The 44202-nt window shown below is 59.4% G+C and carries 35 protein-coding genes, 2 pseudogenes and 1 riboswitch; of the genes and pseudogenes, 17 read left to right on the forward strand and 20 right to left on the reverse strand.

The genetic code is table 11. From position 1 onward, the window contains the following. Window positions 1–208: 208 nt before the first annotated feature. Both YUA_RS0138430 and YUA_RS0138435 read right to left on the reverse strand, forming a co-directional pair. Window positions 209–1123, reverse strand: coding sequence for a nucleotidyl transferase AbiEii/AbiGii toxin family protein (locus YUA_RS0138430; RefSeq protein WP_027532375.1), 915 nt, complete (start codon window positions 1121–1123; stop codon window positions 209–211). Next, complete coding sequence (locus tag YUA_RS0138435; RefSeq protein WP_027535410.1) at window positions 1110–1961, reverse strand: type IV toxin-antitoxin system AbiEi family antitoxin domain-containing protein; 852 nt, start codon at window positions 1959–1961, stop codon at window positions 1110–1112. The genes YUA_RS0138430 and YUA_RS0138435 overlap by 14 nt, the downstream gene beginning before the upstream one ends. A 445-nt stretch (window positions 1962–2406) precedes the next feature. Here YUA_RS0138435 and YUA_RS52185 point away from each other — a divergent pair, with 445 nt between their 5' ends. Both YUA_RS52185 and YUA_RS52880 read left to right on the forward strand, forming a co-directional pair. Then, window positions 2407–3003 carry a hypothetical protein gene (locus YUA_RS52185; RefSeq protein WP_245285368.1) on the forward strand — a complete coding sequence of 199 codons (597 nt, stop codon included), beginning with the start codon at window positions 2407–2409 and terminating at the stop codon, window positions 3001–3003. Between the two features lie 468 nt (window positions 3004–3471). Beyond that, window positions 3472–4266 carry a serine protease gene (locus tag YUA_RS52880; protein WP_084293138.1) on the forward strand — a complete coding sequence of 265 codons (795 nt, stop codon included), beginning with the start codon at window positions 3472–3474 and terminating at the stop codon, window positions 4264–4266. Here the strand turns inward: YUA_RS52880 and YUA_RS0138460 are convergent. Beyond that, on the reverse strand, window positions 4187–6169 hold the full coding sequence (locus tag YUA_RS0138460; RefSeq protein WP_027535413.1) for a tetratricopeptide repeat protein: 1983 nt from the start codon (window positions 6167–6169) through the stop codon (window positions 4187–4189). The genes YUA_RS52880 and YUA_RS0138460 overlap by 80 nt on opposite strands. A gap of 841 nt (window positions 6170–7010) precedes the next feature. Here YUA_RS0138460 and YUA_RS0138465 point away from each other — a divergent pair. Further along, complete coding sequence (locus YUA_RS0138465) at window positions 7011–8930, forward strand: hypothetical protein (RefSeq protein ID WP_027535414.1); 1920 nt, start codon at window positions 7011–7013, stop codon at window positions 8928–8930. Window positions 8931–8945: 15 nt separating this feature from the next. Then, on the forward strand, window positions 8946–9635 hold the full coding sequence (locus YUA_RS0138470; RefSeq protein ID WP_156947578.1) for a hypothetical protein: 690 nt from the start codon (window positions 8946–8948) through the stop codon (window positions 9633–9635). Between the two features lie 169 nt (window positions 9636–9804). Here the strand turns inward: YUA_RS0138470 and YUA_RS46375 are convergent. From YUA_RS46375 to YUA_RS51375, 3 genes and pseudogenes are all read right to left on the reverse strand, one after another. Next, window positions 9805–10095, reverse strand: a pseudogene (locus tag YUA_RS46375) (DNA polymerase IV); the annotation flags it as partial. A 40-nt stretch (window positions 10096–10135) separates the two neighbouring features. Further along, window positions 10136–10918: a hypothetical protein gene (locus tag YUA_RS0138480; protein WP_198029579.1), complete on the reverse strand. Its 783-nt coding sequence runs from the start codon at window positions 10916–10918 to the stop codon at window positions 10136–10138. After that, the gene (locus YUA_RS51375) at window positions 10836–11318 is read right to left on the reverse strand and encodes a hypothetical protein (RefSeq protein ID WP_198029580.1); all 483 of its coding nucleotides are present in this window, start codon (window positions 11316–11318) and stop codon (window positions 10836–10838) included. Before YUA_RS51375 ends, YUA_RS0138480 begins: the two co-directional genes overlap by 83 nt. A 148-nt stretch (window positions 11319–11466) precedes the next feature. Between YUA_RS51375 and YUA_RS0138490 the strand changes: the two genes are divergently transcribed. Together YUA_RS0138490 and YUA_RS0138495 are read left to right on the forward strand one after the other, a co-directional pair. After that, window positions 11467–11910, forward strand: coding sequence for a YbgC/FadM family acyl-CoA thioesterase (locus YUA_RS0138490; RefSeq protein WP_027535418.1), 444 nt, complete (start codon window positions 11467–11469; stop codon window positions 11908–11910). A gap of 53 nt (window positions 11911–11963) precedes the next feature. Then, complete coding sequence (locus tag YUA_RS0138495; RefSeq protein WP_027535419.1) at window positions 11964–12176, forward strand: hypothetical protein; 213 nt, start codon at window positions 11964–11966, stop codon at window positions 12174–12176. Window positions 12177–12184: 8 nt separating this feature from the next. Here YUA_RS0138495 and YUA_RS0138500 read toward each other — a convergent pair whose 3' ends face one another. Both YUA_RS0138500 and YUA_RS46380 read right to left on the reverse strand, forming a co-directional pair. Next, window positions 12185–13027: a hypothetical protein gene (locus YUA_RS0138500; RefSeq protein ID WP_027535420.1), complete on the reverse strand. Its 843-nt coding sequence runs from the start codon at window positions 13025–13027 to the stop codon at window positions 12185–12187. A gap of 64 nt (window positions 13028–13091) precedes the next feature. Then, a complete protein-coding gene (locus YUA_RS46380; RefSeq protein ID WP_156947582.1) occupies window positions 13092–14156 on the reverse strand; it encodes a hypothetical protein in 1065 nt (354 codons plus the stop codon). A gap of 368 nt (window positions 14157–14524) precedes the next feature. On the opposite strand from YUA_RS46380, the gene YUA_RS0138510 reads away from it, so the two are divergent. Together YUA_RS0138510 and YUA_RS0138515 are read left to right on the forward strand one after the other, a co-directional pair. Beyond that, on the forward strand, window positions 14525–15559 hold the full coding sequence (locus YUA_RS0138510) for a hypothetical protein (protein WP_027535421.1): 1035 nt from the start codon (window positions 14525–14527) through the stop codon (window positions 15557–15559). Between the two features lie 12 nt (window positions 15560–15571). Continuing rightward, on the forward strand, window positions 15572–16684 hold the full coding sequence (locus YUA_RS0138515) for a hypothetical protein (RefSeq protein ID WP_027535422.1): 1113 nt from the start codon (window positions 15572–15574) through the stop codon (window positions 16682–16684). Window positions 16685–16930: 246 nt separating this feature from the next. On the opposite strand, the gene YUA_RS0138520 is transcribed toward YUA_RS0138515, so the two are convergent. The 3 genes from YUA_RS0138520 to YUA_RS46385 are packed head-to-tail and all read right to left on the reverse strand — an operon-like array spanning window position 16931 to window position 18836. Continuing rightward, entirely contained in the window at window positions 16931–17539 is a 609-nt protein-coding gene (locus YUA_RS0138520; RefSeq protein WP_084293139.1) for a phage exclusion protein Lit family protein, read from the reverse strand. Continuing rightward, complete coding sequence (locus YUA_RS0138525; protein WP_027535424.1) at window positions 17481–17858, reverse strand: hypothetical protein; 378 nt, start codon at window positions 17856–17858, stop codon at window positions 17481–17483. The genes YUA_RS0138520 and YUA_RS0138525 overlap by 59 nt, the downstream gene beginning before the upstream one ends. Window positions 17859–17906: 48 nt before the next feature. Continuing rightward, window positions 17907–18836, reverse strand: a complete 930-nt coding sequence (locus YUA_RS46385; protein ID WP_198029581.1) for a restriction endonuclease — start codon at window positions 18834–18836, stop codon at window positions 17907–17909. A 437-nt stretch (window positions 18837–19273) separates the two neighbouring features. After that, window positions 19274–19494, forward strand: a riboswitch (cobalamin riboswitch). Between the two features lie 116 nt (window positions 19495–19610). On the opposite strand from YUA_RS46385, the gene YUA_RS0138540 reads away from it, so the two are divergent. The 3 genes from YUA_RS0138540 to YUA_RS50660 all read left to right on the forward strand — a co-directional run bounded on the left by YUA_RS0138540 (window position 19611) and on the right by YUA_RS50660 (window position 24688). Continuing rightward, window positions 19611–22520, forward strand: coding sequence for a ribonucleoside-diphosphate reductase subunit alpha (locus YUA_RS0138540; protein ID WP_027535425.1), 2910 nt, complete (start codon window positions 19611–19613; stop codon window positions 22518–22520). A gap of 11 nt (window positions 22521–22531) precedes the next feature. Continuing rightward, window positions 22532–23692: a ribonucleotide-diphosphate reductase subunit beta gene (locus tag YUA_RS46390; RefSeq protein ID WP_084293142.1), complete on the forward strand. Its 1161-nt coding sequence runs from the start codon at window positions 22532–22534 to the stop codon at window positions 23690–23692. Window positions 23693–24478: 786 nt separating this feature from the next. Then, the gene (locus tag YUA_RS50660; protein ID WP_156947584.1) at window positions 24479–24688 is read left to right on the forward strand and encodes a hypothetical protein; all 210 of its coding nucleotides are present in this window, start codon (window positions 24479–24481) and stop codon (window positions 24686–24688) included. A gap of 579 nt (window positions 24689–25267) precedes the next feature. On the opposite strand, the gene YUA_RS0138550 is transcribed toward YUA_RS50660, so the two are convergent. The 3 genes from YUA_RS0138550 to YUA_RS0138560 all read right to left on the reverse strand — a co-directional run bounded on the left by YUA_RS0138550 (window position 25268) and on the right by YUA_RS0138560 (window position 29763). Further along, a complete protein-coding gene (locus YUA_RS0138550; protein WP_027535426.1) occupies window positions 25268–27634 on the reverse strand; it encodes a TonB-dependent receptor in 2367 nt (788 codons plus the stop codon). 168 nt (window positions 27635–27802) lie between these two features. Further along, window positions 27803–28210 (reverse strand): DUF2946 domain-containing protein, encoded by a 408-nt coding sequence (locus YUA_RS0138555; RefSeq protein WP_027535427.1) that lies wholly within the window; start codon window positions 28208–28210, stop codon window positions 27803–27805. A 326-nt stretch (window positions 28211–28536) separates the two neighbouring features. Continuing rightward, on the reverse strand, window positions 28537–29763 hold the full coding sequence (locus YUA_RS0138560; RefSeq protein WP_035972844.1) for a GTP-binding protein: 1227 nt from the start codon (window positions 29761–29763) through the stop codon (window positions 28537–28539). 266 nt (window positions 29764–30029) lie between these two features. On the opposite strand from YUA_RS0138560, the gene YUA_RS0138565 reads away from it, so the two are divergent. After that, window positions 30030–30971, forward strand: a complete 942-nt coding sequence (locus YUA_RS0138565) for a hypothetical protein (protein WP_371259941.1) — start codon at window positions 30030–30032, stop codon at window positions 30969–30971. Between the two features lie 125 nt (window positions 30972–31096). Further along, the gene (locus YUA_RS0138570) at window positions 31097–31981 is read left to right on the forward strand and encodes an NAD(P)/FAD-dependent oxidoreductase (protein ID WP_027535430.1); all 885 of its coding nucleotides are present in this window, start codon (window positions 31097–31099) and stop codon (window positions 31979–31981) included. 75 nt (window positions 31982–32056) lie between these two features. On the opposite strand, the gene YUA_RS49345 is transcribed toward YUA_RS0138570, so the two are convergent. The 3 genes from YUA_RS49345 to YUA_RS47590 form a co-directional block, all read right to left on the reverse strand. Beyond that, complete coding sequence (locus YUA_RS49345; RefSeq protein WP_084293140.1) at window positions 32057–32593, reverse strand: GcrA family cell cycle regulator; 537 nt, start codon at window positions 32591–32593, stop codon at window positions 32057–32059. A gap of 472 nt (window positions 32594–33065) precedes the next feature. Beyond that, entirely contained in the window at window positions 33066–34232 is a 1167-nt protein-coding gene (locus tag YUA_RS46395) for a GTP-binding protein (protein ID WP_245285369.1), read from the reverse strand. 12 nt (window positions 34233–34244) lie between these two features. After that, the gene (locus YUA_RS47590; protein ID WP_063627850.1) at window positions 34245–34760 is read right to left on the reverse strand and encodes a Fur family transcriptional regulator; all 516 of its coding nucleotides are present in this window, start codon (window positions 34758–34760) and stop codon (window positions 34245–34247) included. Window positions 34761–34854: 94 nt separating this feature from the next. Between YUA_RS47590 and YUA_RS52885 the strand changes: the two genes are divergently transcribed. After that, entirely contained in the window at window positions 34855–35025 is a 171-nt protein-coding gene (locus tag YUA_RS52885) for a hypothetical protein (RefSeq protein ID WP_198029582.1), read from the forward strand. A gap of 89 nt (window positions 35026–35114) precedes the next feature. Here YUA_RS52885 and YUA_RS0138585 read toward each other — a convergent pair whose 3' ends face one another. The 3 genes from YUA_RS0138585 to YUA_RS0138595 are packed head-to-tail and all read right to left on the reverse strand — an operon-like array spanning window position 35115 to window position 38708. After that, window positions 35115–36596, reverse strand: a complete 1482-nt coding sequence (locus tag YUA_RS0138585) for a DUF3526 domain-containing protein (protein ID WP_084293141.1) — start codon at window positions 36594–36596, stop codon at window positions 35115–35117. Between the two features lie 8 nt (window positions 36597–36604). Further along, complete coding sequence (locus YUA_RS0138590; protein WP_027535432.1) at window positions 36605–38002, reverse strand: ABC transporter permease subunit; 1398 nt, start codon at window positions 38000–38002, stop codon at window positions 36605–36607. A gap of 1 nt (window position 38003) precedes the next feature. After that, a complete protein-coding gene (locus YUA_RS0138595; protein ID WP_027535433.1) occupies window positions 38004–38708 on the reverse strand; it encodes an ABC transporter ATP-binding protein in 705 nt (234 codons plus the stop codon). A 129-nt stretch (window positions 38709–38837) separates the two neighbouring features. On the opposite strand from YUA_RS0138595, the gene YUA_RS0138600 reads away from it, so the two are divergent. The 3 genes and pseudogenes from YUA_RS0138600 to YUA_RS52190 all read left to right on the forward strand — a co-directional run. Next, a complete protein-coding gene (locus YUA_RS0138600; protein ID WP_035972848.1) occupies window positions 38838–41240 on the forward strand; it encodes a TonB-dependent siderophore receptor in 2403 nt (800 codons plus the stop codon). Continuing rightward, a complete protein-coding gene (locus tag YUA_RS0138605) occupies window positions 41240–42694 on the forward strand; it encodes a PepSY domain-containing protein (protein WP_035972851.1) in 1455 nt (484 codons plus the stop codon). The genes YUA_RS0138600 and YUA_RS0138605 overlap by 1 nt, the downstream gene beginning before the upstream one ends. 1208 nt (window positions 42695–43902) lie before the next feature. Next, window positions 43903–44202: pseudogene (locus tag YUA_RS52190) on the forward strand (hypothetical protein); the annotation flags it as partial.

A 44202-nucleotide genomic window follows, 5' to 3' on the forward strand; every position in this document is an offset into this window, starting at 1 on the left:
GTTTGTCGCAGGCGGAAGAGCGCAGCGCATTCCCAAGACGCTGCGGCTTGCTATGGAAGCGCATAGATAAAATCTGCTCCTCGTTCACGCCCTGATCGTCCATCGACCCATACGATGAAGGCTCCCGCTTTATCCTTTAGCGACCGAGCCTACTCCACAGCCCTACTGCATGCCCGTCTGCTTACGNCCCNAATGCACCACGATGCAGTCACTTAAGCACTGCGATCAACTGAGACACGAGCTTTTCGCGATCTGCGGCACGCAGCTTATCAAGATTGATCTGCTTCCATCGGACTGCGGGAAGCTCTGCCGCTCCATCGACGCCCAACAGAGCCCAATCTGGCTTCCCGAGCTTGAATCCGATCAGAAATTCCCGATGCTTCTTCGGCATCTTTCCAGATACCTCGGCGATCAAGTCCTCCCGGGCCTTCAATAGCTCGTTTAGCGAGACTGGATCTGAGGTCATACCCTCGAAGCCGTGCTCGAATTCCTGGCGGATATCCTTTCGCCGCGGCACCACAACTTCGGAAATGGGCCGGTCATGGCTGATGAGATAGACGATAAAAGCGCGCCTCAGGTCGTCGCTGATGCCCTCATTCGCCAGAAGATCGCGGATGTCAAAAAGATCGCGAGGATGTTGGCGGTCAAGGGCGGCGACGATTTTTCCTGCGTAAAGGTCGGAAAACGAGACGACTTGTGTCTCCGCAAAACCAAAGGTCTCCTCGACGTTCGGACGTACGGATCGCATTTCGGGATCGAAGACGCAGCCGCGAAGAACGGGAATGACTTCGATCTTGATCTGAGCGTCAGCCCTTTGAAGTGTCAGCTTGGTAACGATGCCTTCCGCGCGGTTCAGGACCTCATTCACCTTGACGCCCGGAATTCCCTTGCCAATGGCGACAGCCATTCTTTTCATGCCCGCATCGATCGCGGCCAGTGATTCCGTCCGGCCGGCGACAGGCAGATAGGTCAGGTCGATATCGACTGACAAACGCGGCATATCACGCACGAACAGATTAATCGCGGTGCCGCCTTTGAGGGCAAAATCCCGTTCCGCCGCAACGAATGGCAAGGTCTCGATCAGCAGCGCGACCTGATGCCGATAGCGTTCAGACAGGGGCACTGAGATCCTCCGGCACGGTGATCAAATATTTCGAATCGAGCCTTCCGCCTTTCACCAGCATGCGCTTTCCCTTCCCCAGATCGACCTGGTCGCGGTCTATCTGCTTCAGCCATGAATGGTTGTGGCGGTCAGCGAACCAGAAGAACAACCTTTTGACTTTCACGCTTCGGCAATCGTCTAGCAGTTTTTGCAGCTTGCGGGGACTGAGGTTGCGCAAGCCCTCAACAAGCATGTCAGCCTGGTGGAAGCTCTCGCTATTCGGCAGCTCGTCGAGCAGTTCAAGCAACGCACGCTCGGGCGATGAGACGATCAGCGGCCATTCGCCCTCGCCCGATATCTGCTTGAATGGGCCTGCCTGGAATTCATCGGCGGCGGCGCCGGTATTGTTCTGGACATTCCAGGCGAAGTTCTTGAGCCCCTTCGTCACCGGATCGGCTTTGAAGAGCGTTGTGCTTTTGCGGAATGTGAAGCGCTCTTTGAGCGGAAGCTTGAAGAGCCATCCGGGCGGAGCATCGGGACCGTACAGATAAACGACGGTCGGCCCTTCAGCCCGGAGGTAGTGCGAAAAACCTTGCAGTTCGAGCGCGGTTCGCCCTCCGACGATCAGGGGGCGCGCAAGCAGGGTCTGAAGCGATATTATAGCCTTCTGCCATGTCAGGGTGCCAAGCGGACGCTTGAAAGTTCCTCGCGTCGGCTGAACCAGCCAACCAGCCGAAACATATTGGCTGCGCAGACCTGTCGAATAGCCATGCTTCGTCATCCACTCGGCATCGACCAAGAGGCCATCCGGGAGGGTATGTTCAAGGAAGTTTAGCTTTCCGCCAGAAGGCTCAGTCATGCTGAGCATTATAGCAATATTTCAAACCAAAGCCAAGTTTATAGATTTGCAAATTTGCTAAGCCTGACTATGCAGAAAACCGATAATCAAACCCTGGCTTTGCCGGAGCGCGCCAATCCCACTTCGATCTCTAATCTGCAGCCATGGGTGAAGGCGAAGCGAAAAAGGGAAGCCGTCTTAACCGGGCCGTGTCCGTGCGGCTCGAGGAAAACCGCACGCCTTTGTTGCTTCAACGGGCAGGGCTGGCACAAGCCGCCCGCTGTCCTGGGACTCAAAGCGCTGCCTGCAACGGGACGTGTCGAAAAATGCTACATGAAGGAGCTGGGATCATGCGTTCCCCCGATCTCGGCCGAGCATATCATTTCGGATTCCGTCTGCCGCGTATTGATGGGCGAGAGTGAGTTTTCGATCTCAGGCGTTCCGTGGCTGGAGGCGGGCGAAACGAATGGCCCCGCCTCAGGCAAAATGCCTTTGTACCAAGCACAACAGCGCGCTTAGCCGGCTCGATGCCTCCGCACATTACTTCTTCGCGTCGCTTAAATCGTATCTCGAACATGATGCCGGGTCGCGACACGCCATTCTATCCGGGCATGACCTCGAACGCTGGATTTTGAAAACCGCCAAAGCCGCGGCCGTCTCGCGGAACCTGGCACGCGGAAGACAACGACTGTCGGGTGCGTTCTCGCGGGATGAGGCAATTCTCGACATGCTTGACGACCCCCGGCATTGGCCTGACGGGGCAGGGCTGTACTGCACCATGAACACGGGCGACGTGACGGAAAATAAGCCGCGCTTTCAGTTCCAGCCGCTAACAGACGAGCGTAACGAAATCAAAGCTTTGGCGATTAACATTATGGGCTTTCGCTTCGAGTTGCTCCTCGAAGCGCCTGATCTGAGCAAGCATCCCTCCTTGATCGGTGCAAGATATCGACCGAGCCGAATCCTGATCTCGTATCCAACATCAACGAATTGGGTGACCCTGAGCTGGGAGGACGGCAAACAACATGAGGAATTGATCGTCCAATGGCTTCAGCCTCGTTGACCCTTCGCGACGGACAAATCGTTCTGCTTCGGGCGCCGCACAGGCCGGAATGGTTCGAGCCGCCCATCAAGACTGGCTATGCTAGTAAGGCGCTGCCGCTTTGGCGTTTCCAGTTGCAGCCGAGCCATTCAGATGCGCGCGGAGGCGATACGTGAGCTTCCCGGTCGAGCCGGGGGCTGGCGAGCTAGATGAGCGAGGGCTCTTTCTTGTGCAGGCCCCAGAGATCCGCGCTAGGGTCTTGCCGCTGTTCAGCTTCGATCCGAGCCGATCCAACGACCGCCCCGTCGGCCACGGCACGACCTTTCGCATCGACCCGTGGTCCCGCTGTCTCACCGCATTCCACGTCCTGGAGGATATCTTCGAGGTTGACGAAGCCGGTACCGGGACGATGCTTCGACCGGGTCCGCGGCTCGCAGCGCTCGAGATCGAGGGAACAGGGTTCGGCCTGGTCGGACTACGCGCGGACGCTTGGCGACCACTGGCTGGATCGTATGCCCTCTGCGGTGTAGAGGTCCCGCCTTTCCAGACGCCGCGTCTTCGGAATCTGACGGAACTGGTCGTGTTGAGGATCCGCCCTGCAACGCAACCCTCCGAGGCACTCCGTACTGGCCGCTCGATCTGCGGCGGTGGCGGCCTGTGCGCGGCGAGCGCGTGCTCGCACTCGGCTTCCCGGACCTCGATGCTGAAGAGGGCCGCGAGGAACGACCGATCTCCCAATACCTGTATGGGTCCTTCGGTGAGATCACGGACGTGGAGCCGGCGGACGGCGCACGCGGCCGCCCCTGGCCGGTGATCAGACTCGCCGCCGAATGGCCGGGCGGCATGAGCGGCGGCCCGGTGTTCAACGAGAGCGGCAACGTCATAGGCGTGGTCAGCAGCGGTATCGCCGGCGGGACCGGTACGGCAACCTTCTTCTCAGGCTGGAACATGGCGGAGCGGATCATGGGTTCGATCGATCCCAACAATCCCGGACGGCTTCCTGTGTCACGGCGTTTTCGACGATGCAGGCGAGCTCGTCCACGCGACGCAGGATGCCGAGCGAGCAAGGCGCTTCGCCGAGACTCGCGGGCTGACAGACCACGCCGTCGTTTCTGTCGACCCACACCAAGAAGGCTGGATGCGAGTGAACGGGCGATGGTGACGCGCATGAGTTGGGAACGGTCCCACCGCGAGACTGCCCCTTCTAACAAGCGCCATCACCGGGTTGGCCGGCAGCTGGATCACGAAACAAGAACGAGAAATCGCACCTTAGCTTGGCACTGAGTTCGTGATCAGGGAAACGCTCCATCGCGGCCGCCCAAACCTCCGCTGCCGTTGCCGCATCACCGCTGTTCCAGTGGGCGCCGCCAAGGTCGAACATCGCTACGGCATAGTCTGGATCGAGTGCAAGCGCCCTCTTGTAGGCGTCGATCGCCTCTCGCCAGTTGCCGAGGCTGGCGTAAGCCGCAGCCAGCTGAAACCAGCTCATGGCGTCCGGCTGAACGATCTGGACTTGCTCCAGCAGCAGCGGCACGCTCTCATCGAACCGCTCCAGCGATTTGAGGGCAATCGCCAGGCAATAGCCGTATTCACCGCCCGCCAAATCATAGGCCTTGCGAAAGCAGCGCTCCGCCTCTGCCCAGTCCTCGTCATCCTGCGCCCAGTGGCCCAGACGATCCCAAGGCAGCGCGGCGTTCTCGGAGTCGATGTGGGCAATGTGGCGATCAAATTCCTCGCGGAACTCGCCGTAGCTCTTTCCGATATTCTCCCCTCGGCCGCGCAGATAGAACGTTGTCATGAGAAGCTCCCACCTTGCGGCGGGATCCTCTGGGTTCGCCCTTACATAGCGTTGCCAGAAGGGCGCAGCTTGGCGGGCGTTGTCCACACTCGCCCTCCCGAAGCCAGCGACCAAACGGCGACACCAGGGCCAAATCCAACGGTGGCGATCGGCCTGAGCGACCAGGCCATTGATTTCGCGAAACGCTGCACGGCCGTCGCCAAGGTTGAAAAGGACGTTGGCGCGCCAACCGGTGACCGCAGAGGTCCGGCCCTGCTTTTGATCCGAGAAGACGACCTGGTCGAGATGGCGCAAGGCGTCCTCGTACTTGCCCAGGCGGACATAGTGGGTGCCCAGCGCGTTGTGAGCCTCCGCAAGGTCAGGATTCAACCGTAAAGCTTCGCGGTAGTGATCCACCGCCTGTTCATGGTCACCGAGCAGCGCGTAACTGGAGCCAAGGTTCTTGTGGATCTGAGCCGCCAGTTCGGGAGACGCAGCGAGCGCCGAGTCGGCGAGCGCGGCTTCGAAGGCGCGCTTTGCTTCCTGCTCATTACGGAGAGCGTGGAAGGCGTTTCCGATCGTGTAGTGCAGGTCGCCGCGCTGGGGATGATCATCGGCGAGCCTGGTCCGAAAAAAGCAGATGGCCTCCTCGATCCGCTCTCGGTGGCGACTCATGCCGTCCATGCCGAGGTTGATCTCGGACATGTAGCAAATGCCCATCTCGTCACTGCCAGCGCCAAGAACGGCCGCGAACTTAGCGAAGCCAGAACTAATCGCCTCGTCTGCGTTCTTCTCGTAGAGTTGCACAAGCAGCTTGCGCGCCAGCGCCGGCTCCTCGGGAACGTGAACGTCTGGCGGAGACTTCAGAACGTGACTGGACAGGTCCGCCGCCGCCACGCCGACTTGGTCTACGCGCCGATCGCGTGACGACTTTGCCCCGGCACGGGCGAGCTCCGCGAGCCGGCCAAGGCGTTCGACCGTCAGCTCTTCAACGAAAGAGACCGTCAGCGATCGCTGGTGGGTCCAGTTGGTCCCGCCATGCTCATACTGATGCGCAACACTTTCCGCCGTGCGGATGCGTAAGAAGCCTGTCGGCGCGTGATAGGCGACGTAAACGCTGTAGGGCTGCATAAGCAGGTAGTTGAGGTTAGTGCGGCGCACCTCCACACTGAGCGAACCGTCGGTGTTCAGCGCACTCTCAGTTCCCTTAAGTTGGACGTGGACCCGGGCATTGGTGGCCTGCCCATTAGCCATTACCTCGATCTGGCAGTCGGTCCCGTAGTCCTTGCGGTCCGGCGCCTGCAGAATGAAAGCGCCACTTTCGGTAAGCCGCATCTGGAAGGCTGCGATCGCCTCGTCCTCGATCTCGTGATTTCGGTCACGATGCGGTAGTTCGTCAAAGTGACTCATGAGCTTAGCTTGATGTGGGCGTTCGGTTGTTTCTATTGCCGTGGACGGTATCCCGAAGGCGCTGCGGTTCGCCATGGAAGGGGGTAGAAAAATCTACGCTTGTTTACGCTATAGCCCTCCAACGTCCCAATGAAATCAAGGCGCTGTGTTGCGATATTGGCAAGCCAGAGTTTCCCGCGCTTTCATACGACAAGGATCGCGCCTTTGCCCTATAGCAGCCGGGCCTACTCCACAGTGCTACTAACGAGCTTTCGGTCAGAGTGACTACGAAGGAAGTTGATCGGCCGCCAGGTCGCTATGGATTTGGTCCGTATCCATCACAGTCGACACCGTCCCAGAGCGCACCTCCGCCTACCGTTTCCGCCCGAGATGATGCGGACCGTCCGCCGGCGCGCGGGATAAGGTGAGACCCTCATCGACAAGTCGCCATTTCAAGTCGGCTCCCACGTCGCGATTACCGTCGCAGACATGGGTGTCGGGACGAGCCCTGCCGTCATGGGCAGCGCTTTCGACCTGTATTTCACGACGAAACTAACCGAGATAGGGGCTGGCTTGGGCCTGGCTTCGGGAAGGCTTTTGCGTGGGAGCTCGGCGGCAGCATAGATGCGGCGAGCGTCCGGGAGAAGGTACGGCGATCACGATCTATCTTCCGGAGAAGAGCCGCCGAAGCCCTCTTCCAAGACTTTCCTGCGCGATTAGCGGATAGTGCCGTCCGGTTCCGCCAGGCCGACCCAAGCTCCATTGGTCTTTTTGCCGGCGCCGATGCTTGCGGTGTCGCAAACCACGTTTACATCTATCGCTCGATAGCGTGACACGAAGTTCATTCCGGGGGAGTGGGTTCATGCGTGCCGGTGGCTTTATTGCCGTCCTGCTTGTCGCCGTCACAGTAGGCGTCGCCGCTAGTTGGGGCACCTTTCGGCACGCCTATGTTCTCCACGAGCGAGCAGGGGTCGAATGGGCGGCATTGACGCTGACCGACCAAGCGATCGCCCAAACGCACCAGCCGCAAGACGCCGACGCTGCGGTGTACTTTTCGAATGCGGTCATCGACAAGGCGCTCAAGCAACTCGCCGGTACCACGATCGGTCCGGTCAAATCGAAACTCGGCGACCTGGTCGTTACGGTTCAGGATGCGCACCTTCAACCTGGACTTGGCGTCTCAGGAGCCGTCGTCGACGTGAAGGTCGCGAGCATGCAGCGCAACTTGGCGATCGATTTGAGGGTGGAAGGCGATCTTTCGTTCCGCGGCATCGCGGCTCAATCCGGCGATAAGGCCACTGCAACGGCAGAATTCGCCGTCGGCGTATCCAAGGTCGAACCTCGCTTCAGTTGGGGTTTTCTCGACATCCGCGGTCGTAATTTTCTCTCGGAGGCAATCTCTTCCGGTCTGATGATCGCGCTCGATCGTCATCTCGCCGTCGCGGTGCCGTTTCAAGACCGTATCGGTTTCAATACTGGGTTCAATAATAACACGACCATCAAGGCTCACGACGGCACGGTTTCGCTAAATGTGAGCTTGCCTGGCAAGGATATAGAGCAGCGCTTCTCTTTTTCCGCGCCGGTGTTCTTGCGCTCGGGCATATGGCTTTTGGCTGCGACGTCGGCTTCGGGTCAGGCGCCCGTGACACCGCCGACCGTCCCCGATCTCCAGCCTTCGGAGCTCGATAGCCAGGTCACGACGTTGCGAGAGAACATCGCAAGGGCAACAAAGAGCTGGGACCAAGAAAGCGATTTCGTTCTCTTCCTGAGCGGCAAAGCTTTGGTCGAATTCGTTGATAAATTGAAGGCGCTTCCAGAAGCGAACCGGACCGTCACGGTCCGGTCGACCGGAGCTACGGGACATCTCGAAGACAACGACACCATCTTGGTTGAATTGCCAGACTCTGCAAAGGATATCAACGCAACGATGACGATCGGAGAGCCGAGTGCGGAGTGGACGCCCGAGAAAGGCGTCGCGTTGGCTACTGATTTGCGCATGAACTTGCACGCTCACATCAAAGTGGAGGCAAAGCCGGTGAAGATGGGGACGGCGCTCCAATTGGAAGGAAGCGCTGGAAAGCACGTGTCTGGAACGGTCGAACTGAAAAACGCAAATGTCGGCGGCCATTCGATCCTGTCGCTTGGGGCTACGATGCCCTGTGATACGGTAACGGCCGACGTGACCACGGACGGCGGCCTTAAGGTGCTCGGCGCCGACGTGCAGCTGGTCAAAGTCGGGGTTCGCTGGACCATGTCTATCCCCCAGACACTGGGCGAACAAAATCTTGTCATGGACGATCTTCCTCGCCGCGCGACGCTGAGAAGCCCGAAGCCGGATGATCGAGGCATCACAGTCAGTCCGCAACACAAAGCGATCGAATATGTGGTTCACGTAACCGACGCGAAAGCTATTAAGAATAGCTATATGGTCACCGCCAAGCTCGACATGGATTCGGTCGACACGGCAGAACTACCGCCCGAGATCATCGCTCAACGTCAGGCGTTGACCGACAGCGTCAAGGCGGCAGCTCGGACTGCTGCAGCGTGCCCATCGGTCGATCCCGACATGAAGGTTCTTTTCGGGGGCCTCGAGTTCGGCAAGAACAACGAGTTCGTGAAGATAGTCACGAATGCGATCCACGACATCTTACACGGTCCAGGGCCTAGCAACGACCTCAGAAAGGCCGGCGAAACCATAGCGCACGATGTCGTACATGGGCCTGGCCCGAACAATGACATAACAGGCAAAAACGGTTGGATGAGAAAGCGACTTGGGTTTTGATGGAGAGCACCGCGTATGGCAGATCAAAAAAATCCGGATGACTTGCTTCGCGAACAGTGGGGAAAGGCTTCGCGCCTTACGCTCTCGGGAACTGTAGCGCTATTTCTTCTGACGCGCGGTGCGAAGTCAGGGGCGGGAAAAATTCTGGAAATCTTGGGGGTGGACTGGGCTTCGCTTAAGCCGCATGCCGTCGCATTGCTCGGTGTTCCCGTTGTTGCAGCGCTCATCGTCTGGTCGCTGTGGTGGGCCAAAGCGTTTGCCAGGCGACACGCGGATGGGACCTGGATCGACCGGGTTGTCACCAAATCCGGTCTCGGGTTGATATCGGATAAACCTCGCACGCTCGCGATCTGGTCCTTGATACTGTTCGTCGTGCTGCCTCTGGTCGGCTTGGGCCTTCTCGAGGGGACCTTCCTGCAAGGTGACTTCTATTTCTCGATCGACGGCAACTTCAGCTGCCCTGAGAACTGCAAGCTGGAAACCGGTTTGATGTCACACTTCTGGCCGGCGAACGGCCTTCCGGACGTTTTCAAGACCGCCTATCGCTACGACGGAAACCTCACCTACGTTCCGCTTTGGCAGCCGATATTGTGGCTGCTTCTCGGTGCCGGAGCTTTCGCCTACGCAGTATCCTATATCTGCGTGATCTTCGTCAGATCCGTTGCGGTTCAGCCGTCCGTTCAGATCCAGGGAGCAACCTCCTAAATAGGTGAGTTTGGTTTTCCGGACCGCGTCAATCCGGATAGCCAAACGTTCGAATGCGCTGGCTCCTCCCGCCTTCCGCAGAAGACTAAAGGTCGATCACGAGCCGGCCGGAGCCGCGGGAGCAACATGGAGTGAACTGGTCGTTCTTGGCCTTTTCTTCGCGCGTCAGGTACACATCCTTGTGGCTCGGTTTGACGAAGATCAGGTCCGGGCACTGACGCCTGGCGGTCACCGACGGCATCGCCGACCGGACGCCGAACTTTCTGGCTTCGTAGCTCGCGGCCGCGACGACGCCGCGCTCGCGGGATCCACCGACGGCGACAGGCTTGCCACGAAGCTCCGGATTGTCCCGTTGCTCGACGGATGCGTAGAACGCATCCATGTCGACGTGGATGATCTTGCGCTGGCGAAGCGGCGCTTGATCGGTCGTGAACGGCGTGTCGTCTTCGAGGTCGGGCAAATGGACGCTTTTTTTAACGAACTTCGGGCTGGTTTCGGCGTCAGGCGGCAGAGGCGGTTGCCGTCTTTGGAGGCGACAAAAGTGAAATCCAGTATTGCGGAGGAACGGGTAGTCGGTAGTGCCTGCATGCAGTCAAAACTAGAGGGAAACAGCCGACTCGGATGGCGGATAGATAATTGAGTGAGTCGGCGCTCTCGCAGGCCGCCACGAGGATTTTGAGCAGATCCTGGCCGCCGGCGCTGACGGGCACGTCTGCCACAGCCGCGCCATGGAGGTCTTCGTTCAGGTAGAGATGCTTCTCGCTTTCTTCGTCCGGAAGCCAGAACTGCAGAGTACAGTGGGCGAGTGGTCCCGCGACGAGCTCCTCCAGCGTAGCCACGCTTTTCAAGTCGCCGAGTCCGGCGGCGAAGGCGAGCAACAAGGGAATCAAGGTGCTGCCGGAAGTGACTTCTTTTCTGTATTCTTCGGTTTGGGCTTTCGGATGCGCAAGAAGATCGGGATAGTCGGTCAAGGCGGCGGGATATCTGCCGTGGCTTGCAACCGCGACCCTCAGGTAGTGCACCATCTCCGATAGCCACGCGGCAATGTCTCCCCGCGCGTGGCCCATCTGGGTCGCAAGCGAAAGGAAAAGCGCCAGCTCGATCGCCTGATCGTCCTTCAATGGCAGGAGCAGCGACGGATTATTCGCGATCATGTTGAAGCCGCTCGTTACGTGCTTGCGCAATCCCGCGATCTGCTCATCATTGAGGTCTCGTCCGCCACGTCGCCCCAACCAGATCATCCAGTGACCGGTCAACGCCAAGCGACCCAGTGTGTCGAACATCTTGAGGTTCACGTCGGTCGGCTCGGCGGAATTTACTGCGAACGAAAGAGCGTGTCGTCGATTGACGAACGGCAATATCTTTCGTTCCAGGAAAAGCCCGGCGACGATAGTATGCAGCAGCACCAATTTGGTCCATGGCAGACGCCATGGCGACCGTTTGCGCTCCTTTTTTTCCGATGAATGGCTTCAGCAGATCCCACGTGTGGAGCAGCGCCAGTTCGCTCGCACGGTAGGGCGCCTCGAGATTGTCGATCTCGCGAGCCCAGACGAACAGCACCCACAGACAGATGTTGATCTGGCGGGCGGCCCGGATCCGGTCCTTGTCCTTGACGACCTGCGCGCGCAATGCCGTTAGCAGCCGGGCGAAATGCTCATAGCTGACTTCGGGTTGGTCGACCATCGCAACGGCCTTCTGAAAGCTCGACTGACATGCAAGGTCCAAAGCAACGCGCCAGCAAATTCAATCGCGTAGATTACCTATTGGCCCTTGCTGAGTTAGGCGCCGCTATGCGAGACAATTCGCGGCAAAGCTAAAAAGAGAGATCTCTGTGACAGCCTCTATTGATGGCGAAATTCGCGATGGACGCCATCATATGCAGGTCCGCGTCTATTTTGAGGATACCGACGCTGGCCAGATTGTTTATCACGCGAATTTTTTGCGCTTCATGGAACGCGGCAGGACGAATTACTTGCGCCTGCTCGGGACCAGTCAACAAGCACTGCTCAAAGAAGCAGAGAACGACGCGCCCGGATTTGCCTTCGTTGTCCGTTCGATAACAATCGATTTCCTGAAGCCGGCGGTCTTGGACGACCTGCTTGATGTCGTCACGGTCCCGCAAGCGGTAAGAGGCGCGTCGGTTGCGTTGCTACAGGAATGCGGGCGGGGAGACGATCTCCTAGTTATGGCGCGCGTACGCGTGGCGTTTATCTCAGGCGGAAAGGCGCAGCGCATCCCGAAGTCCCTGCGGCTCGCTATGGAAGGGCTTAAATAAATCTACTTCGCATTCACGCCTTAGCCATCCAGCAACCTGACGATAGCGAGGGAATGGGCATCGCTCCGCCGTTTACTATCATCTTGGGCGGGGTCGGCCTTAAAGATACATATGTCGGCATCGAACAAACTGTCGACGGTCCGATTCACCAAGACCGCTTCGAAACCCGGCTGGGTTTGGACGATCTCGGCAAAGATGCCCAAGAGGCAGCGGTGAAAGAGTTCATCGACGGCATTCTCGACCTCGCGGGCTTGATCCGCGCCTAAAGCCACGCCTATCGGACCGATGTTGCGTCGGATTTCACGGGCGGCTCAAACGCTAAGAACTGCTCCAGCAAAAAGCGGGAATTTTCATAGATTTCTTGCGCCATGGCATCCTTGCTCAGGAAGCCATCAAAACTAAGCGCTTGAGCCGCGATGCTTGCATCGACGATGTCATTTCGAATGCGGTCCTTACCGACTTTCTTTGCACCGCCCACAGCGATCCAGCGCAACGCGTGCATGGTTGCACAGATAGAGAAGCGAAAGATGTAGGTGTGCATTAGCTCCTCCCAAGGAGGAAGTGGCTTGCTGAGTGCCTTGTAAAATCCAGCGGAAAAATGAAAAATACGGGCGAGGAGTTTTTCGATCATCTCGTCTGCGAATGGCTCCTTGTTCCGAATGCGGCGCAATTCCTCCTCAGTGAATTGCTTCGCAGCTTCTTCAAGGTCAGCCGCGAATGTATCGGCACCTCGTTTGATCTCTTCGAGATGCGCTGCGGCACTAGCACTGACGCGTTCGAAATGCGCTTGTTCGGATGGGTCTCCTGCCGCTAGCTTCGCTCGGCCACGGCGCATCCAGCGCCGAAACGTCCTTGTCTGCTTGCCGTCTGAGAAGCGCTTCTTGGCTCCCTTACGCCGTCCCCTTAAGTTTGCTAGGGCGTTTGTTTGCTTGCCGACGATGACTTGCTTGGGAAACTCCGCGAGAATGCTGGTGGACTTAACGATGTTGTCCTTTCCTGCGGCAGTTATCTCGATCTCCACATAGTCAGGTACGACGACATAGTTTTTGCGCGAGGCAGCCAAGTATGTACGTAAGTCCTCGTCTTGCAAGAAATTCGTATCCACGACCTTACGCATGGTTTTGACCCTCTCAACATTATCCCAGGCAATAACAGGCAGCGCAGATCACCTAGACAATCGATCACTCCGGTTCGGAGCTGGCCTCAAGGATCGGCTCCTTCGGACGATGAGGCTGAAGAATGAATCGCCACAACGGCAAAGCCTTGCTTTTCAAATCGGAGACGACGAGCGGCGAAAGCCAGCCCGGCACCACCTCGGCTTCGATTTGTTTGACGCCGTGCTCGTCCAGGGTCTTTGCGGCGTAGAACCGGGAGAACATCGTGCTGAGCGTTCCGATCATCTCGAACCGCTCGTTCGGGTTGGACCGCTCTACCGGCGTCCAGATAAGCTCAAGCGCTTCTAACTGGCCTTCCTCAATCCGGGCGAGAGGCCCTTCACAAGCCCAACTCCCGACATCGGCCAAAATCCAAGCGATGTTCTGTTCAACGGGGTCAGTGATCTCCGTGTCACCTGAGTAAAAGGCCGCGCGGTTTATCGTGAAGGCGACTTCGCCGTCTGCTTTGACTTCGCGCGGTTTGGTCTTGTCGACATGGAGACAGAACTTGAGGGGTGGGGCTGTACCGATTGTTCGATCGCCGAGCGTTGCCATCTGGTTCACGCGCATGGCCTCGATCATGCTGATGGTTAGTTTGCCATCCTGTGATTTCAAGTCGGCGGGATTGATAAGCGCCCAAAGGCTCCAGCGCGCCCAATAGATGGCGAGCTTTAGGGGGCACCCCACCGCGTCTGCATAACGCTGAAGCCGGGCAAGATAGTCGGGTTTGATTTCAAACACTTGGCGCGTAGGCTCGCGATCATAGAAATTCTTCACCTCGATCAGGCATTGACCGGCGTTCTTTGGGACGACGCGAAAATCAGGGGCTTGGAATTCGCCTGACGGGTGCGTTGTGCCGTTATCCTCTCGGTTCAACAACGTGTAATGGCCAAGGCTAATAACAAGCGCAGCGAACATATTCTCCGTGCGCTGTCCGTGCATGAGGATGTCATTGTCAACTGCGGTGCCAAGACTTTCGCGCACGGCATCAATGAAGGCTTCTTGAGAGGCTGCGTCTCTGAGGGAGAGAGTCGCTTCGCAGCCAAACCGGCCATAGAGCGACAAAAGATCGATCGGCACTTTCCAGATCATGAGGCACCATACAATATCGCAGGATAGGCCCCATCTGGCCCGCAACTTCCTATAGCATTTTCGAAAGAGAGACTGCTGCTCATTCGCGTCGGGCTCGCACGCAACTTCCCTCATAAAGGGTTCATCTCGTCTGAACCCCTGCCCGTCGGCGAGACCGGAGGTAGCAAGCGCAGGAAATAGCGAAGTTCCTTGCAATTTTTTTGGGGGCCTTCGCCCAAGTGCCTCCGGCGAGCGACACCTTATATATGCGCGAGGATCGAAGCCGGATGGCCGAGACGCCTTGCGGCTCGGCTCACGAGAGCTGTCCCGAAGAGCGCGCCCATTTCCTGATATTATTGATTTCGACCTGATTCCTTGCGGTGATCACAATGGCCGAAGAGCGTGCAAATCAGAGCGGTGAGCCGGGCAATCTAACGGATGCAATCCGGAAGGTCCTGCCCTATATCGATGCCGCTCTGGCGAAAGGTGACGTGTCGCTTAGGGAGCGCGTACTTCAAGCGGCGATCGAGATCGTAGAAAAGCTCATCGTTGATGTCCGCGTTGGCGATCAAATTCAAGACAAGACGGGCTATGCCGTTAGCCCATGGTTCGCCTTTATCTACCACGACGTGGCAGAATGGTATCGTGAGAATTACGGCGAGGCTCTCAATCGCAATGAGACGGGACGAGCGCACGGCTTTGTTCTGATTCGTGGCCTGCCGGTTGAGATGGTCGTACCGCTCACGCGGAGCCGTGTTGAGACGCCAGGCGAGACAAGCTGGCTTTCGTTCCCAAAGGAAGTCGAGGCTGATGAAAACCCGTTCGACTGGTTGAAGGAACCCCCGAATATATCAGCCTTGGATGATGCAAGCCGGGCGCGCCTTGCTCACCAGACAAGCGAAATAGCAACCGCGCTTCGGTCAATTCGCGTCAACGGCATGGGTATCAAGCCGCCTGATGAGGCGGCGAGCGGGCTCCTTGAAGGTGTGCTTGCCGAATTCGAGGCGGCTGCGAAGAATGCCCTACGCAATGACGCCGCAGGCCGTTCCGGAGCATTGTGGAATGTGCACATGGCAGTTGAACGTACGTTGAAGGCGTTCAGCCAGCATAAGACAGGGACATTCCGGCAGATTCACAATCTCTTTGAGTTGTTCGACGACATTGCAAGTCAAGGAATCAGTGCCGATCGCAATCTCCTGAAAAAACTCCGGCGTGATTCCGATGTCATTGCAGACCGCTACGGCCTAGGTAACCCGCCATCAGCCCAAGAGGCATGGGCTTCATATAAGGCTGGTCTCCTGCTCGTTAGCAGTGTTACGAGATCATTCACACGGAAGTATAACATCGGTGGCGCGAGCTTCCTGCTAAAGCAACCACCATGGGCAAAGCTACCTGACAAGATCGAAGATCAATCCATTCGCTGACCTGTATCAACGATGAATCTCGAACAACACAGCCAGTACCCCGACATATCGATTGACCGGCACGTAAAGAGCCGTGTCGTTGAACTCGGGCAATCGCTTGCGGGAAGGCACGCAATCTATCTGGATGTACGCTATTGGCTCTTGCTAAGGAACGCGTTGCTTGCCGATGACTACGAAACGCCCATTGGCAAGCTTATTGGATCATTTCGGGACGCGGTGACGAGCGGGAAAGTATTCTGCCCAATTAGCGAATCCGTCTTCTTGGAGTTGTTGAAGCAATCTGATCCGTCGTCGCGTTTGCGGACGGCCAAGTTGATTGATGAATTCAGCCTTGGCGTGTCGCTGCTGAGCCAGCGCGAGCGCGTTGGGACCGAGCTGGCGCATTTCCTTTATTCGAGCCAGAACGGTGCAGAGGTTCATCCCCTGCGGCACCTTGTATGGACCAAACTGCCCTACGTGCTTGGGTTCCTGCATCCGACGGAGGCCGCGATCGATCCGGCGACCTTGCTCGCCATTCAGAAAGCGCTCTTCGATGAGATGTGGACCATCGATCTTACGAAAATGATCGAGAGGTTCGACATCGCCCCGTTGCCCCTTGATCCGAGGTTAGATCACGTTGCGGACAAGATGAATGCTGGAAACGCTGAACATGCGGACGAGATCAAGAGCTTTCAGCAGGCCCTAACCAATGAATTTAGCGGCGTGGCCGATCTCTGTGCCGATACGGCTGCGGATGTCATGGTTGAGATGGCGTTGAAGCAAGGCCATGCCGCGCCAGTGCGAAATAGCGATGAATGGAAGCGCACGCGGCAGATATGCGCAAATTTGGTCTTTCATGGGCTCCAAGCAAAACCGGGCCTACGGCATAAGCTTCCTACTCTCTACATTGAGGCGTGCCTTCACGCGGCGGCTAGGTGGGATAAGAAACGTAAGCTCGTGGGAAACGATATCTATGATTTCAATCATGCCAGTGCCGCCGTTGCGCACTGCCAGGCCTTCTTTACTGAAGGCCCGTTGAAGGCGCTGCTCGGGTTGAAACATCACAGCCTAGCAAATGATTTTAGCTGCCGGGTAGCCTCTGAAGTTCCGGAAGCTATCGACATACTCACTGATTTGGCTCGGTGACGCGCGGTAATTGAAAGTACCTAAGCGGGCAAGGTATCTTTCCGCCCTCCGGTTAGTTGGTCGAACGGAGGTTCATCGATCCCTTCGGCGGCTCCGGTGGGGTTGTTTTGGGACCAGTCGAGGTCGGCCTCCTGTCGTGATGAATTCTGACCGAAATGCCCTAAATCTGTCGCCATCCATACTGGAGGGGAATGATGATGGAATTTGAGAATACCGAGACGCAAACCGCCTCAACGCGTCGCATGGTTAGCTCTGCGCCTGCTGCGCCTTCAGGTAGGCATCCAGACGAGAGCAAGACTCATTAAGCGCCGCTTGAGCGGTCGCCATCTCGGGTGCCAGGGGAGGCCACATGCCATCCGGGTCAACCCTAGCCTTTATAAAGTCCGAAAGGATCTCGGCTGCGGCACTGTCTTCTGCCAGTGAAAATATAGTGAAGCTGTCACACAGGCGGTTCGCAACCGGCGGATACTTGGCGCCTGGGCCTTCGCCAATTCCCTCATAGAGGGCCACCCAGATCAGGCCGATACCTGCGGCAAGCGCCCTGCGCTCAAGGCTCAATTCGGTTTCGGAAGGCTGCGCTCCCAGGGCTCGCCCTGAGTCAATGACCATGCCACCTCGCAGTGCTTGGCTTGCATGCCTGTCGGCTTCCCGTTCCTGGGCCCGGCTCTCGTCATCGCTCCAGGGCGAATCGAGATGGCCCAGTGCAATGTGGGCAAGCTCGTGGCGAAGAATCCACTCAAGCGCCCACATGAAAAATACTTCGCCGATCTGGGCGGGCTTGGAGGCCGTGTTCAGGTCAGGCTTTGGAAAGTACGTATTCCACCGCCACTTCTGTCGAACACAACGTTCCTTCATAGGTAATGAACTGAAGCCCAAGCTGCTCTTGCGACTGGTCTGGAGTGACTGACCCGCTCGCCCTCTTGCGCCGGGCCGCAAATATGGCGGGCCCCAAGCGCCCCATGGCTTGCGAGGCGGCCCACAAGCTGGCGACGCCGCGCCACTCGATTTTGATAAGGCGCGTGCTCGGAATGCTGCGAAAGAGCATCCGATTATCCGTATCCACAAGTTCAAGGGTGCTCTCGCGATCGTCAATCAGGCCATATTCTGCCGCGAGCCTGGTGAACAAGTCGCGCATCTTCGGTTCATGATCGAGGAAGAGTTCGCTAAGCCCCATAGAGTCGCTCCGCCAGGAACGTGACTGACAATTCAACTGACGCGTATGTCAAATCGCGGATGGGCCGATCGGAACGCATCGAGTGACGCGCATGCGAAGCTGGTCAAGCTTCCGGTCGATGCCGTGATTGAGCATGAATGTGTGGCAATAGGATTTCCCACAACTACAGGGCTTGATACTTCCATCGCGCAGTCCGCCGATGAAAACGCGCCGAAGTTCATCGACTTGCCTTGCGGCCTCGCGGACATGGCCTTGCGTGAGCGGGTCGCGCAAATGATGCAGCGATGGTATGCGCCGTATCTCATCGCCATCACGTGTCCGCCAGATGCCGGTATTGAGGGCTCCAATCGTGTCCTCAATGGCCTGAAGGAACGCAGGAAGCGAACTCTCCTGGTGGAAGGGTGTTCGGAATGCTGGCCGGTCAAAGAGCGGCGCCATGAGCCGCAAGGCCTCGTCGTCGTTCAGTCCGGCAAAATCGTCCGCGAAGCGGCGGATATCATCCCCAGAATCGGGAAACACTTCCCCTGCGCAGAACCTGCGAAGTAAATCTTCGGCGCGAAGTCGTAGATTCTCTTCAAACTCGACTGCGCTCCAGATGGTCAAGTGTTCGATGCTTAACGCCCTTGCCGATGCTTCCACGGCATCGCGGGCCTTTGCGGAAATGCTGCCACGAGCCACGAATTTGATCGCGTCGATCCGGCCTGTTGGCGCGGAGACGGCAGCCTGCATGTCGGCTTCGGCTTTCGTCCGTGTGAGCGCTCCACGGTTGACACATTGGATCACTGTGCGCCGGGGAGACGACGCATCGAACATATCCATGCCGACGATGTCGCGGCCCTGGTCGCTGCCCGTTTGGCCGTACCAGGCAAGATTATTCCATCCCGCGCGCACATGATAGGCGAACACAAGTCGTTCGAACTCGACTCCGCCGAAGTCTTCAAAATGAATGCGCTGGACGGTACGGGACGGGGACGCCATGGCGATCCTGAACAAGCTGGTGCGGGCAGCCGGACTTGAGTCGGCACTGGAATGCTCCCCGGGGACTTTCTTACCATCTACGGCTTTCGCCGCCAATGCCGTCGCGTGTTCGCGAGACTCATGACCGCTGGATACCGGCGAGACGAACGCCTGCAGGGGTTATATCCGTTCGATCATCGCGCTGCGGCTTGCAATGCAAGGGCAAAGATAGTCTGCTCGTCATTCACGCTTTAGCCCTCCAGCGACCCAATGAAAGTAACCCGCTAGGTTTCTGTTGCGACATCGTCAAATCAGAGTTGTCGGTGTCCAGCCACTCGACACCGGCCGACCCGGCTACCATCCAGGCATGATGACGGGAAGGCTGTGAAATTCCCGCATTCCACAAACAAAAACCGGTCGACGCGTTAATCGATCATTGACACAACGCCGCGAATATCACCACATATGGGTGTCACGGTTCCACTTGATCGCGAGATTTAGTGGCTAAGAGGGAAGCCGGTGAACCTCGCCTTGGGCGAGGGATTCCGGCGCTGCCCCCGCAACTGTCAGCAGCGAGCTGCTTCCGAACAATCGTCACTGGTGCTTCGTCGCGCCGGGAAGACGGGAAGCGAGCGACGACCTGCGAGCCAGGAGACCTGCCGCGACAAACTGAACGTCCACGGGCGGGGTGTCCCGGCGGTCGCTTGCATGCGCCGTCGGCATCCATTGCCGGGGTTTCAGCAGCGTCCTCCTTTTGCCCCGCTCAAACATAACGCGCGCATCACGGGGCCCTTGATGTCTACAAATTTGCACCACGCGGATTCTGTCTCCGCTCCCATCATCCAGTTGCGTTCTGAGTCGCTTGCTGCCGTTCCCAGCGAGCCCGCCATGCAGATCATCCGTCGCAACGGCAAGGTTACCCCGTTCGACCAGGCGAAGATTGCGGTGGCGATGACCAAAGCCTTCCTCGCTGTGGAGGGCAATACGGCGGTCGCCTCGCGTCGCGTGCATGAGAGCGTCGAGCAGCTGACCGCGGAAGTCGTCGCAGCATTGCACCGTCGCGCCGGCGAGGGCCGCACCTTCCACATCGAGGACGTCCAGGACCAGGTCGAGCTCGCCCTGATGCGCAGCGAGCACCACAAGGTTGCCCGTGCCTATGTGCTCTATCGCGAAGAACGCTCCCGGCAGCGTGCTGAGGAGGCCGCCGCGCACGCGGCTCCCGTCGCCGCCGCACCGGCGCTGCACGTCACGCTGGCCGACGGTTCACGCGTCGGTCTCGACAGCAAGCGGCTCGCGCTGATCATCGGCGAAGCCTGCGCAGGCCTCGACGGCGTTTCGGCGGCCCCCGTGCTCACCGAGACCACCCGCAATCTTTACGACGGCATCAGCCAGGACGAGCTGGCGCTGGCCTCTATCATGGCCGCGCGCACGCTGGTCGAGCAGGAGCCGAACTACGCTTATGTCAGCGCACGCCTGCTGCTCGACAAGCTGCGTGGCGAGGTGCTGTCCTACGTCCATGGCGTCCCGATACCGGCCTCGCAAGCAGACATGGCGACGCGCTACGCCGAATATTTTCCGGCCTATGTGAAGACCGGCATCGCCGCCGAACTTCTCGACCCCGAGCTGTCGCGTTTCGACCTCGGCCGAATCGCAGCGGCGCTGAAGCCGGAGCGTGACCTGAACTTCCAGTTTCTCGGGCTCCAGACGCTGTACGACCGCTACTTCCTGCACGAGCGCGGCAATCGGATCGAATTGCCGCAGGCCTTCTTCATGCGCGTGGCGATGGGTCTTGCGGTGCGTGAGATCGACCGCGAGGCCAAGGCGATCGGGTTCTACGACCTGCTGTCGTCGTTCGACTTCATGGCCTCGACGCCGACGCTGTTCAATTCCGGCACGCTGCGCCCCCAATTGTCGTCCTGCTTTCTGACGACCGTTTCGGACGACCTCGACGGTATTTTCAAGTCGGTCAAGGACAACGCACTGCTGGCAAAATATTCCGGCGGTCTCGGCAACGACTGGACGCCGGTTCGCGGCCTCGGCGCCCACATCAAGGGCACCAATGGCGAGAGCCAGGGCATCATCCCGTTCCTGAAAGTCGCCAACGACACCGCGATCGCCGTCAACCAGGGCGGCAAGCGCAAGGGCGCGGTGTGCGCCTATCTCGAAACGTGGCACGTCGACATCGAGGAATTTCTCGATCTGCGCAAGAACACCGGCGACGACCGCCGCCGCACTCATGACATGAACACCGCGAACTGGGTGCCCGATCTGTTCATGCAGCGCGTCGATGCCGACGGCGAATGGACGCTGTTCTCGCCGGACGAAACGCCCGATCTGCACGATCTTTACGACGAGGCATTCAAGACGGCTTATGAAGCCCATGAAGCCAAGGCAAGGGCCGGCGGCCTGCGCGTGTTCAAGACGGTGCGCGCGACCGATCTCTGGCGCCGCATGCTGACCATGCTGTTCGAGACCGGCCACCCCTGGATCACCTTCAAGGACCCCTGCAATTTGCGCTCGCCACAGCGCCACATGGGCGTGATCCATTCCTCGAACCTCTGCACCGAGATCACGCTCAACACGTCGGTCGACGAGGTCGCGGTCTGCAATCTCGGCTCCATCAACATGCTTGCCCATGTCGGCCCCAGTGGCATCGACGAGGCCAAGCTGAAGCGGACGGTGACCACCGCGGTGCGGATGCTCGACAACGTCATCGACATCAATTTCTACACCATCCCGGAGGCGCGACGCTCCAACATGCGCCATCGCCCGATCGGGCTCGGCCTGATGGGCTTTCAGGAAGCTCTTCAAGTGCAGCGCATCCCGATCGCGTCCGACGCAGCCGTGACGTTTGCCGACACCAGCATGGAGGCGATCTCGTTCCACGCTATCGAAGCGTCATCGGACCTCGCCGCCGAGCGCGGCCGCTATCCGAGCTTCGACGGCTCGCTGTGGTCGAGGGGCATCTTGCCGCTCGACTCCATCCAGTTCGTCGCTGACGCCCGCGGCGGGCTCGACGTCGATCGCTCCTCGACGCTCGACTGGGCTCGCCTGCGCACGAAGGTGACTTCCAGCGGCATGCGCAACTCCAACGTCATGGCAATCGCGCCGACCGCGACGATCTCCAACATCTGCGGCGTCTCGCAGTCGATCGAACCGAACTACCAGAACCTGTTCGTCAAATCGAACATGTCCGGTGATTTCACGGTTGTGAACGAGTTCCTCGTGCGTGACCTGAAGGCGAGGGGCCTCTGGGACGAGGTGATGGTCTCCGACCTCAAATATTTCGACGGCAGCGTTGGCCAGATCGACCGCGTCCCTGATGATCTCAAGGCGCTCTATGCCACCGCCTTCGAGATCGACAGCGCCTGGCTGATCGAGGCGGCAGCGCGCCGGCAGAAATGGATCGACCAGTCGCAGTCGCTCAACCTCTACATCGCCAATCCCTCCGGCAAAAAGCTTGATACGCTCTATCGGCTCGCCTGGCGGCGCGGACTGAAGACGACCTACTACCTGCGCTCGCGCAGCGCCACGCATGTCGAGAAGTCGACGCTCAAGGGCACCGACGGCAAGCTCAATGCGGTGTCCGCGTCGTCGGCCGCGATGTCGAACGCGCCGATCAGGATCCCGACCGCGGCTGCTCCGGATCTCGACGGCCTCAAGGCCTGCCGGATCGACGATCCCGATTGCGAGGCGTGCCAGTAAGGAGAATGACGATGCTCGATTGGTCCGACACTGACACCACGGCGGCGGCTCCGGCCGCCCCTGCCTCCACCCTTGCAACCGCACTGCCTCCGCAGACCCAGCTCAAGCTCGAGCCGGTCGATCCGACCGGCCTGGGCGCGATCGACCGCACTGGTGGCCGCGTCTCGGTCGACGAGAAGCGGATGATCAACTGCCGCGCGGACGTCAACCAACTTCTGCCGCTGAAATACAAATGGGCCTGGGAGAAATATCTCTCAGGCTGCAACAATCACTGGATGCCGACCGAAGTCTCGATGCAGGCCGACATCGCGTTGTGGAAGTCACGGGACGGGCTGACCGAAGACGAGCGGCGCGCGATCAAGCGCAATCTCGGCTTCTTCGCGGCTTCCGAATCGCTGGTCGCCAACAACATCGTGCTGGCGATTTATCGCCACCTCACAAATCCGGAGTGCCGGCAGTATCTGCTGCGTCAATCCTTCGAGGAGGCGGTGCACACTCACACCTTCCAGTACATCGTCGAGAGCCTTGGCCTCGACGAAGGCGAACTGTTCAACATGTACCGCGAGGTGCCGTCGATCACCGACAAGGCGGCCTGGGCCCTCAAGCACACGCAGCATCTGGACAATCCGTCGTTCCAGACGGGAACGCCGGACAGCGACCGCGCCTTCCTGCGCGATCTCGTCGCGTTCTACGTCGTGTTCGAGGGCATGTGGTTCTACACGGGATTTGCGCAGATCCTGTCGCTCGGCCGCCGCAACAAGATGGTCGGCATCGCCGAGCAGTATCAATACATCTTGCGCGACGAGAGCATCCATCTGAACTTCGGCATCGACTTAATCAACCAGATCAAGATCGAGAACCCCCATCTGTGGACGCCGTCATTCCAGGATGAGATCCGCGGCATGATCCGCGACGCCGCCGAGCTGGAGGCCGCCTACGGCCGGGACACCATGCCGCGCGGTTTCCTCGGTCTCAACGCGGCACTCTGCGAGCAGTACATGCACTTTATCGCCAACCGGCGTTGCGCGCAGATCGGTCTCGCGCCGGTGTTTGCCGAGGTCGAGAATCCGTTCCCGTGGATGTCTGAGGCGATGGATCTGAAGAAGGAGAAGAACTTCTTCGAGACCAGGGTTATCGAATATCAGAATGGCGGGGCGCTAAGCTGGGATTGAGACCACGAGGATGGCTCAAGTGTGGTGCTCCTACTGCTTTGGAAGGAGCTTCACGCCCGGGCAGGGTCCTTCATAGTCGGTGGCCGATTTTCTGCCTTGAGGAACTCGATCCAGCGGTGCACGCAGTTTTTCTGTAGAAATGGAGGATGGAGCATTTAGAGCAGTATGAGGTGGTCGGTCAGGTAGAATAACAGGACGAACGCGTCAAGTAGTCGTCGGGCGGGCGCTTCAGGAGACCTCGTTGAAGCCCCCGGTGACACTGCGGTGCAAGGTAACATAGGGCTTCTCGTACTTGCCCCTGATCCATCGATTTGCCAGCCGGGAATATGTGCAGAGGTTCGGGCCGGGCGGCTGGGCGCATGATGATGACCGACACGGAGCGCTAAGTAAATTCCGATCCTTTGCCCGTTTTTGTCCGGGGCGTTCGTGCCACCTCATTGTTTCTTCCGATCAGAGCTCATGGCGGACTGCGAGGCGGTGGAGGGAAGGCGCCCAATCGGATGCTGGAGAAAACGGCGCTGAAAGCCGACGCATATGGCGCAACCAGCGCAGCGGCAAAACCGATCCGTCGCCTAAAACATTGCGACTTCGCCCGTTCCTGAGCAATGGGCCGGTTGACGCCAGTGCCGCCTCCGCAAGGCCTGGCGTAGCAACGATGGCCAGGACTGGATGCGAGACAAACGCGATGGTTTGCAGGTTCATTTTGCGGGCAGGAAGCATCGGACCTCCGGTCCGTCAACTTGGAACTGTAGAGTAGATTGTCGATTTGAGAAGTTGGAGTCCGGGATGTTTGCACCAGACACTTCAGAGCCGTCGGCCGGATCAGTTGACCGCATGCGCAATGTTCACGCGGCATTGCAAGGTTTTGCGATAGTGGCTGGAGTCTTGTTGATCGGCATGATCTTTGCGTTCGCGGCGAAGATCGATGCTCGAAAGGCGCTGCGAGAATATGGTGCCGACTCTGCTTGCGTATCTGCCACCGAGTCTCGCCGTTGATATGGTGTGCGTCGGTTCGAGATGATGACTTCACGTTTGACAAAAAGACACAACTTGCAGCGAAGTGCGGATTGTCCGTAGCAGATCGCGGGACACGCCCCTTTTGGACTGAATATATCGTAGTTGACGCGTCCCCGTATAGCGTCGCCGATAGCGTGAACTTGGCGTCCTACTGGCGAATGCATGCAGGAGCTGGTCAACCAGCTGCTAATCCGCACGAGGGCCGACCCCGGCAGACGCTTCACTTACCAACTGGGACTGCTCAGACGAATGGCACCAACTGAGGCGCTTGAATGGTCGAACGCCTCCCGGCATCAGTTGCAAGCTAGATAATTCCCCTAGTGAAAGAGTTCGCTGTGCAATTCTGGGATCGCTTTGGTAGATGCCGGGATAGCGCAGAACCGCGCTCTCGGCTGCTGTCGCGGTCTCTTCGCCAACCGCGAACAGCACACTATCATTTCGGCTCTCACCTGCGAGGATGACTTCGACTACCCATCCCGCCCCTGCTGATCTTGCTTCCATTGAAGACATGACCGCCTTCAATCTGAAGGCCTTTCTGGAATTTAGAGGTCGCAGAATCTAGAACTTAAAATTCGCGAACGCGCGCACGCCGATGCCGGGCATAAGCACCTCGTCCTTGTTGTAGGAGACCGAGTTGCGGATCTTCTCGTTGAGAAGATTGTTGCCAACCAGGCCCGCATACATTTCCCGCGCGCCGAACCAGTTTGCGCCGAGCTTGGTCTTGTAGGTGACCTCCGCCTTCAGCAGGTTATAGCCGGGCGTGGGCGTCTCGGCGATCTCCGCGACGTCGCTTTGCGGGAAGGCGTGCAGCAGGTTGATGCGTGCCAGCCAGTTGGAGTCGCGCCAGAACAAGCCGCCACCGATGCGCGCCGGCGGAATCCGGGGGACGTTAGTGCCATCGGTGAAGGTGGCGCGAACGATGTCGAACTGGTCCTCAAAACCCCAGATACCGCCGTAGAGCGCCCCGACATCAACCTGACTCTGGAATTCACCGCCGCGGAAGATCGCATTCCTCTGCGAATAAACCGCCTGGTTGAGTTCGGCATCGGGCGCGCCGCAAGACGCAAAATCTCCATCGCACATGACGCCGGTCAGCCGCCGATAGATGAAATTGTCGAAGCGGGTGTAGTAGGCCGTGGCCTCGAATCGGAGCGGCCCCGTCGCGCGGCGCAAGCCGACCTCGACCGTCTTGGCGGTCTCGATCGTCAGGTTCGGGTTGCCAATATCGAACGTGGCGGTCGCATCGTGCGGGCCGCGGGAGAACAACTCGGCTGGTTTCGGCGCGCGTTCGACATACTGCGCGGTGAGGCTGCCGACGAGGTCGTATGGCAGGATTTGGATCAGGCCAACGCTGCCGCTCTTCGGCGTGAAATGCAGATTGCGCGCGATACCGGTCTGAGGATCGCCGTTCGGCAGGAAATCGGCCGGAAAGTCGGGCGTCGTTCCGCTCAGATCGACATGCTCGATACGGCCGGCAATCTGGGCCTTGGTGGTGTCGGTGAATTTGAGCTCGTTGAAGACGTAAGCCGCTTCGCGCATGTTGCGGTTCGGGTCCCACAGCCCGTTGAAGAGCGCGCCGGGATCGTCCGGGCTCGGCGCGGTCAATTCCTGATGCGCGGCCTGGAGTCCGAATGCGGTGGTGACTTCGGCAAAACGCGCGTTGAACGGCATGAGCTGGACTTCGACGCGGACCTCCTGCTCCTTGTTCGTAAAGGTCTGCCGCACGCCGTCCGTCGTCGGGTCGGTGGTGTCGGCAAGCCCGATCTCGTTGTGCCGGTAGTCGGTCGCGCCGGCCCAGAAGCGGACAGCGTCAATCGCCACCGCGTCAGGCCGGTACTCGCCCTTCATGGTGATCTTGGTCTGATGCGCGTCGATACGGGTCTGGTGGTCCGCCCCGTCGATGCCGGGAATGTGGTACAGCGCGTCGTTCTGCGTGATCGCCGCGCCGATGTAACCGCCCGTGAAGAAGTACGAGCCGCCGATCGAGGCGCCGTCCGACTGGCTTGCCGAGTTCGGCTGATGACTGCCGACCGGCCGCGTGTTGTCGAAACGATAGGGATAACCCGGAATGTAGTAATCGGAGGTGTTGCGGCCGTAGGCATCGGCGTGGATGGCGAAATTGTTGCCGCCGCCGTCGAGCAGGACGCCACCTTCGACGCCGCGGTTGACCGAGTCGAACGCGGTGCGGGTCTCGGCTGTGACGCAGGGCGACGTTTGCGCTGACGCCAGCGGTGCCTTGACGGGCAAGCCGTAGGTCTGGAACGGCGAGGCGGCACAAGACGGCAACGCGTCGGGAATCCGGTTGTTGGTGGCGCTGACGACGCCGCCGATCGACGTCGATCCGTAGCGGAGCGCCGCGGGACCGCGGATCACTTCGACCTGGTTGGTCGCGAGTGGGTCGATCGGCACGAAATGATCTTCGCCGAGATCCGATGCGCCGCCGGCGTTTGTGCCGTTCTCGAGGATACCGACGCGGTTGACGTCGAGACCCCGGATGATCGGCCGGCTGGAGGCGCCAGGCGCGAAGCTCGACCCCGTGATGCCGGGTTTGGAGAACAGGAGATCACCGAGCTGGGCACCGCCTTCGCGGCGGATCTCTTCGTTCGGCACCACAGTGACGGTGGCGAACTGGTCCGTTATGATCGGCAGCACGCCCTGCTGGGGGGCGGGCGCGGCGGCCACCGCCGGAGCAGGTACGGCGGCCGGCACAGGCTGGCGATTGCGTGCAGGCGCCGTGCGCGCGACGCTTGGGGCCGCATGCGATGGAACGACAGGTCGTCGTCGCACGATTGGACTCGGCGCCGTGACGCTAACGGCGGGCAGTTCGGTGGACGATGCCTGTGACATCGCCGGTGTCGCCCCAGCACAAAGCAGGAGCAGGCTCGCGCTACCCAAATGCTGCGTGCGTCTTGAACAGAATAACATTGTCCCGATTCCCAAAGTCCCGATTCCCAACGCGGGCATCGATCGGAATTGTCGATCGATTTTGTTTGCCAGCCGCCGATACACGGCGAAATTCGACTTCGACTTCTCGCCTCGGGTTTGTCCGCTCGTGAAGCGGTACCAAACGCGAGCACGATCAACCGATGGAGATCAGGATGCGGGAGGGGCGCGGGGCTGGAATGGCAGGCCGACCGATTCCAAATGGATGAATTCGGCGTCGGCGGTGCGGTACAGGAATTCGACGGCCTGAGGCTCCAGGAGCAAGGGCGACGTCGCGAACACCACGGTGCCCGCCATCGCGACCACGGCGCAGATCGCGCAATGGTCGTCCCCCGGATACTCACGATAGGGGTTGGCCGGAGACCGCTTGTCGACCGACACGCGGTCGACCTCGCTGGGCTTGTGGCCGTCAGCTTGCAGTTGCTGTTGCGAGGACTTGACGAGGGGGGCAGCCTCGACGAAGCCGTGGCTGTGGCCTAGCGTCAGCACAAGCTGCACCAGCAGCGCGAAAAGCGCGAGCCGGGCACCGTGCCGTATGTTCGACCGAACCCACATCATGAAAAAGCATCCGCGCGCGGGCAGAGCTCCTCTGCCCGTAAAATTACAGTCGCAGGGTGACTTAGCCGATGTCAACCTTGGCCAAGCCGCCAAGCTCGTTCGACGAAACGATGTGATATTCCTGCAACTTTGGATGTCGCGCATCACGCCTGAATCAGTCGGTACGTACATGTTTGGTCTGCGTTGTCCGCTCAGTGGCTGCTCTTATTGGCTGAGAAACATTCTATAACTTTGCAGAATGATTTCCGGAGATTCGCTAGGTTCGAGACTGCGCTGCCTCAAGGAAACAACGCGACCTTGACGGAAGTTCTGGCGCAGTTCCTGAATCAGACTGCTGCTTCACCCCACGATGGGAAAGGATCATCAAGCCGGGCGTGAGATTTCGAAAGACCGGTCGTCACCGACCCGTAAAGGCATTCATCGAGCGAAGCCCTGATCGCAGCCTCATCCATCTCTGCGCCGCCGATGAAGACGAGTTCTTGCCGGCGATCTCCCCAAGTCGGCGTCCAATGCCGCCGCATATGCGACATCGACTCTTCGTCTCTCGGCCAACGCTCCTTCGGCACCGCCGCCCACCATCGCCCGAGTCCCTCGGTCCGCGTCATTTTCCCCGCAATCGAGAGTTCCGCGAGCCACTCCGGGCGCGTCGCGAGCCAGAAATGCCCCTTGGCTCGAAACACACCCTTAAAACCCTGACCAAGTAGCGCATGGAGCTTGGCGGGATGGAACGGCCTCCGGGCGCGATACACAAAGGAACGCACACCATATTCCTCGGTTTCCGGCCTGTGGTCGGCGAACTGGTAGAGTTCCCTGTGCCATAGCGGGTGAGTTTGGGCTCTTTCCTCGCTGTAGAGACCGGTATCGAAAATGCAGTCGAGTGGCGCCTTGCCGAATGTCGTCTCGATGATCCGCGCATCGGCGTTCAGTCCACGCACGACACGCCGCGCCTCGGCCAGCTGCTCTGCTCCTGCGTCCCCCGCCTTGTTGATGATGACGACGTCAGCGAATTCGATCTGCTCGACCAGGAGATCGACCAACGTGCGTTCGTCTCCATCGCCCGCGATCTCACCGCGGTCACGCAGGAAGTCACGCGAATCATAATCCGTGAGGAGGTTGATCGCATCAACGACGGTGACCATCGTGTCGAGGCGCGCCACGTCGGACAGCGAATCACCGTCTTCGTCGCGAAAATCGAAGGTCGCGGCAACCGGCAAAGGCTCAGAAATTCCAGTACTCTCAATCAAGAGATAATCAAAACGTCCCTCCTTGCTTAGCCGTCGCACCTCCAGAAGAAGATCGTCTCGCAGGGTGCAACAGATGCAGCCGTTGGTCATTTCCACGAGCTTCTCGTCCGTACGCGACAGATTGGCACCGCCGTCCCGCACGAGGTCGGCGTCGATATTGACCTCGGACATGTCGTTGACGATCACCGCGACCTTGCGGCCATCGCGGTTGTTGAGCACGTGGTTGAGGAGGGTAGTCTTGCCGGCGCCGAGGAAGCCGGAAAGCACGGTGACGGGAAGACGCTCGTCGATCTGCTGGTTGCTGGACATGGGCCTATGTAATGTTATAACATTACATCTACTTTGCAGCACCGATTGGAACATTGCAAGAGCTTCGCAATGAAACGACGATCTCGATCTGTTGTGGGGCGAACCGGCGATGGGCGGAGCGCTCTTCGCAGCTGCGCCTTGGTGACATTTCCTCACGTTCCATTGCTGTCGCAATGGGAAGGCGCCTCGATGGAAGGGATTAGCAGGTGCCGTCGAGATCCATCCTTCTGAGTATCCTCTATCTGCTTAGTGTCTTCGCCACCGCCATGTTGGCGTCGGCGCGATCATTTGCGGCAGAGCAACCATCGGGCATCCCGGCCTGGCTGCAGACCCATGTTGGCGAAGACGAAGGACAGATTGCGCGTCCGGTCCTGCAGCGGGCGCGCGCGCTCTACTTCCAGAAGATCAAGGAAGGCGCGGTACGAAATCCCTGCTACTTCGCCATGGACGCGACCCGGCCGAACAGTCTGAACGACGGCAAACCAGGCCGCCGATTCTACGTTGTCTGCGAAGCCGACAAGTCGTTTCGCGCAATTTCGTCGGGCCACGGCGGCGGCCGCAATTTGAAAGGCATCGCGGATTTCGCCAACGGAAGACGGTGCGCGAAGAACTTCAGCAACGCAATGGATTCCAACCTCACAGCCGGCGGTCCGTATGTAACGGGCGAGACGAAAACGTCTTTCAAGGGCTCCTACCGGGTCTCAGCGAAACAGTATGCGGCCTTGACACGTTCATTCCTGCAGTTCGATGGAGAAGGTGAGACCGCAAACGCCAGACGACGCGAGATCGGCGGACATGCGGCTGTCACGTTAAAGGGAGTATGCCTTCGAAAAGATTTGCGCAGCCCCTACGCAAATCCCGATGGTTACGTTCCGTTCGGTACGCTGGTGGAATACGCTGGTGGTCGCAGCAATGGTTGCACCAGTTGGTCGACATCAGACGTCGGACCAATCCTCGCGATGACGAAGGACGATCCGACGACGCTGTACATCTATCCTGGCGCAGCCGATATCGACGCTGTCAAGAATGCGGTCGGGAGCAACCGCTCACTATCACGCACCGGATTATATTGGAACGCCTCCTGCCTGAGAGAAATCGGTGCTCCGAAATTCTGGCCGAGAGAAACTCTTGAGCCCATCCTTGATCAATATGAGCGAGTTCACCCAGCGCCCCCGCCACGGCCGATGCCGATTTGCAAAGACTCGTGAATGGGCTTGACAGAGATTTCATCAATGCCGCGGTGCTTGAGGCTTGCTCACGTTACGCTCAGATCTTGCCTACGTCCTTCGCCCGCTGAGGCGCGGAGTGGCTAACCTTTGAGAAGGACTTGAAAATGAAGTATGATGTCATGGTCGTTGGCGGCAGTTACTCCGGAATGGCCGCCGCTCTCCAGCTCCTGCGAGCGCGCAGGAGCGTTTTGGTGATTGACGCGGGCCTGAGACGAAATCGCTTCGCCAGCCATTCGCACGGCTTTCTGGGACAGGATGGCATTAGTCCGGCGGAGATCGCGCAATCGGCCCGACAGCAGCTTGAGGCATATCCGACGTTGACCTGGATCGAGGGCACGGCCGAGACGGCGTCAGGACAAAAGGACCGGTTTGTCATTGCCACGCATGACGGCGCGCGCCATGCCGGGCGCCGCGTTCTGTTTGCGGCCGGTGTGTCAGATACGCTTCCGGCGATTGACGGACTGTGGGAACGCTGGGGCGTTAGCGTATTCCACTGTCCCTATTGCCATGGCTACGAGCTTGATAAAGGCCGCATCGGCGTGATTGCGGCCGGGCCGATGTCATTGCATCAGGCGCAGTTAATCCCCGAGTGGGGCGAAGTGACCTTCTTCAGCAATAGCGCGGTGGCGCTCGATGATACGATCCGCGGTGATCTTGCGGCGCGTGGTGTGACCATCGAGGAAACGCCGATTGCTCGAGTCGACGGACATGCCGATATTGTCCTGACAGACGGACGCCGGTTGACATTAGCCGGCATCTTCACAGCCCCGCGCAATGCACCAGCAACTCCGATCGCGGAGTCACTTGGGTGCGCTCTCGCGGAGACGCCCCTGGGCGCTCAGATCCAGACAGATGATGCGAAGGAAACTACCATTCCGGGAGCGTTTGCGTGCGGCGACGCCGCACGAGTTCCGCATTCCGTTTCACTGGCGGTCGCGGACGGGGCGTGGGCCGGTGCGCAGTTGCATCGTTCGCTTGTTTGGACGTGACGTTGGTGCGCCGCGACGTCTGCTGACCATTCACACAGCTGACAGTCGAGTCACGACATTGCCGGCTGCTCCAAACTATGTGAGGCGGCGCAGCCCGCTGTCGCGTCGTCGCTGCATGGATGAACGACGCACATGCGCTTGGTAAGCCTTCCGCGCACACGACGCGCAGTAGCTCTGGCCAGGCACCGCCGGTGCGCCACAGAACCGAAAATCCGGCGATGCGGGATCACCAATCGGCCAGCGGCATGAACTCGGCTCGAGTTGTTCCAGCGTGAGATACCGTGCCATCGGCACGACCTCTGCCGATGCCTCAAGATACTCCTCGCTGGCCTCCAACTGGAAGTCTGGTGAAGCCAGTGCGAGAAAGCCGCGATGCCGGATACTGCCAACCGGAGACCGCAGAAGGCGGCTTTTGGGCGCTCGCGCCGGCCGCGGTTTCGCTGCGGTGGTCGCACGACCGGACAGCCCAAGACGATGCACTTTTCCGATGACGGCGTTTCGCGAGACGCCACCCAATTCAGTGGCAATCTGACTGGCGCTCAATCCCGCAGCCCACAGGACCTTCAGACGATCGACGCGCTCCTCTGTCCATGCGGCACCGGCATTCGACATTGCTGACCTTACGTCGTCCCGCACACAAGCGGGCGCGGTGATTGCATCAATGCTGGCCAAGCGCCGGACATCATTGCAACGTTATAGTATTACATTGACCGTACTGATCGAGTATCGAGCGCTCAAGCATCGCGACTGTTGGCCTGCGCTTTATCCCCAATCTGTTTCCTGTTGGCCGCGCGTCCCTCGATGTTTGCTGAGTTGTGTCTGGGAAGATGATCGAGTCTCGCGGGTCTTCGACCGGAGGGACGTGAACACATCGGTGATGCGGCGGTCGATCGCGCTTGGCTCGATGCTGACTCCGACCTTCTCTCCGACATCCAGCCGCTCCGTGGCGGCCCGCAACGCTCCAGCTGACGTGTCGAGATCATCCGCGAAAGATGGAGAGCTCTCCGTCACGGAGGTTGGGCTCAGGCCGGTCGTCGCACAAGCGCGGCGAGGATGAAAAACAGCGCCGTGGCAAGCTTCGACATCAGGAGTGCGTCTCGAAGGCAAAAGGTTCGCTCGGCTTGGCCTTCCGCTCGTCCTCGGTGTAAAGCCTCGCGGCCTCCGTCAGATAGGTGAGGCTTGATCGCAGGAACTCGTCTCCGAGATCGCGCGCGATGACGACAAGGCGGGTTCGCCTGTCCGCGCTTGGCCAGCGCTTCAGCTGGATAGGTGGGTGAAAGACATGCTGGACGGCGTGCAGCACGAAAGGGCCGGGGCTTTCCGCGACACTGACGATGGCTTTTAATCGCAGCAACTCCGGCCCCTTCAGTCGGGTCAAGATATCGAGCCAGAGATTGAATGCCTCCGTCGGTACCGGTCCGTCGACGGTCAGGCACACAGCCCGAATCCGCTCGTCATGCCGGTTCACGTCATGATGATGCTTGTGATGGCCCTGTTTGTGTCCTCCCTTGCCGGCGTGATGGAGATCATGGTGCTCATGAGCGCGGTTGTGATCATCGCCATTTTGCAGCTGGGTGTAGGCCTCGGCATTGAGCCACGCCTGCACATCCAGTGTCTTGGTCTGTGGCTTATAAAAGCCGAGATCGAGCAGCCGAATCGGATCGATCACTCCATTTTCGACGGGCATAATCGGAGCCGCCGGATTGAGGACTCGAAGCCGTTTCGCGAGCGCGCGCAACTCGTCTGGTTTGACGATATCGACCTTGGTGACGAGAATGCGGTCGGCGACAGCGGCCTGCTTGACCGACTCGATTTGTCGATCAAGTGTCATTGCGCCTGTTGCTGCGTCGACCGTTGTGATGACGCCATCCAGCCGATAGAGCTCGGCCAGGAACTGGTCTGTAATCAGTGTGTGTATGATCGGAGCGGGATCCGCAAGCCCCGTCGTCTCGACGATGACGCGATCGAACGCGGGAATTTCACCGGTCGTTCGTTTCTCCCAGAGGTCATCAAACGTGCTCACCAGGTCATCGCGGATCGTGCAGCAAAGGCATCCGTTTTGAAGAAGTACGAGGTTCTCCGAAACGCTTTCGACCAGGTCATGATCGAGACCGATTTCGCCAAATTCGTTGATGATGACGGCTGCGTTCTTCAACTCTGGTTGTTGAAGCAAATAATTCAGGACGGTTGTCTTGCCGCTGCCGAGAAACCCCGTGAGCAAGGATACGGGAATGAGGGAGGGACGGGGCAAGGCCAGAACTCCCTACATCGCCGGCATCTGCGCGGCGTGCGGCGTGTCGAGACAGTTCGCGCAGGTGCCTTGCAATTCAACAATGCGACGGCTCAGCCGGAACCCCAAAGAAGCCGCGTCGCGTGTGAATAGCTGCTCAAGCTGCGTGTTCTCGATCTCTTCCGACGCGCCACATTGATTGCAGATGAAGAAAACGCAGGCATGCGGGTGTTCTGGATGCGCGCAGGGCACATAGGCATTTTTACTTTCGATTTTCGTGACGAAACCCTGCTCCAATAGAAAGTCCAGCGTGCGATAGACCGTGGGAGGTGACAGCGATCGGCCCAGAACGCGTTGGAGCTCATTCATGAGCTCATAGGCGCCGACCATTTGGCCCTGACGCAGGAGCGCTTCTAAAACCGAACGCCGAATGGGCGTGAGCTGCTTGCCGCGGTCGCGGCAAGCAGCCTCAACCGCTTGGAGCGCTCTCTCCACCCTCCTGGAGTCGGAAGAAGATTCGGTTGGTGAATGAGGATCTCGATCGACCATGGCGAGGCCCTCCGTCCCGCGATTTGCGAGCCCCTTGAGTGTTATGTTATAACATTGCATTGTCAATGACCGGCTTTGGGAAGAAGACGAATAAATGGACGCTTTGGTTGATTCTCCAGGAGATCAGGCGAGCGGTCACGATGGACGACGAACCTCGATCGCCGACCGTTCGATCATTCATGGGCCCTGCACGATTGGCGATGATGTCTTTGTCGGCTTCAACTCGGTCGTGTTCAATTGCACGATTGGTGACGGCTCTCGGTGATTGAAGGCTGTCATCTTCCCGCTGGCTTCCATGTGCCATCCACGACGACCGTCCATTCCGATTCTGACCTTGCCACTGATCGGGACGCGCTAAACAGCTATTCGATTGCTCCGGGATGAGCGCGCAAGTGCGGCGCCACCGACCATGAATGCGAGCGCCAGCATCAATGCAGTCCGCCACCAGATGCTCCAGCTGGTTTCGCTCGCCGGTATTTCAATCCAATGCCACTGAGGCAAAGAAGACAGATCTTGCGCGGTCATGGCGCGGCTTTCCAGAATCCGGGGAGAGAAGTATTGCCGCCATTTGTTGTGAAAAGCCTCTGTCTGATCCTTGAAGGCGACAAAACGGCGTGAGTCGGTGCCGGCAATGGAGTTCAGCGCTTCATTGACGAGGATCGCGGGCGACAGCAGGCTCAGGCGGTCGACGAGCCTCTGTTGTTGCAATAGCTGGCGATCAAAGCGTTCCAGAAGGGGTTCGATCTTCTCGTCTACCCTTTGCTTGGCCAGAAAAAATGCACGCATCCGCGAAGGAACTTCGATGCGCTCGCCTTTGACCAGCAGTGCTTCCGGATCCGAAGCGTAGCGATAATCCGCACTATAGAGGCTCTCGAATTCGCGCAATGATTCCGCCGTTGCAACGCGCGTGCGGCTGGCCAGTTCAGTCCGTGAAGGGGCGGGGCTGACCAGGCCAACAACAAGGTTCATCGTGACCGGCAAGATGAGCACAAAAGTTGTCCAGAGTGCCACCATGATCAGGGCATTGGCCGAGGAGGAAAGGCCGGTCGCATTAACCAGGGCCGCGACCGCGAACCAGAACAAGGTATACGCCGTGATCAGCGCTGACCACGACAGCATCAACAGCAGTTGCTCTACGCCACGGGTTTCGGGACGGATCAAAAGCACGACAATGAGCGGCAAGGGAATTGCGATCGCCAGCAGCGCGAGCATGCGCACGACGATCTTCCCGGTCAGCAACGTGGGCACGGAAAGGGGTTGCGAACACAGCATGCGCAAGGTGCCATGTTCGCGCTCCGCCGACAGCAGGTTATACCCGAGCGTAGTAACCAGCAGAGGCAATACGAATACGATGACGAAAGCGAGATCGAAGTGCCCGCTGAGCAGATTCCAGGGGTTTTCGATCTCCGTGTCGTACATGAACTGGACTTTGCTCAAGTAGCTGATGCGGTAGTAGTTGGGCATCATGTCCGATTGTCCGATCGCCAGGGCTGCGAGCGGTGCATTGGGAATCGTGGCAAAGCGCCCGGCCAAGGTGCCGGCCAAGGCAGCGGGGTTCGCCGGATTCGAGAAGGGAACCAGCGCACTCTTGCCGGCGAGAACGGATTGGAGCGTTCCGGTATTCGCCCTTTGGGTCTCTTGTTCATGTTTCGCGACTTGGGCGACCATGCGGTCGCGGAGTGTTGCCTGCGCCAGTCCCACAAACAGTCCGTAACCCACCATGAGCGCCAGGACGCAGCACACCAGCGGCAGCGTGCGATCGCGAACAAGGATACGCGCCTCGTGCCGGATGATCAGCGACAAGGTGGAGAGCGAGCGAGACTTCATTGGCGTCATTCGAATGTCTAGCGCATGAGCGGACGAGAGAGGGCATAGTGCGCGAGCGCGACGGAGAGGCAGAACAAGACAGCGAGCAACGCAAGGCTTCCCCAATGGTGCGCCAAGGCAAATGACACGGAGGGAAGTTGATATTTGAATGGCGGCACACTTGCCCACAGCTCGGGGCCGGCCTTGTAGGTGAAATGCGCGTTGCCAAGGGGATCGGCGTGTTTGATCAGGTCCTCGCTGACGATGTCCTGGATCTTTCGTCGTTGCGTTTCGGCCGCGGTTGAGAAGTCGCGATGTTGCGAAAAGTCCGTTCCAGCCAGGCCCATGGAGAATCCGCGGAGTGCAACGACCGGGGCAACGAGGCCGACCCACTCTTGCGCGCGCTGTTGACGCTCGAATGTGTCCCAAAGCCCGCCGAAGTTTTCATCGAGCGCGCCGTAACCCGCCGCGTCATCGACCTTCAGTGCCGCGCCCCATTTGCTGAGCGGAAGCGAGGGATCCCATTGCGTCCGCGCGCCGAAATGGGCGGCCCAGGCCTTGCTGGCGGCTCCGGCAATGTCGTGAGACAGATGATCGTCGAACGCGAGCCGCGATGGGGTCGGATAGAGCAGATTGACCGCCTCGGATGCGGTGCGCGGAGCGATCAGCGTTGCTGCGACCCAGAAGCCGAGCAGTATGACCAGAGCCGCCCGCGATGAACGTACGAGGGCTGACACTGCCAGCGTCAGAAACACGAATAAGCCGAGATAGAGGCCGTATCCCGCTGCAAGCCAGCTAATCCGATAGACCACGTCGAGGCGCTCGCCTGCGGGAAGACGCGCAACGAGGAATGCCGCGAACCCGACCCCGACTGGAGCAATCAGAACGCCAGCGCAGCTCGCCAGTGCAGCTGCCTTGCCGAGAAGCAGGCTCCGCGCAGGCACACCCAAGCTGAGAAGCTGGCGCAACGTTCCGCGTTCGCGCTCGCCGCTCATGGAATTGAAGCCGATGACGATAATGAGCAGGGGAACCAAGACTTGAAGCAGCCACGCCGGCGATAGCTCGCCGAACCGCTGCAATCCGGTTGCGTCCTGGGCCGGCCTGAACTTGACCTCGCTCTGGCGATGCGCCTGCAGCCAGACGGTCGAGCCGACAAAAGGCCCGATCCCCGGATCGAAGACGCCGAGCGGCGGTTCGGGCTTGAACACGTGCATGCCCTGTTCCGCCGCATCGTGCGGATGCCGATAGCCTTGATGAAGCCAGGCGTCATAATCGAGGGCTTGGCCTGCCGACCGTTCGTTGTTCAGCTGAACCTGCCGATTCCATCCGGCAGCGAGAGCCACCAGCAGGAGGACGAGAATCAGCCCTCCGGCCCAGAGCAGACGCCCGTCGCGGGCCAGCTCGCGCATATCCTTGGCGGCAATGATCGCGAACACGTCAGCTCTTCATGTGCTTGAGGTAGAGCGCTTCGAGATCGGCGTGGCTGACATCCTCGCTCCTCAATTCTTCCACCAGCCGCCCGTGCTTCATGATGCCGAGGCGGGTTCCGGTCTGCTTGGCGTGGAAAAGATCGTGTGTCGTCGTCAACACCGCCACGCCGTCGTTGCTGGCTTTGACGAGAAGCTCCGAGAATTCGTTGGCTGCGGACGGGTCGAGTCCGGAGGTGGGCTCATCGAGCAGCAGGGCTTTGGCATTCTTGGCCAGTGCGATGGCGATTCCCACCTTCTGACGCATGCCTTTCGAATAGGTTGCGACCCTGTCATCGGCGGCTTGACGAGGCAGGCCCGCAGCCTCGAGCAGCTCAAGCAACCGCGGCCGCGGCAAGCGCTCACCGATTGCGAGCGAAGAGAAGAACGCGAGGTTTTCGAGGCCCGAGAGCACGCCGTAAAGCGTGACCTGTTCGGGGATGTACGCAAGCAGGCGCTTCGTCTCCAAGGGATGGCGCACGACGTCGATCATGCCGATTTGCAGGCTACCGGATGTCGGCTGGAGGAAGTTCAAGAACAGATTGACCAGTGTCGTCTTACCCGCGCCGTTGGCCCCGAGCAGGCAATAGATCTCGCCGGGCAGCACGTTGAGCGAAACATTGTCCAGGGCACGTTTGGCGCCAAACTGCTTGGTCACCGCAATCGCATCGAGCATGGTTCTCGTACACTCCAACTGGCCGTCGCGGCGCTTGGGAGGGCCTTGACGAGTGTAATGTTATTACACTAGGTCATCGTTGTGAAGCCGTGACGTGGGTGCTAGGCGGCCGGCGGGTTGGGGGCAAGTATGCGTTATCTGTTTTGTTCAGTGTCTCTATCGGGTCTCTTGATCGGGGCGGCAGGTGTCCTGCCTTTTGTGGCTGAAGCGCAAGCTCAGACGCCTTCGTCAGCAGCCAACCAAGGGGCATCGCTGCCACCCGTAACCGTGGACGCGCCGCAAAAACGAACAACTGCAAGGACCGCTCGCCCTTCGAATTCTCGGCAAGGCCGCCGCGTCTCCCTCACAAACAGAACTCTGCGACCACCAGCCACCGCCGAGGCATCACCGCAGTCGCAAGGCCAGCAGCAGGCCCCGGCGACGCCGCTCAACACGAACGTGGTGACGACCAGCGCGAGCCGGCTGGGACTGACTCCGCGGGAGATTCCCGCAACCGTCGAAGTGGTCGGTGCCGACACGATCCGCGAGCAGGGCTACCACACCACGATCGACGCGGTAAAAGGTGCAACCGGCGTAACCGCTGGCGACGCGCCGAACGACGTGTCGTTCTCCATGCGCGGTTTCCAGGGCAACCAGGTCAACGTGACCTATAACGGCATCAACATCGGGCCCACGGGCTTCACGGCGCTGACCATGGAGACATTCAATCTCGATCGCGTCGAGTTCCTGAAGGGTCCATCGTCGCTGATGTCAGGGCAGGGCGCGGTCGGCGGCGCCATCAACTATGTCACGAAGGCGCCGCACACGGGGCCCATCCAGAACGAAGCATTTGTCGGCTTCGACTCCTTCGGCAGCTACCGTACCGGCTACGGGTCCGGCGGCAGCACCAACATCAAGGGCCTGGATTATCGCTTCGACATCAGCCGGTCGGACGTCAATGGCTTCATCGACGATACCGACGCCAGGAATCTGCACGTCTCCGGCCAACTCGACTACCGCCTGTCGGAATCATTCAAGGTCTTCGGCGCCGTCGAATACAAGGACTATCAGGCTCATCCCTACGAGGGCACGCCGCTGGCCCCGGTCGCATTCAGCGGTCCATACGCGACGAACGGAATCGTATCCGGCACAAAAGTGTCGGACTACAACAGCAGCAATCTCGGAGCGGTGACCATCGACGGCCGGACGCTGACGACGAACTACAACGTGCTCGACAACCACAAGACCATCAAGGAGACTTGGGCGCGCGGCGGTTTTGAGTGGAATCTGACGAACGACGTTACGCTGCGAAGCCAGACCTACGAGTACAATGCCAGCCGCGACTGGTACAACAACGAGGTGAGCGCCTTCAATACCGACGCCACACGGGTTACCGATCCGATCGACCGCGAGCGCTTCTTCGTGCATCACAACCAGAACACGGTTGGCAACAACACCGATGTGATCTGGAACTCGCGCTTCTTCGGCATGGAAAACCGCCTGGCAACGGGCGTTGAGGCGTATCACCTCGACTTCACCCGGCCCGGGGCGGCGAACTTCCCGAGCGACCACGTCGCGTTGGTCGATCCCGATCGGGGATATTATGGCTCGCTGACGACGAAGCGACAGACCGCCACCATCGACAGCGTGGCCATCAATCTTGAGGACCGGCTGAAGATTACGCCGACGTTCGCCCTGATCGGTGGCCTGCGTTACAATCCCTTTGAGCTCGATCGCACCTCGACTGACAAGTTCGGAGCAAGCAACGCCGGCTTTCCCTATTCGGCGAACTGGGACCCTGTCACGGGACGCATCGGCTATACCTGGGAAGCGCTTCCCGGAATGACGTTCTATAGTCAATACGCAACGGCGAGCGACTTGTCCGCCGACAGCATCTTCTTGCTGAACCCGACCCAGCGGCTGACTTTGACCACAGCACGCAGCTACGAGACCGGCGTCAAGAATCTGCTGTGGAATGGCCGCGCCGAATGGACCTTCTCGGCCTTCGACATCGAGCGCGACAACGTATATTCCGCGCAGGCCGGTCAGACCCTCAATCTCGCGGGAAAAGTGAGGTCGCAGGGTGTCGAATTCGCAGCAGCCGTCCGCCCGATCCCTGAGCTCAAGCTCTGGGGCAACGTCGCCTACGTCCACGCGCGCTATGCCGACTACGATTTCACCGGCGGCTCGTTCTCCGGCAACACGCCGCCGAACATCCCCGCGCTCATCGTGAACGGCGGCGCATCCTATCGCTTCCTCAATCCGGGCTGGCTGCCGGTCGAGCTCGGCGTGTCGGTCCGGCATGTCGGCGACCGCTACACCACCGATGCCAATACCGTGACGATGCTCGCCTATACGACCGCGGACGCCTTCGCGTTCGTCGACATCCCCAAGTCGAAAGCTTTTCCGACTTTCGACAACACCCGGGTGACGTTCCGGGTCCGAAATCTCACCGACAAGAAATATGCGGCATGGAGCGATCCGTTCTATCCCGACCAGATATTCCTCGGCGCAGCGCGCACCTACGAAATCGAAACCTCCTTCAAGTTCTGATGGTCGGCGTTCGCCCGTTGCGTGTCTTGGTCCTTGTCCATCGCTGGCTGAGCATCCCGCTCTGTCTGCTGTTCGCGATGTGGTTCGGGTCCGGCATTGTGATGCACTTCGTGCCGTTTCCGGAGTTGACCGAAGCGGAGCGTTTCGCAGGATTACCCGCCATCGGCCCATCCACGGTGAAGCGCGGTCCCGGCGAAGCCGTCGCGGCGAGCACGCTGAAAAACGTCACGCGCGTGCGTCTCTGGCAGCGCAACGACGGTCCGGTGTACCTGGTGTCGGCAGCCTCAGGAATAAAAGCCCTGCATGCAGACGATCTGCGTGCGGCCGACGTTGATTCCGGGCAATTGGCCCTCGCAATTGCGTCCGAGCATGCCCGCCTGCGCGGACTGAACGCCTCTGCCGCCATATTGGCGGAATTAGCGGACTACGACCAATGGACGGTCCCGAACGGCCTCGACGCGCACCGACCTCTCTACCGCGTTGCTCTGAACGATTCTGCGGGAACGGAGCTGTACGTCTCCTCACGCACCGGCGAAATCGTCAGGGATACGACCCGCAATGAACGTGCCTGGAACTATGTTGGGAGCGTCGCGCATTGGATTTATCCGACTGTGCTGCGCAAGAATTGGATGGCCTGGAACGTCACGGTCTGGTGGCTGTCGCTTGCTGCTGTCATCGCCGCACTGTCGGGCCTGATCGCAGGCGTTCTTCGTCTCAGAAGGGTGCGCGACCGTATCGTGTCTCCCTACCGCAAGTGGCATGCCTGGCACCACTGGCTTGGACTGGCGTGTGCGGTCTTCGTGATGACCTGGATTGTCAGCGGCTGGCTATCGATGGACCACGGCCGCCTCTTCTCCACCGGCGCGCTTACCAGATCGGAAGCGGACCGGATCGCGGGATTGCCGGCATGGGGCGAACTGACGTCGACAGCACCCGAATCCGTTTCACCCGCCGCCCGCGAGATCGAGTGGTTCGCTTTCGGCGATCGCATCTATCAACGTATTCGAACGGGCGTCGATGCGCAGCAGCTCTCGGTGGTCGTTCCAGCATCTGGTGGTCCTTCCTCATCGTTCTTGCAGGCCGATCAGGTCAATGCCGTCATCTCCCGCGCCGTCGGCGGCTGCTCGAGCACCAGGGCTGTCGAGCGAGATGACGATTACTTGATTGCATCTGAAGTTGCATCGGCTCCGGTCTATCGATCCGTCTGCGGAGACGTGTGGTACCAGGTGGACGGTGCGAGCGGCGCCAAGCTGGAAAAGCTTGACGCGCAGCGTCGGACCTATCGCTGGCTGTACCGCGCGCTGCACACATTCGATCTCCCCGCCTTGATGGCACGCCCAAGCTTACGCACGGCGATGATTGTCGTCCTATGCACGCTTGGAGTCGCGTTCAGCATCACCGGAATCGTGATCGCGTGGCGGCGACTGAGGCTCCTTGCACGTCCAGTCGTTTGACGTAGCTAGGTAGCGGAGTAGGTGGAGGTAAGGCGCGTGGCTTTCGCGCCGAAACCGCTTGCCTCGTGCGAAACTTGGCTAGATTGCACGGGGAAATTGAGTTGCAAGCACGTGGGCCCGCGAACTGAGGCGAGTGACAACACGAATGGATGGCATGCCTCTTCGTCGCAAGCGTTTACGCCTACGGCGTCGAGATCATCCACGAGCTGTTGCAACTATCCAGCGGTTGCCCCAACGCACGATAGAATCGATTCGCCCGATGCCGGGGACCACGTCCCCCCGTGCTGCCATTCGAATCCCATCGGGCCCTTCGAGCACCGCCGTTCCGCCGCGAACGTCAAGGACTGCCCACCCCCCAATAGTCGTTGGTCTTGTCTCCGGGACGGACAGGAGCGGCCCCGCAGGCTCGAGCGAGCCGGTCACAGACATGTCCGCCTCGATAACCGAAGAGACTGGGTTCGAAGCTTCCGCCGATTGCACCCCACTCGACGCTTTGGCCAGAAGCTTCGGAGCAAGGCTCGCGACTGTGGACGGCTGACCTAAACCGGGCGGTGTTCGCGAGCTTGATACTGATGCTATCTTTCGGGCGCTTTCGGCCTTACCGCCTGACTTTGTGTCCGGCATGCGGCGCGAAGCCGGTTCTATCCGAGCATTTGGATTGAGAGCCGAGATGGTTGCAGGAGCAGCATACCGGGCACCAGCCCATCCCAATCCAAAACCTCCAGCCAATGCGAGCGCGACGAGCCAAATAGTGGGTTTTGAATGACCGCTTGGCGCCAATAGCGCCAGGACCTCATCTCGATTGGAGGTCGAGAAATCCGATCGGTCGAGCGTGACGGGCCACACGACCGTCTCGATCACGTCCAAGGTATTGGCATGGTGCAATTGCATGCTCGGGTCCCTTGTGGTCCCCAATGATCATGCCGGGAACTAAACCAACCCTTAACGACCGATGCACCCCAGCACGAATATGACAGCGGTTGATCGCGCAGAAAACCGAAGGAGTGATGTCCGGCGGCCGCCGGGACTCGACCCCATGACGGTGGGGCCCTGTTTTGCAACCTTGAGCGGACGGACCGGATTTGCATTCGGGCCCGTGGCTCACGTCAGGAGCACAATGAATCCATGGCGCCGCCAGATTTGAGCCGCATGGCCGCCTATGTCGGTACGAAGGGTCATGCCGGGGGGCGCGACACCGGGAGTTTTCGATGTCCGGTTATTTGCGATTGTGCTTCGTCAGTTTGGTTCTTGTTGTTGAAACTCTTTCGACGGAGCACGCGTCCGCCAATCCTCTTGCGGATATCTTCAATACTGCTGCCCCACAACCTACGGTGACCTCTCCGCCGCAAGCGGAATGCTTGGGACGCCCCGGCAACTCGACNCCCGATAGCCAGCATTGGGTCTACCGAATGGACGGGCACCACAAATGTTGGTTCCTGACCGAGGGCGTGGCGAAGGTGACGAAGATCGTTCGTCGGCGCGTGGCAGATCACACCGCCAGTTTGGAC

The sequence above is a fragment of the Bradyrhizobium sp. WSM3983 genome, from assembly GCF_000473045.1.
Lineage (GTDB): Bacteria > Pseudomonadota > Alphaproteobacteria > Rhizobiales > Xanthobacteraceae > Bradyrhizobium.

Excerpts from the sequence above, each read along its gene's own strand:
- YUA_RS49345 (WP_084293140.1), bottom strand. The coding sequence starts at position 32,593 with ATGTCGAATGCCGGTGCCGCATGGACAGAGGAGCGCGTCGATCGTCTG.
- YUA_RS0138470 (WP_156947578.1), top strand. The coding sequence starts at position 8,946 with ATGGCAGATCAAAAAAATCCGGATGACTTGCTTCGCGAACAGTGGGGA.
- YUA_RS46380 (WP_156947582.1), bottom strand. The coding sequence starts at position 14,156 with ATGATCTGGAAAGTGCCGATCGATCTTTTGTCGCTCTATGGCCGGTTT.
- YUA_RS0138565 (WP_371259941.1), top strand. The coding sequence starts at position 30,030 with ATGTTGGCGTCGGCGCGATCATTTGCGGCAGAGCAACCATCGGGCATC.
- YUA_RS0138585 (WP_084293141.1), bottom strand. The coding sequence starts at position 36,596 with ATGACGCCAATGAAGTCTCGCTCGCTCTCCACCTTGTCGCTGATCATC.
- YUA_RS0138520 (WP_084293139.1), bottom strand. The coding sequence starts at position 17,539 with ATGAAGGAACGTTGTGTTCGACAGAAGTGGCGGTGGAATACGTACTTT.
- YUA_RS52185 (WP_245285368.1), top strand. The coding sequence starts at position 2,407 with ATGGCCCCGCCTCAGGCAAAATGCCTTTGTACCAAGCACAACAGCGCG.
- YUA_RS0138465 (WP_027535414.1), top strand. The coding sequence starts at position 7,011 with ATGCGTGCCGGTGGCTTTATTGCCGTCCTGCTTGTCGCCGTCACAGTA.
- YUA_RS0138460 (WP_027535413.1), bottom strand. The coding sequence starts at position 6,169 with ATGAGTCACTTTGACGAACTACCGCATCGTGACCGAAATCACGAGATC.
- YUA_RS0138600 (WP_035972848.1), top strand. The coding sequence starts at position 38,838 with ATGCGTTATCTGTTTTGTTCAGTGTCTCTATCGGGTCTCTTGATCGGG.
- YUA_RS0138500 (WP_027535420.1), bottom strand. The coding sequence starts at position 13,027 with ATGCGTAAGGTCGTGGATACGAATTTCTTGCAAGACGAGGACTTACGT.
- YUA_RS47590 (WP_063627850.1), bottom strand. The coding sequence starts at position 34,760 with ATGGTCGATCGAGATCCTCATTCACCAACCGAATCTTCTTCCGACTCC.
- YUA_RS52885 (WP_198029582.1), top strand. The coding sequence starts at position 34,855 with ATGGACGCTTTGGTTGATTCTCCAGGAGATCAGGCGAGCGGTCACGAT.
- YUA_RS51375 (WP_198029580.1), bottom strand. The coding sequence starts at position 11,318 with ATGGTCGACCAACCCGAAGTCAGCTATGAGCATTTCGCCCGGCTGCTA.
- YUA_RS0138510 (WP_027535421.1), top strand. The coding sequence starts at position 14,525 with ATGGCCGAAGAGCGTGCAAATCAGAGCGGTGAGCCGGGCAATCTAACG.
- YUA_RS50660 (WP_156947584.1), top strand. The coding sequence starts at position 24,479 with ATGTTTGCACCAGACACTTCAGAGCCGTCGGCCGGATCAGTTGACCGC.
- YUA_RS0138595 (WP_027535433.1), bottom strand. The coding sequence starts at position 38,708 with ATGCTCGATGCGATTGCGGTGACCAAGCAGTTTGGCGCCAAACGTGCC.
- YUA_RS0138560 (WP_035972844.1), bottom strand. The coding sequence starts at position 29,763 with ATGTCCAGCAACCAGCAGATCGACGAGCGTCTTCCCGTCACCGTGCTT.
- YUA_RS0138550 (WP_027535426.1), bottom strand. The coding sequence starts at position 27,634 with ATGTTATTCTGTTCAAGACGCACGCAGCATTTGGGTAGCGCGAGCCTG.
- YUA_RS0138540 (WP_027535425.1), top strand. The coding sequence starts at position 19,611 with ATGTCTACAAATTTGCACCACGCGGATTCTGTCTCCGCTCCCATCATC.
- YUA_RS0138525 (WP_027535424.1), bottom strand. The coding sequence starts at position 17,858 with ATGGGGCTTAGCGAACTCTTCCTCGATCATGAACCGAAGATGCGCGAC.
- YUA_RS0138495 (WP_027535419.1), top strand. The coding sequence starts at position 11,964 with ATGGGCATCGCTCCGCCGTTTACTATCATCTTGGGCGGGGTCGGCCTT.
- YUA_RS0138555 (WP_027535427.1), bottom strand. The coding sequence starts at position 28,210 with ATGATGTGGGTTCGGTCGAACATACGGCACGGTGCCCGGCTCGCGCTT.
- YUA_RS0138570 (WP_027535430.1), top strand. The coding sequence starts at position 31,097 with ATGAAGTATGATGTCATGGTCGTTGGCGGCAGTTACTCCGGAATGGCC.
- YUA_RS0138605 (WP_035972851.1), top strand. The coding sequence starts at position 41,240 with ATGGTCGGCGTTCGCCCGTTGCGTGTCTTGGTCCTTGTCCATCGCTGG.
- YUA_RS46390 (WP_084293142.1), top strand. The coding sequence starts at position 22,532 with ATGCTCGATTGGTCCGACACTGACACCACGGCGGCGGCTCCGGCCGCC.
- YUA_RS0138515 (WP_027535422.1), top strand. The coding sequence starts at position 15,572 with ATGAATCTCGAACAACACAGCCAGTACCCCGACATATCGATTGACCGG.
- YUA_RS0138435 (WP_027535410.1), bottom strand. The coding sequence starts at position 1,961 with ATGACTGAGCCTTCTGGCGGAAAGCTAAACTTCCTTGAACATACCCTC.
- YUA_RS46385 (WP_198029581.1), bottom strand. The coding sequence starts at position 18,836 with ATGGCGTCCCCGTCCCGTACCGTCCAGCGCATTCATTTTGAAGACTTC.
- YUA_RS0138480 (WP_198029579.1), bottom strand. The coding sequence starts at position 10,918 with ATGTTCGACACACTGGGTCGCTTGGCGTTGACCGGTCACTGGATGATC.